General features: G+C 69.8%; 56 protein-coding genes, 2 pseudogenes and 1 riboswitch (2 of these 59 cut by a window edge). Of the genes and pseudogenes, 24 read left to right on the forward strand and 34 right to left on the reverse strand.

Going from position 1 to position 56,233, the window contains the following annotated elements:
• Positions 1–711 carry the 5' portion of a tryptophan synthase subunit beta gene (gene trpB / locus ACFX43_RS24225; RefSeq protein WP_378836581.1) on the reverse strand. The gene continues 579 nt to the left of window position 1, outside the view, so only the first 711 of its 1,290 coding nucleotides appear in the window; its start codon is at positions 709–711; its stop codon lies off the left edge, out of view.
• An 8-nt stretch (positions 712–719) separates the two neighbouring features.
• On the reverse strand, positions 720–1,502 hold the full coding sequence (gene trpC, locus ACFX43_RS24230) for an indole-3-glycerol phosphate synthase TrpC (RefSeq protein ID WP_378836583.1): 783 nt from the start codon (positions 1,500–1,502) through the stop codon (positions 720–722).
• A 149-nt stretch (positions 1,503–1,651) separates the two neighbouring features.
• On the opposite strand from trpC, the gene ACFX43_RS24235 reads away from it, so the two are divergent.
• Positions 1,652–1,987: a DUF4190 domain-containing protein gene (locus tag ACFX43_RS24235; RefSeq protein ID WP_355232061.1), complete on the forward strand. Its 336-nt coding sequence runs from the start codon at positions 1,652–1,654 to the stop codon at positions 1,985–1,987.
• Between the two features lie 80 nt (positions 1,988–2,067).
• On the opposite strand, the gene ACFX43_RS24240 is transcribed toward ACFX43_RS24235, so the two are convergent.
• The 3 genes from ACFX43_RS24240 to hisI form a co-directional block, all read right to left on the reverse strand.
• Positions 2,068–2,268: an HGxxPAAW family protein gene (locus tag ACFX43_RS24240; protein WP_378836587.1), complete on the reverse strand. Its 201-nt coding sequence runs from the start codon at positions 2,266–2,268 to the stop codon at positions 2,068–2,070.
• Between the two features lie 74 nt (positions 2,269–2,342).
• Positions 2,343–2,894 (reverse strand): Trp biosynthesis-associated membrane protein, encoded by a 552-nt coding sequence (locus ACFX43_RS24245; protein WP_378836590.1) that lies wholly within the window; start codon positions 2,892–2,894, stop codon positions 2,343–2,345.
• Entirely contained in the window at positions 2,891–3,247 is a 357-nt protein-coding gene (gene hisI / locus ACFX43_RS24250) for a phosphoribosyl-AMP cyclohydrolase (protein WP_355021876.1), read from the reverse strand. Before hisI ends, ACFX43_RS24245 begins: the two co-directional genes overlap by 4 nt.
• A 173-nt stretch (positions 3,248–3,420) precedes the next feature.
• Between hisI and ACFX43_RS24255 the strand changes: the two genes are divergently transcribed.
• Together ACFX43_RS24255 and ACFX43_RS24260 are read left to right on the forward strand one after the other, a co-directional pair.
• Positions 3,421–3,678 carry a CD225/dispanin family protein gene (locus ACFX43_RS24255; RefSeq protein ID WP_350661348.1) on the forward strand — a complete coding sequence of 86 codons (258 nt, stop codon included), beginning with the start codon at positions 3,421–3,423 and terminating at the stop codon, positions 3,676–3,678.
• A complete protein-coding gene (locus tag ACFX43_RS24260; RefSeq protein WP_378836595.1) occupies positions 3,675–4,091 on the forward strand; it encodes a DUF2752 domain-containing protein in 417 nt (138 codons plus the stop codon). The genes ACFX43_RS24255 and ACFX43_RS24260 overlap by 4 nt, the downstream gene beginning before the upstream one ends.
• Here the strand turns inward: ACFX43_RS24260 and ACFX43_RS24265 are convergent, their stop codons facing one another.
• Positions 4,092–5,909 carry an ABC transporter ATP-binding protein gene (locus ACFX43_RS24265; RefSeq protein WP_378836600.1) on the reverse strand — a complete coding sequence of 606 codons (1,818 nt, stop codon included), beginning with the start codon at positions 5,907–5,909 and terminating at the stop codon, positions 4,092–4,094. It lies immediately after the preceding gene.
• The gene (locus ACFX43_RS24270) at positions 5,906–7,717 is read right to left on the reverse strand and encodes an ABC transporter ATP-binding protein (protein WP_378836606.1); all 1,812 of its coding nucleotides are present in this window, start codon (positions 7,715–7,717) and stop codon (positions 5,906–5,908) included. Before ACFX43_RS24270 ends, ACFX43_RS24265 begins: the two co-directional genes overlap by 4 nt.
• Positions 7,718–7,805: 88 nt before the next feature.
• Between ACFX43_RS24270 and ACFX43_RS24275 the strand changes: the two genes are divergently transcribed.
• From ACFX43_RS24275 to ACFX43_RS24290, 4 genes are all read left to right on the forward strand, one after another.
• Positions 7,806–8,429: a TIGR03085 family metal-binding protein gene (locus ACFX43_RS24275; RefSeq protein ID WP_378836609.1), complete on the forward strand. Its 624-nt coding sequence runs from the start codon at positions 7,806–7,808 to the stop codon at positions 8,427–8,429.
• Positions 8,430–8,501: 72 nt separating this feature from the next.
• On the forward strand, positions 8,502–9,269 hold the full coding sequence (locus tag ACFX43_RS24280) for a hypothetical protein (protein WP_378836611.1): 768 nt from the start codon (positions 8,502–8,504) through the stop codon (positions 9,267–9,269).
• 102 nt (positions 9,270–9,371) lie between these two features.
• Positions 9,372–9,875 (forward strand): hypothetical protein, encoded by a 504-nt coding sequence (locus ACFX43_RS24285; protein ID WP_378836613.1) that lies wholly within the window; start codon positions 9,372–9,374, stop codon positions 9,873–9,875.
• Positions 9,876–10,130: 255 nt separating this feature from the next.
• Positions 10,131–11,489, forward strand: coding sequence for a YncE family protein (locus ACFX43_RS24290; RefSeq protein WP_378836619.1), 1,359 nt, complete (start codon positions 10,131–10,133; stop codon positions 11,487–11,489).
• A gap of 229 nt (positions 11,490–11,718) precedes the next feature.
• Here the strand turns inward: ACFX43_RS24290 and hisF are convergent, their stop codons facing one another.
• The 11 genes from hisF to hisD all read right to left on the reverse strand — a co-directional run bounded on the left by hisF (position 11,719) and on the right by hisD (position 19,688).
• Positions 11,719–12,480: an imidazole glycerol phosphate synthase subunit HisF gene (gene hisF, locus ACFX43_RS24295; protein WP_378836622.1), complete on the reverse strand. Its 762-nt coding sequence runs from the start codon at positions 12,478–12,480 to the stop codon at positions 11,719–11,721.
• A complete protein-coding gene (gene priA, locus ACFX43_RS24300; protein ID WP_378836625.1) occupies positions 12,477–13,226 on the reverse strand; it encodes a bifunctional 1-(5-phosphoribosyl)-5-((5-phosphoribosylamino)methylideneamino)imidazole-4-carboxamide isomerase/phosphoribosylanthranilate isomerase PriA in 750 nt (249 codons plus the stop codon). The genes hisF and priA overlap by 4 nt, the downstream gene beginning before the upstream one ends.
• 156 nt (positions 13,227–13,382) lie before the next feature.
• Positions 13,383–14,102: a VOC family protein gene (locus ACFX43_RS24305; protein ID WP_378836627.1), complete on the reverse strand. Its 720-nt coding sequence runs from the start codon at positions 14,100–14,102 to the stop codon at positions 13,383–13,385.
• A gap of 63 nt (positions 14,103–14,165) precedes the next feature.
• On the reverse strand, positions 14,166–14,636 hold the full coding sequence (locus ACFX43_RS24310) for an SRPBCC family protein (RefSeq protein ID WP_378836630.1): 471 nt from the start codon (positions 14,634–14,636) through the stop codon (positions 14,166–14,168).
• Between the two features lie 41 nt (positions 14,637–14,677).
• Complete coding sequence (locus ACFX43_RS24315; RefSeq protein ID WP_378836633.1) at positions 14,678–15,178, reverse strand: DinB family protein; 501 nt, start codon at positions 15,176–15,178, stop codon at positions 14,678–14,680.
• Between the two features lie 5 nt (positions 15,179–15,183).
• Entirely contained in the window at positions 15,184–15,618 is a 435-nt protein-coding gene (locus ACFX43_RS24320) for a DUF1801 domain-containing protein (RefSeq protein WP_378836635.1), read from the reverse strand.
• A gap of 9 nt (positions 15,619–15,627) precedes the next feature.
• On the reverse strand, positions 15,628–15,960 hold the full coding sequence (locus ACFX43_RS24325) for a hypothetical protein (protein WP_378836637.1): 333 nt from the start codon (positions 15,958–15,960) through the stop codon (positions 15,628–15,630).
• A complete protein-coding gene (gene hisH, locus ACFX43_RS24330) occupies positions 15,961–16,605 on the reverse strand; it encodes an imidazole glycerol phosphate synthase subunit HisH (protein WP_378836641.1) in 645 nt (214 codons plus the stop codon).
• A 79-nt stretch (positions 16,606–16,684) separates the two neighbouring features.
• Positions 16,685–17,293 carry an imidazoleglycerol-phosphate dehydratase HisB gene (gene hisB, locus ACFX43_RS24335; RefSeq protein ID WP_350661381.1) on the reverse strand — a complete coding sequence of 203 codons (609 nt, stop codon included), beginning with the start codon at positions 17,291–17,293 and terminating at the stop codon, positions 16,685–16,687.
• Positions 17,290–18,384 carry a histidinol-phosphate transaminase gene (locus tag ACFX43_RS24340; protein WP_378836644.1) on the reverse strand — a complete coding sequence of 365 codons (1,095 nt, stop codon included), beginning with the start codon at positions 18,382–18,384 and terminating at the stop codon, positions 17,290–17,292. Before ACFX43_RS24340 ends, hisB begins: the two co-directional genes overlap by 4 nt.
• On the reverse strand, positions 18,381–19,688 hold the full coding sequence (gene hisD, locus ACFX43_RS24345) for a histidinol dehydrogenase (RefSeq protein ID WP_378836647.1): 1,308 nt from the start codon (positions 19,686–19,688) through the stop codon (positions 18,381–18,383). The genes ACFX43_RS24340 and hisD overlap by 4 nt, the downstream gene beginning before the upstream one ends.
• Positions 19,689–19,826: 138 nt before the next feature.
• Between hisD and ACFX43_RS24350 the strand changes: the two genes are divergently transcribed.
• Together ACFX43_RS24350 and ACFX43_RS24355 are read left to right on the forward strand one after the other, a co-directional pair.
• The gene (locus ACFX43_RS24350) at positions 19,827–20,582 is read left to right on the forward strand and encodes a hypothetical protein (protein WP_378836650.1); all 756 of its coding nucleotides are present in this window, start codon (positions 19,827–19,829) and stop codon (positions 20,580–20,582) included.
• Positions 20,583–20,657: 75 nt separating this feature from the next.
• On the forward strand, positions 20,658–21,326 hold the full coding sequence (locus tag ACFX43_RS24355) for an LON peptidase substrate-binding domain-containing protein (protein WP_378836652.1): 669 nt from the start codon (positions 20,658–20,660) through the stop codon (positions 21,324–21,326).
• A 78-nt stretch (positions 21,327–21,404) separates the two neighbouring features.
• On the opposite strand, the pseudogene ACFX43_RS24360 reads toward ACFX43_RS24355, so the two are convergent.
• The 6 genes and pseudogenes from ACFX43_RS24360 to ACFX43_RS24385 form a co-directional block, all read right to left on the reverse strand.
• Positions 21,405–21,764: pseudogene (locus ACFX43_RS24360) on the reverse strand (flavin reductase family protein); the annotation flags it as partial.
• Entirely contained in the window at positions 21,761–23,110 is a 1,350-nt protein-coding gene (locus ACFX43_RS24365) for an MFS transporter (protein WP_378836655.1), read from the reverse strand. The gene ACFX43_RS24365 and the pseudogene ACFX43_RS24360, both read right to left, overlap by 4 nt.
• 11 nt (positions 23,111–23,121) lie before the next feature.
• The gene (locus tag ACFX43_RS24370; protein ID WP_378836657.1) at positions 23,122–24,270 is read right to left on the reverse strand and encodes an LLM class flavin-dependent oxidoreductase; all 1,149 of its coding nucleotides are present in this window, start codon (positions 24,268–24,270) and stop codon (positions 23,122–23,124) included.
• Positions 24,271–24,310: 40 nt separating this feature from the next.
• Entirely contained in the window at positions 24,311–25,519 is a 1,209-nt protein-coding gene (locus tag ACFX43_RS24375) for an SfnB family sulfur acquisition oxidoreductase (protein ID WP_378836661.1), read from the reverse strand.
• On the reverse strand, positions 25,516–26,622 hold the full coding sequence (sfnG, locus tag ACFX43_RS24380; RefSeq protein WP_378836664.1) for a dimethylsulfone monooxygenase SfnG: 1,107 nt from the start codon (positions 26,620–26,622) through the stop codon (positions 25,516–25,518). The genes ACFX43_RS24375 and sfnG overlap by 4 nt, the downstream gene beginning before the upstream one ends.
• A gap of 163 nt (positions 26,623–26,785) precedes the next feature.
• Positions 26,786–28,027, reverse strand: coding sequence for an acyl-CoA dehydrogenase family protein (locus ACFX43_RS24385; RefSeq protein WP_378836667.1), 1,242 nt, complete (start codon positions 28,025–28,027; stop codon positions 26,786–26,788).
• 145 nt (positions 28,028–28,172) lie between these two features.
• Here ACFX43_RS24385 and ACFX43_RS24390 point away from each other — a divergent pair, with 145 nt between their 5' ends.
• A complete protein-coding gene (locus tag ACFX43_RS24390; RefSeq protein ID WP_378836671.1) occupies positions 28,173–29,102 on the forward strand; it encodes a LysR family transcriptional regulator in 930 nt (309 codons plus the stop codon).
• On the opposite strand, the gene hemE is transcribed toward ACFX43_RS24390, so the two are convergent.
• Entirely contained in the window at positions 29,081–30,163 is a 1,083-nt protein-coding gene (gene hemE / locus ACFX43_RS24395; protein WP_378836673.1) for a uroporphyrinogen decarboxylase, read from the reverse strand. The genes ACFX43_RS24390 and hemE overlap by 22 nt on opposite strands.
• A 70-nt stretch (positions 30,164–30,233) precedes the next feature.
• Between hemE and ACFX43_RS24400 the strand changes: the two genes are divergently transcribed.
• Both ACFX43_RS24400 and ACFX43_RS24405 read left to right on the forward strand, forming a co-directional pair.
• Entirely contained in the window at positions 30,234–30,872 is a 639-nt protein-coding gene (locus tag ACFX43_RS24400) for a DUF3000 domain-containing protein (RefSeq protein WP_378836676.1), read from the forward strand.
• A 79-nt stretch (positions 30,873–30,951) separates the two neighbouring features.
• Entirely contained in the window at positions 30,952–32,220 is a 1,269-nt protein-coding gene (locus tag ACFX43_RS24405) for an HRDC domain-containing protein (RefSeq protein ID WP_378836680.1), read from the forward strand.
• An 82-nt stretch (positions 32,221–32,302) separates the two neighbouring features.
• Here the strand turns inward: ACFX43_RS24405 and ACFX43_RS24410 are convergent, their stop codons facing one another.
• The 3 genes from ACFX43_RS24410 to ACFX43_RS24420 form a co-directional block, all read right to left on the reverse strand.
• Positions 32,303–32,896 (reverse strand): extracellular solute-binding protein, encoded by a 594-nt coding sequence (locus tag ACFX43_RS24410; protein ID WP_378836682.1) that lies wholly within the window; start codon positions 32,894–32,896, stop codon positions 32,303–32,305.
• Positions 32,799–33,959 carry a Gfo/Idh/MocA family protein gene (locus ACFX43_RS24415; RefSeq protein ID WP_378836684.1) on the reverse strand — a complete coding sequence of 387 codons (1,161 nt, stop codon included), beginning with the start codon at positions 33,957–33,959 and terminating at the stop codon, positions 32,799–32,801. The genes ACFX43_RS24410 and ACFX43_RS24415 overlap by 98 nt, the downstream gene beginning before the upstream one ends.
• Positions 33,960–33,986: 27 nt before the next feature.
• A complete protein-coding gene (locus tag ACFX43_RS24420) occupies positions 33,987–35,429 on the reverse strand; it encodes a trehalose-6-phosphate synthase (RefSeq protein ID WP_378841108.1) in 1,443 nt (480 codons plus the stop codon).
• A gap of 157 nt (positions 35,430–35,586) precedes the next feature.
• Between ACFX43_RS24420 and ACFX43_RS24425 the strand changes: the two genes are divergently transcribed.
• The 8 genes from ACFX43_RS24425 to ACFX43_RS24460 all read left to right on the forward strand — a co-directional run bounded on the left by ACFX43_RS24425 (position 35,587) and on the right by ACFX43_RS24460 (position 43,756).
• Positions 35,587–35,883: a DUF3263 domain-containing protein gene (locus ACFX43_RS24425; RefSeq protein ID WP_091046051.1), complete on the forward strand. Its 297-nt coding sequence runs from the start codon at positions 35,587–35,589 to the stop codon at positions 35,881–35,883.
• On the forward strand, positions 35,884–36,402 hold the full coding sequence (locus ACFX43_RS24430; protein WP_378836687.1) for a LytR C-terminal domain-containing protein: 519 nt from the start codon (positions 35,884–35,886) through the stop codon (positions 36,400–36,402).
• Positions 36,403–36,494: 92 nt separating this feature from the next.
• Positions 36,495–37,346 carry a trehalose-phosphatase gene (otsB, locus tag ACFX43_RS24435; RefSeq protein ID WP_378836690.1) on the forward strand — a complete coding sequence of 284 codons (852 nt, stop codon included), beginning with the start codon at positions 36,495–36,497 and terminating at the stop codon, positions 37,344–37,346.
• Between the two features lie 85 nt (positions 37,347–37,431).
• On the forward strand, positions 37,432–39,756 hold the full coding sequence (lon, locus tag ACFX43_RS24440; RefSeq protein ID WP_378836694.1) for an endopeptidase La: 2,325 nt from the start codon (positions 37,432–37,434) through the stop codon (positions 39,754–39,756).
• Between the two features lie 68 nt (positions 39,757–39,824).
• On the forward strand, positions 39,825–40,376 hold the full coding sequence (locus tag ACFX43_RS24445) for an isochorismatase family protein (RefSeq protein ID WP_378836697.1): 552 nt from the start codon (positions 39,825–39,827) through the stop codon (positions 40,374–40,376).
• A complete protein-coding gene (locus tag ACFX43_RS24450) occupies positions 40,373–41,284 on the forward strand; it encodes a GlxA family transcriptional regulator (protein ID WP_378836700.1) in 912 nt (303 codons plus the stop codon). The genes ACFX43_RS24445 and ACFX43_RS24450 overlap by 4 nt, the downstream gene beginning before the upstream one ends.
• A gap of 87 nt (positions 41,285–41,371) precedes the next feature.
• Positions 41,372–41,511, forward strand: a riboswitch (SAM riboswitch).
• An 11-nt stretch (positions 41,512–41,522) separates the two neighbouring features.
• Positions 41,523–42,794: a threonine synthase gene (thrC, locus tag ACFX43_RS24455; RefSeq protein WP_355224428.1), complete on the forward strand. Its 1,272-nt coding sequence runs from the start codon at positions 41,523–41,525 to the stop codon at positions 42,792–42,794.
• Between the two features lie 41 nt (positions 42,795–42,835).
• Positions 42,836–43,756 (forward strand): SGNH/GDSL hydrolase family protein, encoded by a 921-nt coding sequence (locus ACFX43_RS24460; protein WP_378836704.1) that lies wholly within the window; start codon positions 42,836–42,838, stop codon positions 43,754–43,756.
• A 14-nt stretch (positions 43,757–43,770) separates the two neighbouring features.
• Here the strand turns inward: ACFX43_RS24460 and ACFX43_RS24465 are convergent, their stop codons facing one another.
• The 5 genes from ACFX43_RS24465 to ACFX43_RS24485 all read right to left on the reverse strand — a co-directional run bounded on the left by ACFX43_RS24465 (position 43,771) and on the right by ACFX43_RS24485 (position 49,001).
• The gene (locus tag ACFX43_RS24465) at positions 43,771–45,381 is read right to left on the reverse strand and encodes an AMP-binding protein (RefSeq protein ID WP_378836706.1); all 1,611 of its coding nucleotides are present in this window, start codon (positions 45,379–45,381) and stop codon (positions 43,771–43,773) included.
• Between the two features lie 74 nt (positions 45,382–45,455).
• Positions 45,456–47,024, reverse strand: coding sequence for an AMP-binding protein (locus tag ACFX43_RS24470; protein ID WP_378836709.1), 1,569 nt, complete (start codon positions 47,022–47,024; stop codon positions 45,456–45,458).
• A gap of 17 nt (positions 47,025–47,041) precedes the next feature.
• Entirely contained in the window at positions 47,042–48,292 is a 1,251-nt protein-coding gene (locus ACFX43_RS24475) for an RNA polymerase sigma factor (RefSeq protein WP_378836714.1), read from the reverse strand.
• 14 nt (positions 48,293–48,306) lie between these two features.
• Positions 48,307–48,639 (reverse strand): YciI family protein, encoded by a 333-nt coding sequence (locus tag ACFX43_RS24480; protein ID WP_378836716.1) that lies wholly within the window; start codon positions 48,637–48,639, stop codon positions 48,307–48,309.
• Positions 48,636–49,001, reverse strand: a complete 366-nt coding sequence (locus ACFX43_RS24485; RefSeq protein WP_378836718.1) for a YciI family protein — start codon at positions 48,999–49,001, stop codon at positions 48,636–48,638. The genes ACFX43_RS24480 and ACFX43_RS24485 overlap by 4 nt, the downstream gene beginning before the upstream one ends.
• 128 nt (positions 49,002–49,129) lie before the next feature.
• Here ACFX43_RS24485 and ACFX43_RS24490 point away from each other — a divergent pair, with 128 nt between their 5' ends.
• Positions 49,130–52,981 (forward strand): Pls/PosA family non-ribosomal peptide synthetase, encoded by a 3,852-nt coding sequence (locus ACFX43_RS24490; RefSeq protein ID WP_378836723.1) that lies wholly within the window; start codon positions 49,130–49,132, stop codon positions 52,979–52,981.
• A 10-nt stretch (positions 52,982–52,991) separates the two neighbouring features.
• On the forward strand, positions 52,992–54,686 hold the full coding sequence (locus tag ACFX43_RS24495) for a M1 family metallopeptidase (RefSeq protein ID WP_378836727.1): 1,695 nt from the start codon (positions 52,992–52,994) through the stop codon (positions 54,684–54,686).
• A gap of 313 nt (positions 54,687–54,999) precedes the next feature.
• Here ACFX43_RS24495 and ACFX43_RS24500 read toward each other — a convergent pair whose 3' ends face one another.
• Positions 55,000–55,290, reverse strand: coding sequence for an AMP-binding protein (locus ACFX43_RS24500; RefSeq protein ID WP_378836730.1), 291 nt, complete (start codon positions 55,288–55,290; stop codon positions 55,000–55,002).
• Between ACFX43_RS24500 and ACFX43_RS24505 the strand changes: the two are divergent.
• Positions 55,285–55,626 (forward strand): annotated as a pseudogene (locus ACFX43_RS24505) (AMP-binding protein); the annotation flags it as partial. The gene ACFX43_RS24500 and the pseudogene ACFX43_RS24505 sit on opposite strands and share 6 nt — an antisense overlap.
• Before the next feature lie 310 nt (positions 55,627–55,936).
• A protein-coding gene (locus ACFX43_RS24510; protein ID WP_378816107.1) for a DUF222 domain-containing protein crosses the window boundary here: on the forward strand, positions 55,937–56,233 show its start. 996 nt of this gene lie beyond the right edge of the window; the window shows 297 of its 1,293 coding nt (coding positions 1–297); its start codon is at positions 55,937–55,939; the stop codon falls past the right edge of the window.

Below are 56,233 nucleotides of genomic sequence, written 5' to 3' on the forward strand. Positions count from 1 at the left end.
GAGGCCGCCGAACTGCTCGAGCGACTGGGCCCGGGCCTCGTCGCCGATGCCGCGCACGATGTCCCGGACCAGGGTCGGGAACGGGTGGGGCCCGGCGGCGGTGCCGAACAGGTAGGCGGTGTGGTCGACGCTGGCGACCCAGTCGCGCAGCGCCTCGTTGATCGCGTCCTTGAGGGTGCCGCTGCCGGAGGGCACCGGGACGACCTCGGCGCCGAGCAGCCGCATCCGGGCAACGTTGAGCGCCTGGCGGTCGGTGTCGACCTTGCCCATGTAGACGGTGCAGTCGAGACCGAAGTAGGCGGCCGCGGTCGCGGAGGCCACGCCGTGCTGGCCGGCGCCGGTCTCGGCGATGACCCGGGTCTTGCCCATCCGCTTGGTCAGCAGCGCCTGGCCGAGCACGTTGCGGATCTTGTGGGCGCCGGTGTGGTTGAGGTCCTCGCGCTTGAGGAGGACGCGTACGCCGAGCTGCTCGGAGAGCCGGGTCGCGTGGTAGAGCGGGCTCGGCAGGTTGGCGTAGTCGCGCAGGATGTCGTCGAACTCTTTCACGAACGCGGGGTCAGCCTTGGCGTCCTGCCACGCCTCATCGAGCTCGATGAGCGCCTTCATCAGCGCCTCGGGCATGAAGCGGCCGCCGAATCCCTCGGCCTCGCCACCGAACCAGCCGAACTCGTCGGCGTCGTAGCTCGTCGTTTCGTGGATGTGAGTTGTCATGGCTGGTCCTAGCCTTGGATTCCGGTGAACTCGACGACCGTGCCTTGCGGGTCGCCATGCTTGACCAGCGCCTCGCCGACCAGGACCGCGCGGGCCCCTTCGGAGACGTGGCGCTTGACGTCGGTGGCGGTGAAGATGCCCGACTCGGCGACCTTCACCCGGTCCTCGGGGATGAGCGGCGCGAGCCGTCCGAAGACGTCCTGGTCGATCTCCAGGGTCTTCAGGTTGCGGGCGTTGACGCCGATCAGCTCGGCGCCGAGGTCGACCGCCCGGGCGACCTCGGCCTCGTCGTGGGTCTCGACCAGCACAGTCAGCCCGAGCTCACGCGCCTGGTCGTAGAGGCTGCGCAGCGTGTCGTCGTCCAGCGCGGCCACGATCAGCAGCGCGAGGTCGGCGCCGGCTGCCCGGGCCTCCAGCAGCTGGTAGGGCTCGACGATGAAGTCCTTGCGCAGGATCGGGGTGTCGACGGCGGCGCGGACCGCGCGCAGGTCGGCGAGGGACCCGCCGAAGCGGCGTTCCTCGGTGAGCACCGAGATCGCGGCGGCACCGCCGGCGGCGTACTTCCGGGCCAGCTCGGCCGGGTCCGGGATGTCGGCCAGGGCACCCTTGGAGGGGCTCTTCCGCTTCACCTCGGCGATCACGCTGCTGCCCGCCGCACGGAAGTGCGGCATCGGGTCGCGGGGCGCGTCGACGTCGGCCAGCCGGGCCCGCAGATCCGCCTCGGACACCGTCGCCTGGCGCTGCGCCAGGTCCAGACGTACGCCGTCGATGATCTTTTCGAGCACCGACATGTTTAAACCTCTCGTTTCCGGGTATGACCCACGTGCAAAGCCTCTCACCCGAACCGTGACACGCCCGATTTGGCGCCACAGTGCGGGCGGGAAACGTTAAGTTTCTTCCATCTCTACCCAACTCGCCTGACTTTGGAGGTCAGACACACATGAGCTACGGAACTCCTCCGCCGCCGCCCCCGTACGGTTCGCCGGCACCCGGGCAGCCCGGTCAGCCTGCGGGCAACAACAAGAAGGCGATCTGGGCACTTGTCCTCGGCATCCTCGGCTGCATCTGCTGCGGAATCTTCACCGGTATCCCGGCGATCATCCTCGGCAAGATGGCCCAGAACGAGATCGACGCCTCCGGCGGCGCGCAGGGCGGGCGTGGCATGGCCACCGCCGGCTTCATCCTCGGCATCGTCGCCATCGTTCTGTTCGTCATCGGGCTCATCCTGAACCTGTCCGGTGCTCTCGACTTCAGCGGCAGCACCACCACGTACTGAGCTCGGTCCATGTGAGCTCGGCTCTTTGAAATCAGCGAGGCCCCCGGCGGATCCGCCGGGGGCCTCGCTGTTCCACAGGCTCAGTGTGACTCGACGTTGAAGCCGAGCTTGGAGAGCACGATGAAGAGCAGGCCGCCCGCGACGGTGACGGCGACGCCGACCCAGAAGACGAACCAGCTGATCGGGTCGAGCATCATCGCGACGCTGCCGATGAGGAAGCCGAGGAGGCCGACCGCGACTGCGATCCAGGCTGCCGGGGTGTTGCCGTGGCTGGCGGACATGCAATGACTCCTCTACGAGTTCTCTGGCTGTTGCGAAGCCCGAAGCGATCCAGATGGGCTTGGCTGCAGTGTATTCACTGATCGCCCGTTGTCGGGTCCCGACCCTCGTCCAACGACTTCCAGACGTCGATCGTGGACTGCTCCTCCAATGGCTTCCGCTCCGGCGACGCTGCGGCTGGGGCGTCGTACTTGCGGCCCATCTCAGGCCACTTCGGGGCCAGGCGCACCGCTGCGACGGCGGCCAGGACGGTCAGGACCGCGCCGAGGAGCGCGAGGTAGGGCCAGGGGGTGGTGGTGTGCTCGGTCTCGCCCCAGACCACCTCGGAGTCGATCGCCCGGCCGAGCGCGTCGATCCCGGCATGGCCGAAGAAGGTGACGATCACCCCGATCCCGGCCAGGCCGGCGAGGGCAGCCACCAGGCGGCGTACGAGACCTCGGGTGACCAGGACCACCCCCCAGGCCGCGAGGGCGACCAGGGCCAGGCCGGTGGTGGCCGGCGAGTCGTTCAGGTCGGCCGGCATCTGAGCCGGGGCGGTCACCTTCACCCATTCGTTGGAGCCGGCCCACGCCGCCAGGGCCGCGCCGGCGAGTCCGGCGATGACGGTGGGGCCGAAGGTGGCCTTCATGAGATCAGGCCGGCGTCGAAGCAGGTGTGGTCGCCGGTGTGGCAGGCGGGGCCCTCCTGGTCGACCTTGAGCAGGATCGTGTCGCCGTCGCAGTCCAGGCGGACCTCCTTGACGTACTGTCGGTGGCCGGAGGTCTCCCCCTTGACCCAGTACTCCTGCCGGCTGCGGGACCAGTAGGTCGCCCGGCCCGTCGCGAGCGTGCGCGCCAGGGCCTCGTCGTCCATGTAGCCGAGCATCAGCACCTCGCCGGTGTCATGCTGCTGCGCCACCGCGGGCACCAGCCCGTCGGGGTTGCGCTTGAGGCGGTCGGCGATGGCGGGGTCCAGTCCCTCGCTCGTGGGTCCAGTAGTCACGCCTCCAGTATCCCGCTGGGCAACAGTACGGACACAACCGGCATGTCGCGGCCCTTATCGGGCGCCCTCGAGGCCCCGGGCTGCCAGACTCTGCCGGTCATCTGGGCCGGTCTCGGTACGGCCCTGTCAGCCGACTCTTCGAGTCGACTATTCAAACTGGAGAACACCGCACCATGGCTAACCCCACCCCGCAGCCGGCACCGGCGAAGCAGACCGACACCAGCGCCCTCGTGATCGGCATCCTGGTCACGCTCTTCTGCTGCCTGCCCTTCGGCATCGTCTCGATCGTCAAGGCCGTCCAGGGTGACGCCGAGGGCGCCAAGAAGTGGGGCATCATCGGCGCCATCACCGGCGTCGTCGTGATCGTCCTCTACATCATCGCCTCGGTCGTCCTCGGCGTCGGCATGGCCGCCCAGTCGGGGACCATGTGACCACACCCTCACGGGTGCGCGCGGGGCTCGTCCCACTGGCCGTCGTGGCCGGCGGGGCGGGCCTCGCGGCCGTCTTCGCCACCTCTCCCGGGCTCGTCGCCCACGTTCCGCCGTGCCCGATCCACGCTCTCACCGGCATCGACTGCCCCGGCTGCGGGATGACGCGCGGCACGATGTCGCTGCTGTCGGGTGACGTCTCCGGCGCGATCGGCCACAACGCGCTGATGTTCCTGCTCGGGGTGCCGCTGCTCGCGCTGCTCTGGTTCTTCTGGCTCCGCGGCCGCGTCGGCGGCCCTCCAGCGCCCGGGTGGGCCCGGTCGCGCACCGCGCTCTACACGTGGCTGGCGCTGACCGTCGCCTTCACGGTTGTCCGGAACCTCCCCTGGGCTCCGTTCACGGTGCTGGCGGCCTGATCAGCTGCCCTGCTGGGCGACCCAGGAGGCGTGCAGGCGTGCGTACGTCGAGCCTGCCTGTGCCACCAGGTCGCTGTGCGGGCCGCGCTGGACGAGGTTTCCGGCGTCGACGACGATCACCTCGTCGGCCGCCTCGGCGGTGGAGAGCCGGTGGGCGATGGTGACCGACGTACGGCCGCTCATCAGGCGCTCCAGCGCCCGGTTGATCCGCATCTCCAGCCGCGGGTCGACCGCCGAGGTGGCCTCGTCGAGGACGAGCAGGTCGGGATCGGCCAGCTGGGCCCGCAGGAGTGCCACGAGCTGGCGCTCGCCGGCCGAGAGCGACTCGCCGCGCTGACCGACACTGGTGCGGACGCCGGCGGGGAGACCGGCCAACCAGTCCCCCAGGCCGAGAATCCGGGCGGCCTCCTCGATCTCCTCGTCGGTCGCGTCGAGCCGCCCGTAACGGACGTTCTCGGCCAGGGTGGAGTCGAAGAGGAAGCCCTCCTGCGGGACGAGCACGACGCTGGTGCGCAGCGAGGCGTTGCCGATCTCGCGTACGTCGACGCCGTCGAGACGGACCCGGCCGTCGGTCACGTCCATCACCCGGGTGAGCAGCTTCGCGATCGTCGACTTCCCCGAGCCGGTCTCGCCGACCACGGCGACCCGGCGGCCGGGCGCGATCTCGAAGGAGATGTCGTGCAGGACCGGGCGGCCGCCGGGGTAGGCGAAGGTGACCGCGTCGAACTCGATCGAGAGCGGACCGCGGGGCAGAACCGTGCCGGCCGCGCCCGGGTCGACGAGGTCGGCGGGCGTGTCCAGGATCCCGATCGTGCGCCGCCAGGAGGCGATCGCGTTCTGCGCGTCGGTGAGGATCTGCGTACCCATCTGCACCGGGCCGACGAACAGCGTCACCAGGAATGCGAAGGCCAGAATCTCGCCGACGGTCAGCGCGCCGCCGGTGCCCTGGTAAGCGAGCGCCAGCAGGACACCGCCGACGATCACGCCGGCGTTGGCGAGGCCGCCGGAGAGGCCACCGAGGCTGAAGAAGACCGAGGTGTAGGCCTGCGCCTTGATCTGGGCGGCGCTGGTGGCGTCGATCTCGCGGTCGATGCGCTCCTGGGTGCGGTCCTCGACGGCGTACGCCTTCACCACCGCCGCACCGACGACCGGCTCGGAGACCGCGGAGAGCATCTTGGCGACCTGGCGGCGGGAGAGGGTGTAGGCCGCGGACAGCTTGCGCTGGAAGAACCGCAGGCTCAGGAAGAGCGGGCCGAAGCAGAGCCACACCAGGATCGCGAGCTGCCAGGAGTAGATCACCATCACGACGGTGGCGATCAGCATCTGCCCGATGCTGACGATGAAGAGCAGACCGCCGAAGACGATGAACTGGCTGACCTGGTCGACGTCGCTGGTCACCCGCGAGACCAGCGCCCCGCGGTGTTCGGTCGACTGGGTGAGCATCGGCAGGTCGTGGACGTGCCGGAATGCCTTCGTACGCAGCGTCGCCAGGCCTCGCTCGGCGGCGGTGAAGAGCCGGCTGGTCATCTTGAACGATGCCCAGCCAGTGACGGCGATGGCGACCACCGCGATGAGGCCGGCGCGCAGGACGTAGCCGAGGTCGGGTCCGTCCGGACCGCTCAGGCCGTTGTCGAGGGTCTGCTGGACGACGACAGGTACGACGACCTGCCCGATGCTCGCGATCACGGCCAGCGCGAAGGTGCCACGGATGCCCTCGACCAGCTCCGGGGAGTGCTTGATGCCCCGGCGGATGGTCTCGATGGCGCCGAGCTCCTCGCCGCTGCCGACCCGGGTCTCGGGCTCGAGGGTGGCGGTCACTGGATGGTCTCCGGGGTCTCGTAGGCGTTCACCAGACGGGCGTAGGACTCGTCGCGGGCGAGCAGCTCGGTGTGGGTGCCGCGGTCGCGGATGCGGCCGTCCTCGAGGTGCACGACCTCGTCGGCGAGCGCGATCGTGGCCTTGCGGTAGGCGACCACGACGAGGCTGGTGTCACCGGCTCCGCTCCGTAGCGCTCCGCTGTCTGCGCCGCTCCGCAGCGCTGCGAGAATGCGCTGCTCGACCTCGGGATCGACCGCCGAGGTGGCGTCGTCGAGGATCAGGAGTCGTGGGCGGCGTACGAGCGCACGGGCCAGGGCGAGGCGCTGGCGCTGCCCGCCTGAGAGGCTTGCCCCGCGCTCGCCGAGGGTGGTGTCGAGCCCGTTCGGAAGCGCGGTGACGAAGCCGTCGGCCTGGGCGGCCTTGAGCGCGGACCAGACCTCGTCGTCGGTGAGGTCGGCGCCGAGGGTGACGTTGCCGCGTACGGAGTCGTCGAAGACGAAGGCCGTCTGCGGCACCAGCGCCGCCACCCGGGCCCACTCCCCCGCGCCCAGGTCGCGCAGATCGGTGCCGTCCAGGGTGATCCGGCCCGCCTCGGGGTCGACCAGCCGCGCGAGGAGCATGGTCAGGGTGCTCTTGCCGGCGGCGGTCTCGCCGACGATCGCGACCGTACGCCCCGGCTCGACCTCGAAGTCGACACCGTCGAGGAGCGTCGGGCCGTCGGCGTAGGCGTAGGAGATGCCGTCGACCCGGACGCGGGCGCCGGTCGGCTCGCGGCTGGTCGTCGCGGTGCCGTAGGCCAGGCGGCCGGTCGCGTCCAGCACCCGCTGGACCCGCCGGTAGCCGACCACGCTGCGCGGGAACTCGCCCAGCAGCCAGCCGAAGGAACGGATCGGGAACGCGACGATGGTGAGCAGGAAGCTGATCTGGACGACGTCACCGGGTGCCGCGGCACCGCTGGAGACGCGGCCGACGCCGACGGCCAGGACGGCGAGGACCCCGACGTTGGGCAACGCGGCCAGGATCGGGTCGAAGGCGGCGCGGATCCGTCCGGCGTGGATGTTGACGTCGCGCAGCTCCTGGGCCTTGTCTTGGAAGCGTGTGGTCTCCTCGGCCTCGCGGCCCAGCGTCTTGACGACGAGGGCACCGTCGAAGGACTCGTGGGCGATCCCGGAGAGTTCGGCGCGCAGCTGCTGGGCGCGGGTCATCAGCGGGGAGGAGAAGCGCTGGAAGACCAGGTTGGCGATGACGACCGCCGGGAACACGAGGATCGCGACCGAGGCCAGGACGACGTCGGTCCAGAACATCTGCCCGATCGCGATCACCATCATCGCAAGGGTCCCGACAGCCATCGGCAGCGGCGCGATCGGCGCCCAGGACGCCTCGACGTCGGAGTTGGCGTTGGAGAGCAGCTGCCCGGTCGGGTGCCGGTGGTGCCAGGCGAGGGGAAGCGCGAGGTATTGGCGGGTGACCGCGCGACGCGAATGGGCCTGCATGCGGTACTGCATCACCCCGGCACCCAGCCGCCGCGCCACCACCCCGACAGCCCGCAGGATCGCGACACCGACGAAGAGCCCGACCACGGCCCACAGCCAGCCGGCGCCGATCTCGCCTTCACGCAGCGCAGGCACCAGCACATGGTCGGTGGACCAGCCCAGCACCCAGGCGTCGGCGACGGTCAGCGCGCCGAAGAGCGCGGAGCCCAGAGTCGAGAGGGTGAAGACCGCCCACTCGCGCCGGATCGCGACTCCGAGAACTTTGAACCCGTCGGTCGTCGTGGCCCGTTGGGGAATTTGTTCCTCGTCGCTCATCTCGAGGTAAAGCCTAGGTCAGCACCGTGGCTGCGACGAATTTTTTTGAAACCGCCCAGCTCTGGATTGGCTCGATAAGGTGCAGGCCGTGGCTTCCTTCGCGCGCTCCGAGCGCATCGCCCTGTGCGACACCGCCGTCTCCCTCGGGCCGACGGCCCCCACGCTCTGCGAAGGCTGGGAGGTCAAGGACCTGCTGGTGCATCTGCTCGTGCGCGAACGCCGCCCGTGGGCGGCGCCCGGCATCCTCCTGGCGCCGCTCGCGCCCGTGCTGAGGAAGGCGGAGGCTGCGTACGCCGCCCAGCCGCTCGAGGCTCTCGCCGCCCGCCTCCGCGACCCGAAGGGCACGCCGTTCGCACTCGGTCCCGTCGAAAGGGCCGTCAACACCGTCGAGTTCTTCGTCCACCACGAGGACCTCCGCCGCGCCCAGCCGGGCTGGGATCCGCGTACGCTCCCCGCCGCTGCCGAGCGAGACCTCTGGCGCACCCTGAAGCTGCTCGGCAAGGGCCTGGTCCGCTCGGCTCAGACCCCGCTCGTGGTGAGCAACGGCACCGACACTGCCACCCTCCGCGCCGGCGAGGAGCCCGTCATCATCACCGGCCCGGTCGGCGAGCTCATGCTCTTCTGCTTCGGGCGGCACGAGGTGAAGGGCTTGTCCTTCGATGGTCCGGCGGAGCGGATCACTCAGTTGGAGAATGCCAGTCTCGGCTTCTGAATCCGCCAAGGCGGGCCCCTTACATTGCTCGGTTGACCTGCACATACGGGCTTCTACGACGAGAGTAGTCTCATGCACACGAGCCATCAGCCGCGCCCGCACGGCCTCCGCGGTCGGGCCCGTTTCCTGATCGCCACCGCTACCGTCCTTGCCATCACCGGCTGCGGCAGCGCCACTCCCGACACCAGTTCCGCGATCGGTCCCGAGGAGTTCGCTGATCGAGCCATCAGCGCCGCCCTCAAGGCCAACACCCTGCACATGCGCATCGACAGCGGCGGCGACAGCATCAGGGCTGACATCGTGCTCAACGACGAGTCGGACATGCTTGCATCCGATCTGAGCATGTCCACTGTCCAGCCGCTCCTCGTGCGGTGGAAGAACGGGCGCGTCTACGTCAAGGACAAGTCCCTTGCCAAGGGCTGGGTCGCGGCCGATCCGACCGATCCTCGCGATCCCGTCGGAGCCCAGTTCGGCTACGTGCGGACTCTGAATCCAGTGACGCTGGTCAAGGACGCGCGTGAGACCGCCATCGCGCTGAAGCGCGTGGGGACCGAGGTCGTTGATGGAACCAACACCACTCATTATTCGATGACCCTTGATCCCGAGCTGGCGCCCAGCGGAAGCACGATCAATGCCGAGGGACTGCGTGCCCAAGGCCATCAGGGCAAGCTCGTCTATGAGTTCTGGATCGACGAGAACGACCTGATGATCAAGGTCACCTTCGACGTCGCGGGCCGCACCGACAGGGTGCATATGTCCGAGTGGGGCACGCCGAAGGACGTCGAGGCGCCGATCAAGGCGCGCACCACAGCCGAACTCGGAATGCTCGAGTCTTCCTGACGTACCGCTTCACCAGGTCCTTTCGAGATCACTGGCTCCGCGGCACCAGTCCTGGAGGCCGACTTGGTCCTCGGCGGGAACGAGGTTGACCTGGCCGCTGACATGACTGTTGATATCGAGGGCGACGAGATGAAGATCGTGCTGGTCAACGAGAAGTGGTACGTCCACAGCGCCGACCTTGGCGATCAGTGGATCGTCAGCGACCCCGACGACCCCAACGACCCGTTCGGCGCAGCGATCTCGGAGATGGGCTCGATGAACCCGGCATTCCATGCCGAGGACATCAAGCCCGCGGTCACTGACGTGAAGAAGATCGGCGAGGAGAAGCTCGCGGGCGCCGACACCACCCACTACGAGGTGACCGTTGACCCGGAGAAGGCTTCCGAGGACGCCGGCATCGACACTGAGATCCTGAAGAAGGTCGATCTCGAAGACGGCCTGGTCTATGACTACTGGCTCGACGCGGATGATCTGATGCAGAAGGTGAGCTTCGAGATCGCCGGTCAGAGCGTCGAAATGATCATGACCGGCTGGGGCGAGACGTACGAGATCGAGGCCCCGAAGGACGCGGTGACCTTCGCCGAGCTGATGCAGTCGCCGGCCTGATCCGCATCGGCGGGGCGGCCTAGAGGCGACCCACCCGGCAGTAGCGCGCCTGTCGGCGTCGCTATGACGCGTACACCTTCTTCGGATGCATCCATGTTACGACCCGTTCCCGTTGTGGCGGCCGTAACCTCCCGGCGGCCCGAGACGTTGTGTCTCAGATAACCGAATCCCCCAGGAGGTCCCACGATGCGTCGTGCGGCAGCAGTCACCGTCGCCATGCTCTTCGTATTCTCACTCAGCACAGCCGCTCCAGCGGTGAGCGCGAGCGCGACATCAGAGCTGCGGGACGTGATGGTCGTGGGCAACAACTGGGACGGGACGGCTTCGATCGTCGATGCCCGCAGCTTCGAGGTGCTGCGCAAGGACATCGACCTGGTGCCGGACAAGGACGAGGAGATCGCCGAGATCCACCAGGATCCCGAGCGGCTGGCGATGTACTACCTCGTCCGCTACGGCCCCGGCGAAGGCAACGACCAGCTCGTGGACGACATGTTCACGACCCGGGACGGCAAGCTGCTGGCGGTCTCGCGTCCCAGCCTCACCGACGTCGTCTGGATCGACATCGAGAAGGCGCTCGCGGGCTCGCCGGACTCCGTCGTGGTCGAGCAGCAGATGGACGGCCACCGCACCGACCACATGGGCCTCTCCCCCGACGGCACCAAGCTGCTGGTCTCGGACTCGACCTCGCGCTCGGTGCACGAGTACTGGATGGGCGGCGCGGGCGACCCGCGGACGGGTGAGCGGCTGCGTACGTTCGAGTCGGGCGAGACGCCCCACGAGAACAACTATTCCGAGGACGGCTCGCGCATCTTCCACGCCTCCATCGGCCGCGTCTACCTGCCCGGCGACCAGAAGGAGATCTCCCTCGACTCGCTGCCGCTGATCAACCTCGACCAGCTCGGCCTCGGCACCATCCCCGGCACCGACCTGCTTCCGCCGATCAAGATCGGCCCGATCCACGACGCGATCAAGGGCGACCGCTGGTTCGAGATCGTCGACGAGCCCACCTTCGAGGTCTCCCAACGCTGGGAGATGGGCAAGGAGCTGGAGGAGGCCGGTTACCCCTCGATCTCCTCAGCCGTACGTCCCATGGCGGTCGCCCCCGGCGAGCGGTTCATCTACTTCCAGATGTCGTTCCTGCACGGGATCGTTGAGTTCGACACCCGGGCGGCCGACATCGACGGAAAGGTCGGCTACTCCACCGGCTCCGTCGAGGAGCCACGCACCGGCGCCGTCACGCGAGTCATCCAGCTTCCCAAGCGCACCCAGCTGCCGCGCGAGCTCTACGTCAACGACTCCGCACACCACGGTCTCTCGATCGACTCCAAGGGCGAGACGCTGTGTGCGGCGGGCACGATGGACGACTACGTCGCGATGGTCGACCGCTCCAGCGGCGAGCACACGATCCTCGACGAAGAGACCACCGGCCACTACTACGGCAAGCCCTACTGGACCACCGAAGGCATCGGCAACACCTGCTGGGCGTCGCTGTCTGACGCCGACGCGGTCGCCGTGATCGACTTCCGCACCGGCGAGGAGCTCGCCTACCTCGACGTCGGTAACCACCCCCAGCGCGTACGCCACGGGCAGATCCCGGATGCGCTGCTGAGCTAGTTGTCGGCGCCGCGGCGCAGATTCCCGCCATGGCGGGAATCTGCGCGGCGTGTCCGCGCGGGGTCGCGGCATTTTCCCGCCATGGCGGGAAAAAGCGCCAGGCCAGCCTGTCTCAGCGGCGGGGTGTGCGGTGGCGGCGCGGGCGACCCAGGTGTGCGATAGCGCCCTGGGCTATCCAGGGAACGGAGGCAGAATCCCGCCATGGCGGGATTCTGCCGCAGGCGACCCGTCAGCGAACAGGCGCGCCGGCGCCGGAGAGCGCCTGCTTGACCTCGCCGATCCGCACCTTGCCGAAGTGGAAGATCGTCGCTGCGAGCACCGCGTCGGCGCCGGCCTCGACCGCGGGCGGGAAGTGCTCGGCCTTGCCTGCGCCGCCGGAGGCGATGACCGGAACGGTCACCTCGCTGCGTACGGCCTTGATCAGGTCGATGTCGAAGCCGTCCTCGGTGCCGTCGGCGTCCATCGCGTTGAGCAGGATCTCGCCGGCGCCGAGCTCGACGGCCTTCGCGGCCCACTCGATGGCATCGATCCCCGCGGACTTGCGCCCGCCATGAGTCGTGACCTCGAAGCCGGAGTCGGTCCCGGGCGCCCGGCGGGCGTCGACGGAGAGCACGAGAACCTGGTTGCCGAACCGATCGGCGATCTCGGCGATCAGCTCGGGGCGGACGATGGCGGCGGTGTTGACCGCGATCTTGTCGGCGCCCGCACGAAGCATCCGGTCCACGTCGTCGACGCTGCGGATCCCGCCGCCGACGGTGAGCGGGATGAAGACCTGCTCAGCGGTGCGGGTGACGATCTCGAGCGTCGTCGCCCGTCCCTCGTGGGAGGCGGAGATGTCGAGGAAGGTGAGCTCGTCGGCGCCTTCCTTGTCGTACGTCGCGGCCAGCTCCACCGGGTCGCCGGCGTCGCGCAGCTCCTTGAAGTTGATCCCCTTGACGACGCGACCGGCGTCGACATCGAGGCAGGGGATGACGCGTACGGAAAGGCTCATGACTGGTCCCCACGTGGCCGGCCGAGAGTGAGGTCGAGCGCCTCGGCGAGGTCCAGGGAGCCGGTGTAGAGCGCCGTACCGGCGATCGCACCCTCCACGCCGATCTCCACCAGGCCCATCAGTGCCTCGATGTCGTCGATGGTGGTCACTCCCCCGCTCGCCACGACCGGGCGGTCGGTGGCCTCGCAGACCGCGCGAAGCAGGTCGAGGTTGGGGCCCTGGAGCATGCCGTCCTTGTTGACGTCGGTGACGACGTAGCGCGCGCAGCCCTCGGAGTCGAGGCGGGTGAGCGTCTCGTAGAGGTCGCCGCCGTCCTTGGTCCAACCGCGTGCGGCGAGGGTTCGCCCGCGTACGTCCAGCCCCACCGCGACTCGGTCGCCGTAGGTCGCGATCGCCTGCCGGGTCCACTCCGGGTTCTCCAGCGCGGCGGTGCCGATGTTGACGCGGCGGCAGCCGGTCGCCATCGCGGCCTCGAGCGACTCGTCGTCGCGGATCCCACCGCTCATCTCGACCTTGATGTCGAGCTTGCCGACGATCCCGGCGAGGATCTCGCGGTTGTTGCCGTGGCCGAACGCGGCATCGAGGTCGACCAGATGGATCCACTCGGCCCCGGTCTCCTGCCACCTCAGCGCGGCCTCGAAGGGATCGCCGAAGCGCTTCTCCGACCCGTCCACGCCCTGGACGAGCTGCACCGCCTGCCCGCCCTTCACATCGACGGCCGGCAGGAGCTCGAGGTAGTCACCCATGGGGCGATCCTATGTTCTGTGCGCCGCCACCCCTGCCCCGCCGTCCCGTTGCGAGACGGTTCCTTCATCAAGGTATGCAGGCGAAGGAACACATCCCTCGCAGAGCTCCGCACGGGAAGCGGCCCTCCGGCTGCATACCTTGCCCAAGGAACACCCTCAGCGCGGCGCCAACACCTCGAACTCGTACGCGTCCGGGTCGGTCATCCTCGCCCACCGCCCGTCACCGTACGTCTCGGCGACGACCGTCGCCCCGAGCCCGATGAGGCGGCTGATCTCGTCGGCAGGGCCGGTGTCCTCGGGCGCGATCAGGTCGAAACGGAACCGGTCCCGCGGCCCACGCGGCACCGGTGGCGGCCCGCCCCAGGCGACCTTGGCGCTGCCCGACGGGGTCGCGACCGCGGTCTCGCCGTCCTCGTCCCAGACCAGCGGCCAGCCGAGCGCCGCACTCCAGAAGATCCCGTTCTCCCGCGACCCGTCCGCGGCGACCTCTCCCAGGAAGCCCGTCCCCTCCAGCCACCGGTTGCCGGCCGGGATCACGCACAGCTCGTTGCCCTCAGGGTCGCCGAGCACGATGTGGTCCTCGTCCGGCCGCTGCCCCACGTCGAGGTGGGTGGCCCCGAGGCCGATCAGCCGGTCGACGGTCAGATGCTGGTCATCGGGCAGGCTGCTGGTCAGATGGAGATGGTGCGGGTTCGCCAGTGTCTTCGGCGCGTCCGTGGGCACGAACCGGATCCGGAGGTCGTCCTCCGCTCGTGGCAGCAGACGGATCTCCTCGCCACTCGTCTCGGTCTCCCGGCCCAGCACCGCTGCCCAGAATCCCGCGACCCGCTCCGGGTCGTTGGCATCGATACAGATCCCGAACCGCCGAGGTGTCATGTCCGGCAACCTAGGTCGCGCCGGGATCGGTACGCAATCGGTTTCGGCGCCGCGCCGACGGACTCAGTCCGTGCCTGCCGGCCGCGCGGCCACGGTCGCCAGCTTGGCCAGTCCCTTCTCCATGTCGGGCGCGATCGCCTTCTCCATCGAGTAGAACTTGGTCATCAGCCCCATCACACCGCTCACCGACCCTGTGTGGGTCCACTTCAGCTGCGTACCGTCGGCGACAGTGGCCAGGTCGAAGCTCACCGTGCTCCGGCTCTTGAACGGCTTCAGGAACTCCAGCGCGACCTCGATGTGCTCGGGGCTCGACTCGGTGATCTCCATCGCGCCGGCCCCCGCGCGCTTGTTGCCCGACCAGGCATAGCGCGCGCCGACACCGGATTCGGCTCCCGAGTAGGTGCGCGACATGTCCGGGTCGAGCTCCTCCCAGGGCGACCAGGACGGCCACTCATGGAAGTCATCGAGCAGCGCGTGCACGCGCCCGATGTCGCAGGGAAGGACCGCGGACCTGGAGACCTCGTAGTCGGTCATGTCCCGACACTACATCCGGCGGCCACGAGCCTGAACCGTACTCAGTCGCTCCCGGGGTTCACGCCGACCGAGCCGTCGATGGTCTCACGGAGGATGTCGGCGTGGCCGGCGTGACGGGTGGCGTCGCAGAGGCGGGCGGCCATGACGTTGAAGAGCATGACGTCCTCGTCCCACCACGGCACGTAGCCGGGAGCGTCGATGGGGAGCGCCTCGATGGTGGCGTCCACGTGGGACCAGACGCGGGCGGCGAGGTCGAGGACGTCGGCCCTGGTCTCATGCTCTGTCGCCCGGTGGGTGGCATCCCACCATCCGGCGGTGTCCCACGGCGGGAGGTCGACCGGCGGCGTACGGCCGAAGACCTCGCCGAAGTAGCGGGCGTCGGAGAGGGCGTTGTGCTTGACCAGCCCGAGCAGGTTGGTGCCCGTCGGCGTCATCGGGCGGCGGACGTCATGTTCGGAGAGTCCCTCGAGCTTCCACACCAGCGCCTCCCGGACGCCACGGAGTTTGTCGTGCAGGTGAGCCTTCGCGAAAGTGTCGTTCACGACGCTCATCCCTCCGCGGCGCGCTTGCCGTAGGTGCCGCCGGTCAGGGTGGCGTACGAGCGTCGAACGATCTCCTCCAGAACGCTCAGCTCGACCGCGGCGACGTCCTTGAGATAGAGGCAGCCGACGCCGTGGGTGTGCGGACCGAGGCGGGCGAGGAGGTCTTCGTAGGCCGAGATGCCGTCGTTGAGGTAGACGACCGAGGCGGCCTTGCGGGGCGAGAAACCCGCGGCCGGGGCATCGCCCTCGGTGCCGCTGGCGTACTTGTAGTGGTACTCGCCGAAACCCACGATCGCGGACCCGAACATCCGAGGCTCCAGCCCGGTGGCGCGCCGCATCAACTCCAGCAGCGTGGCGGCATCCCGACGGCGACCCGGAGGCTCGACAGCCTCGATGAAACCCACCGGATCGGCGTCGGTCCAGGTCGTCTTGGCTGCCATCTGGCCACTTTAGCGGCGGAACAGCAGCGTGTAGACCACAGGCGCGACCAGCACCGACGCTATGCCTGCGAAGACCACCGTGCCGACGTCCTCGGTGACGAGGTAGACGAGCGCGTTGAGGAGAAGCAGAACGACGATCAGGATCCGTACGTTGCGCCGACGGCGCTCAGCGAGCGCACTGTTCGGCCGGGACCGGCGAGCCGGAACCCATCCGGTCAGACGCTCACGACGGGCCCGTCGCTCGGCGGACCTGGCCGCCCGGGCGGCACGCTCCTCGGCGGCCTTGGCGGCCTGCCGCTCGCGCTCGGCACGGGCCTTCGCCCGGGCTCCGGTCTGGGCCACCTACGCCGCCTTCAAGGAGGACACCCAGTTGCGCAGAACCGCGGCGCCGGCGTCGCCGGACTTCTCCGGGTGGAACTGGGTGGCGCTCAGCGGGCCGTTCTCGACGGCGGCCACGAACCGGTCGCCACCGTGCTCGGCCCAGGTGACCAGCGGCGCGACGGTGCGGTCGTTGGTGACCAGGGTCCAGTCGCGTACGCCGTAGGAGTGCACGAAGTAGAACCGCTCCTTCTCGACGCCCGCGAACAGGGACGTCCCGGACGGCACGTCGAGCGTGTTCCAGCCCATGTGGGGCACGATCGGCGCCTGGAGGCGCTCGACGACGCCGGGCCACTCGCCGCACCCCTCGGTCTCGACACCGTGCTCGATACCGGTCTCGAAGAGGATCTGCATGCCGACGCAGATCCCCATGACCGGACGGCCGCCGGCGAGACGCCGGGCGATGATCCGCTCGCCGCGGATCGCACGCAGACCCTTCATGCAGGCCTCGAAAGCACCCACACCGGGCACCAGCAGACCGTCGGCCGCCATCGCGGCGTCGAGGTCACCGGTCAGCTCGACCGAGGCACCGGCGCGCTCAACGGCGCGGACGGCGGAGCGTACGTTTCCGGAGCCGTAATCGAGCACCACCACCGACGGAGCACTCACAGCACCACGTCCGTAGCGCAAGCGCCAGCATACGAACGCGGCGCTGTATTGACACGATTGTTCACTCGCTGACGCTCGCTCACAGTGCGCCCTTCGTCGACGGGATCCCGGTCTCGCGCGGGTCGTAGGCGATCGCGTCGCGGAACGCCCGCGCGAACGCCTTGAACTGCGTCTCCACGATGTGGTGCGGCTCGCGCCCGGCGAGCACGTTGACGTGCATCGTCAGGTGGGCGTGGTGGGCGATGGAGTCGAAGATGTGCTGGGTCAGGGAGCCGAGGTAGGGCACCCCCGAGCCGCCGAGCAGCACGTACTGCTGGCCCTCCGGCTCGCCGGTGTGGACCGAGTAGGGGCGGCCGGAGACGTCCACGACGCAGCGTACGAGCGCCTCGTCGAGCGGGACGGTCGCATCGCCGTAGCGACGGATGCCCTTCTTGTCCCCCAGCGCCTGGCGCAGCGCCTGGCCGAGCACGATCGCGGTGTCCTCGACGGTGTGGTGGGCGTCGATGTGCACGTCGCCCTCGGAGTGCACGGTCAGGTCGACGAGAGAGTGCCGTCCGAAGGCGGTCAGCATGTGGTCGTAGAACCCGACACCCGTCGAGACGTCCACCCGTCCGGTGCCGTCGAGGTTCACCTCGACGACCACCTTCGACTCCGAGGTCTCCCGCTCGATCCGGGCGATCCTGCTCATGCTCGTGCTCCGTTCACATCGGTCAAAGCTTGCTTGAAAGCGGTCATCTCGTCGGGCGTCCCGACCGAGACCCGCAGCCATCCGTCGGGCCCGGTCTCGCGGATCAGCACTCCGCGGTCGAGCAGCCCCTGCCAGACCGCGTGCCGGTCGGCGTAGCGCCCGAAGAGGACGAAGTTGGCGTCCGAGTCGGCGACCTCGAGCCGCTGCTCGCGCAGCCACTCGACCAGCGTGTCCCGCTCCTCGCGAAGATCGGCCACGTAGCCCAGCAGCTCCGGCGCGTGCCGCAGGGCGGCGCTCGCCGCCGCCTGGGTCACCGCGGAGAGGTGGTAGGGCAGGCGTACGACGCGGATCGCGTCACAGATCGCCGGGTCGGCCGCCAGGTAGCCGAGCCGCAGCCCGGCTCCGGCGAACGCCTTCGACATCGTGCGGGTGACCACCAGGTTGCGGTGCTCGGAGAGCAGCTCCAGCGCCGAGGGCACCCCGGTCCGCCGGAACTCGCCGTAGGCCTCGTCGACCACCACGATGCCGCCGTCGCCGACCGCTTCGCACAGCACGGTGACCGCCTCCGGCGGCAGCGCGGTGCCGGTGGGGTTGTTGGGGCTCGGCAGCAGTACGACGTGGGGCCGGGTCTCCTCGACCAGCGCCCGTGCCTTCTCCAGATCGATCGCGAAGTCGCTCTCGCGGTGTCCGACGACCCACTCGGTGTTGGTGTCGCGGGCGTACTCCGGATACATCGAGTAGGTCGGCGCGAAGCTGATCGCGGTGCGCCCCGGACCACCGAAGGCCTGCAGCAGCTGCAGCATCACCTCGTTGGACCCGTTGGCGGCCCACACCTGCTCCGGCGCGATCTGCGCCTCCACGTCCGAGGAGAGGTACGCAGCCAGCCCCTCCCGCAGCGCGACGAACTCGCGGTCCGGGTAGCGGTTGAGCGTGCGCGCCGCCTCGCCGACGCTGGCCGCGATGTCGGCGACCGTCTCGGCGGAGGGCTGGTAGGGGTTCTCGTTGACGTTGAGCTGGACCGGGACGTCCAGCTGCGGAGCGCCGTAGGGCTCGATCCCGGCGAGCTCGGCGCGGATCGGTGGCCAGCTCATGAGAACCTCACCGACACGGCCGCGCCGTGGCCCGGCAGGTCCTCGGCCTCGGCGAGTGTGACCACGTGGTCCTTGACCGCGGCCAGCCCCTCGCGGGAGTAGTCGACGACGTGGATCGACTTGGTGAAGGCCCGCACCGAGAGACCCGAGGAGTGGCAGGCGCAGCCGCCGGTGGGCAGCACGTGGTTGGACCCGGCGCAGTAGTCGCCCAGCGACACCGGAGCGTAGGAACCGACGAAGATCGCGCCGGCGTTGCGGATCCGGCCGGCGACCCGGGCGGCGTCGGCGGTGTGGATCTCGAGGTGCTCGGCGGCGTACGCGTTCACGACGTCGACGCCCTGGTCGATGTCGTCGACGAGCACGATGCCCGACTGCGCACCGGTCAGTGACGTACGGATCCGCTCGACGTGCTTGGTCGCGGCGACCTGCTTGTCGAGCTCGGCCTCCACGTCGGCGGCAAGCGTCTCGGAGTCGGTGACCAGCACCGATGCGGCCAGCGGGTCGTGCTCGGCCTGGGAGATCAGGTCGGCGGCGACGTAGGCGGCCTCGGCGGTCTCGTCGGCGAGGATCGCGATCTCGGTCGGGCCAGCCTCGGAGTCGATCCCGACCTGCCCCTTGAGCAGACGCTTCGCGGTGACGACGTAGATGTTGCCGGGACCGGTGACCATGTCGACTCGCTCGCACGGGTCGACCCCGTAGGCGAACATCGCGATCGCCTGGGCACCGCCCACGGCGTAGACCTCATCGACGCCGAGCAGCGCGCACGCGGCCAGGATGGTGGGCTGCGGAAGCCCTCCGAACTCCTTCTGCGGCGGCGAGGCCAGGGCGATCGAGGGCACCCCGGCGACCTGCGCCGGAACGACGTTCATCAGCACCGAGGAGACCAGCGGAGCCAGACCACCAGGCACATAGAGCCCCACGCGCCCCACCGGCACCTTGCGGTGCGTCACCCGGGCGCCGGGCGCCAGGTCGGTGACCGCGTCCTGCTCGAGCTCGGCGGCACAGGTCGTACGCAGCCGCGCGATCGACTCCTCGAGCCCGGCGCGGATCGCCGGGTCGAGCTCGTCGAGGGCCTTGGTCAGCGCCGCGGCCGGGACCCGGATGTCGTCGACGCGCACGCCGTCGAACCTCTCGGAGAACTCGGCGATCGCCTCCTGGCCGCGCTCGCGGACGGCGTCGATGATCGGCTGCACCGCATGAGTGGCCGCCTCGATGTCGAACTCGGCACGCGGCACGGCGGCGCGGTAGTCGATGGTCGAAGCGGAGCCTCTGTCGGCACCCCTCAGGTCGATGCGGCGGATCATGCCTCAAGTCTACGAGTGGGCGGGGTCCGGAGCCGATCTGCCGACGCCACGTGGACGTTGCGCGACACGCGGCCGGGAGCGCATGCGGCCGCCCCGATCCGGGTACCCGGAGGTCTGACCCACCAAGGGAGGAACGTCATGGCACGGACCGGACTTTTCCACCGAGAGCACAAACATGCCGACGAGAGCCGCGCCGGGTTCGACGAGGACCACGCCGCGACCCGCGACTACCACCCAGGTGGTCCGGCGGTCGTCGGTCACGACGACCGCGTCGAGCGCCCACACAACGCCGACGGCGAGGTCGGCCAGCCGCGCCCGGGAGACGCCGTCGAGCACCACCGCCATGTCGAGGAGGGCCGACACGCCGCCCTCCACGACACCTACGGAGGCATGAACTGGGGCGCCTGCTTCTTCGGCTGGCTGGTCGCCGTCGGGCTGACCGTCGTCCTCGGAGCGATCATCGGCGCCGTCGCCTCGGCGGTCGACACCAACGAGAACTGGACCCAGACGGACCTGCAGGAGATATCCGGCTCGGTCGGCATCGCGGCAGCGATCACGCTCGCCGTGGTGATGTTCGTCGGCTACTACGCCGGTGGATACGTCGCCGCACGGATGTCCCGCTTCGACGCCCGCCGACAGGGCCTGGGCGTGTGGATCGTGGCGATCGTGGCGATGATCATCGCTGCCGTCGCCGGCGCGCTGTTCGGCTCCAGCTACGACATCATGCGGCAGGTCGACCTGCCCAGCGTGGGGCTGAGCACCGACCAGCTCAGCTGGGGCGCCGTGATCGCCGGCGTCGCGCTCCTGGCCGTGATGCTCGTCGGGGCGCTCCTCGGCTCCGCCACAGGCCAGCGCTACCACACCAAGATCGACCGGGCGGTCTACCACGACTGACGGCTCGGGTCGGCAGCTGAAACAACACGGGGGTTCGCGGGCGCACACGCCCGCGGCCCCCATAGGTTGGTGCCCGTGAACGAGCGCCAGCGACTACCCATGTTCCCGCTCAACGCGGTCCTGTTTCCCGGCGTGACGCTGCCGCTGCGCGTCTTCGAGGACCGCTACCGCGCGATGGTGCACCACCTGCTCCGCCAGGAAGAGGAGGAGCGCCACTTCGGCTCGGTCGCGATCCGCGAGGGCTACGAGGTCGGCGAGACCGGCGCCCAGTCGCTCTACCGTGTCGGGGTGAAGCTGCTGATCACCGAGGTGGAGCGGCACGAGGACGGCTCCTTCGACCTCGAGGTGCTCGCGGTCGACCGGATCCGGATGGACAGCCTGGTCAGCTCGGGCGACTTCCCCGTCGCCGACGTCGAGGACCTCCCCGAGGATCACGTCGCGGTCCCGAACACCATCGTCGACACCGCGCGAGCGACCTTCACCGCCTACCGGGCCGCGCTGCTGGAGTTTCGCGAGGACCCGTTCACCGGCTCGCTCCCGAAGGACCCCGAGTTCCTCTCCTGGACCATCTCGGCCACCACTCCCCTGCCCATGCCCGACCGGCAGGCACTCCTGGAGGCACCCGACGCCGGCGTACGCCTCGGCATTGCGACCGACCTGCTTCGGTCCGAGCTCAAGGCGATGAACGTGATCCCCTCGCTGCCCGCGACCGAGGTCGCCCGCACGAAGTGGTCCCCCAACTGATGGCGANGCGTGGAGCTGCAGGAGTATGACGATGTGGTCGCCGGCCTCGACCTCGCGGTAGACGGTGCAGTCGAACTGCGCCAGGCCCTCGTCGAGGGTGAGGGCTCCGTCGAGGGACGAGCTGACCACGAGGCCGTCGAAGCGGGAGTCGACGGGACCGGCGAGCTGGCGGCAGACCTCGCCGTGGTGCTCGGCCAGGACGGTGACACCCAGATGCGAGGAGCGCCGTAGGTCGGGCCACGTCTTCGAGGTCCGGGCCACCGAGAAGGAGACCAGCGGCGGGTCCAGGGACACCGAGGTGAACGACGACGCCGCCAGGCCGACAGGGCGGCCGTCGACCACCGCGGCAACCGCCACCACCCCGCTGGGGAAGACCCCAAAGGCCTGCCGCAGCGCGGCCGGGTCGAGATCCTGATTCGTACGCAGTGGATCGGTCATCGCGCCACCACCGAGTTCGCGGGCACTGCCCGCGCCTCGTCCACCGCCGTGTCCCGCAGCCTCTCGCCACGGGTCTCCGGCAGCAGCCACATGCAGGTCAGACTGATCACGGCGACCACGACGTTGTAGCCGGCCACCCACCACAGCGAGCGGTCATCGGAGAGCGCCACCAGGGCGGCCGCGATCAGCGGCGTCAGCCCGGAGGCCACCACTCCTGAGATCTGGTAGAGCGCGTTGAGCGCGGAGAACCGGTAGCGGGTGTCGAACAGCTCGCTCCAGAACGCCGCCAGCGGCCCGTAGACGGTGCCGTAGACCAGACCCAGCCCACCGACGAAGGCCGCCACCGACGGCACCACCGCGCCGGACTGCACCGCGGCCGCGACCGGGAAGGCGATCACCAGTCCCAGCACGGCCCCCACGGTGTAGACCGGCCGCCGTCCGAACCGGTCGCTCAGCGCTCCGGAGACGACGGTCATGACCACGCCCAGCAGCGCGCCGGCCATGATCGCGTTGAGCACCACCGACCGGCTCAGCCCCGCGTCAGCCACCGCGTAGGAGAGCAGGAAGACCGAGTAGAGGTTGTAGGTGAACCCCTCCACGAACCGCGTCCCCATCCCGAGCAGCAGCGTGCGCGGCTGACGCCGGAAGAGCTCCCCGACCGGCAGCTTGGAGACCTTCTTCTCGGCCTGCACCTCTTGAAACGAAGGCGTCTCCATGATCGAGAGCCGGATCCAGGCGCCGATGGCGAGCAGCACGATGGAGATCAGGAAGCAGACCCGCCATCCCCACGCCAGGAAGGCCGCGTCGGGCAGCTGTGACGCCACCGCGAACGCCCCGGAGGCGAGCACCAGCCCGCCCGGGACACCGATGTGCGCGAAGCTGCCGTAGAGGCCGCGGCGCCCGGCCGGTGCGTACTCGGTGGCCAGCAGCACCGCGCCGCCGTACTCACCTCCCACACCGATCCCCTGCAGGATCCGGAGCACCACGAGCGCGATCGGAGCGAGCACCCCGATGGAGTCGTACGTCGGGAGCAGCCCGACCAGCGAGGTGCCCACTCCCATGATCACGAGCGTCCAGATCAGCATGGTCTTGCGACCGATCCGGTCGCCGAAGTGTCCGAAGATCAGGCCTCCGACGGGGCGGGCCAGGAACCCCACGGCGAAGGTGCCGAAGGAGGCGAAGGTCGCCGCGGTGCCGCTGAGCCCGTTGAAGTAGAGCTTGTCGAAGACGAGGCCGGCGGCGGTGCCGTAGAGGAAGAAGTCGTACCACTCGATGGTGGCGCCGACCGAGGCCGCGAGCGCGACCCGCTTCGGATTGGCGGTGGCTTTGGCGGTGACAGCAGACATCCGGATCCTCCCTACTGGGCCGCGGCGCCGAAGGGCACCGCTGCCCCTCGGCCGGCGACGGGGGCGGGGTGGGACCACAGGCCGCGACGCGCGAGCTCGGGCAGGACGCCCTCGCCGAACCAGTAGGACTCCTCCAGGTGCGGGTAGCCGGAGAGCACGAACTCCGAGATCCCGACGGAGTGGTAGGCCTCGATCAGGTCGGCGATCTCGGTGTAGGAGCCGACCAGCGCGGTCCCGGCACCACCGCGGACCAGCCCGACGCCCGCCCACAGGTTGGGGTAGACCTCGAGCCCGTCGCGCGAGCCCTGGTTGAGCTCCAGCATCCGCCGCTGACCCTCCGAGACGCTGCGGGAGAGCCCCGCCTGGACCCGCGCGATGTCCTCGTCCGAGATGTTCTCCAGCAGCCGGTCGGCCTCCGCCCACGCGGCAGACGAGGTCTCGCGGGCGATCGAGTGCAGCCGGATCCCGAAGCGGAGCTCGCGGCCGCGGTCGGCGGCCAGCTTCTGCACGCGTCCGATCTTCTCCGCGACCGCGGCCGGTGGCTCGCCCCAGGTCAGGTAGACGTCGGCGTGCTCGGCAGCGACCTCCAGCGCGGCCGGCGAGGAGCCGCCGAAGTAGACGTCCGGGACCGGCGTGGGCCGCTGCTCCAGTCGCGCGTTCTCCACCGAGAGGTGCTTTCCGGAGAAGGTCACCGTCTCCCCCGCCCAGAGCCGGCGGACGATGTGCAGGAACTCCCCGCACCGCTCGTACCGCTCGTCCTTGGCCAGGAAGTCGCCGTACATCCGCTGCTCGTGGTCCTCACCTCCGGTGACGACGTTGAGGAGCAGCCGCTGCCCGGACAGGTTCTGGAAGGTGCCCGCCATCTGCGCGGCCAGATAGGGCGAGACCGAGTCGGGCCGGAAGGCGACCAGGAACTTCAGCCGCTCCGAGAGGGAGCTGAGCATCGCGGTCGTCACCCAGGCGTCCTCGCACCACGCGCCGGTCGGCGTCAGCGCAGCCTCGAAGCCGAGCTGCTCGGCGCTGCGGGCGATCTGGCCGAGGTAGGGCACCGTCGCCGGACGGCCCGACGCCAGCGCGCTGACACCGTGACCGCCGCCGATCACGTGACGGCCGTCGCCACCGTTGGTCGGGAGGAACCAGTGGAACTTGAGGGTGCTCATCGCTGCCTTTCGCGTGGGATGTGTGGGGGATGTGGGGAGGTCAGATCTGCCCGTGCCGCGGCGGCGGGGTGGCGTCGACCGCCCACCGCCCGAGGTGCTGCACCTTCCAGGCGGCCGGGTCGTGGAGGGTGTGGGTGCGCGCGTTGCGCCAGTGGCGGTCGAGGTTGGTGGACGTCAGAGCCGCCCGGGTGCCAGAGACCTCGAGCAGCCGGCTGGTGACGTCGACCGACACCTTCGCGGTCGACGCGCGGGCAGCCGCCACCGCCAGGCTCGCCTCTGCGGCCGATGACGCGGTGAGGTCCGCGTCGGCCTCGTCGACGCGTCGCGCCGCCTCGGCGAGGAGCGCCTCGGCGCTGCGTACGGCCAGCTCCATCTCGCCGAAGGCCTGGACGACCAGCGGGTCCTGTGCGGCCGTCTCGGCACCGGCGAGCGCGACGGCGTCGGCGTAGGGGCGGGACTTCGTGCGTACGAACTCGGAGGCCTCGTCCAGCGCGCGCCGGGCGATCCCGGCGTCGATGGCCGCGTGCAGCAGCTGGGCGAAGGCGCCGTAGGTAGTCGGCACGTCGAACGTGACCGAGAACGGCGTCACCCACTCCTCGGCCACGGCGACATCGGTGAGGCGCACCGTGCCGGACCCGGTCGTACGCTGCCCGACGGCGTCCCAGTCGTCGACGATCTCGACACCGGGAGTCTCAGCGCGGACCCAGGCGACCTGCAGCGGCCCGTCGACGTCGCGCCGCGCGAGCACGGCGAGATAGTCGGCGAAGAGCGAGCCGGTGCAGTAGAACTTCTCGCCGTTCAGCAGCCACTCCCCCTTCTCCCGGGCCGGCGTGAGGGTCGTGCGGATGTCGCGCACGTGCTTGGTGCCGAACTCCGACTGCGCGTTGGCGACCAGCGCCCCGGCCCGCACCTCGCTGTAGATCCGCTGCTGCTGCTCGCGGGTGCCGTTCAGCCGGAGCTGGTTGAGGAAGACGAAGTGGCTGTGCGGGACCTGGCCGACGTTGGGATCACCCCACGAGACCAGCCGGAACACCTCGGCCACGGTCGTGGCCGGGAGCGCCGGACCGCCGAACTCGAGGGGGACGGTGAGCGCGCCGAGCCCGGCGGCGGCGTACGCCTTGACCTGGTCGTAGGGCAGCGCCCTGACCCGGTCGCGTCCGCCGTCGCCGAGCGCGAGCTCGTCGGCCAGCCGCCGCGCCACCAGCGGCGCGGTCTCGGCGTCGAGTCGGGCGATCTCCGTCGTGCTCAAGCCACGGACTCCAGCTGCTGCGCCTCGAGCTCGCGCACGATCGGAAGGACGCGCTGACCGAAGTACTCCACGTCCTCGAGGTAGTGCAGGAAGCCGCCGAGGATCAGGTCGGCGCCGGCCCTCTTGAGCTCGACGATCCGCTCGGCGACCTGCTCGGGCGTGCCGATCAGTCCGGTCCGGAAGCCGTCGTTGTACTGCACCAGGTCCTCGAAGCTGGAGTCCTGCCACATCCCGGTCTTGTCGCCGGTCGACTGCCCGGCCTGCTTGACCGCGGAGCCGAAGCCTTCGACGGCCTCACGGTCGGCCTTGTCGATGATCTCCCTGAGGGTGTCGCGCGCCTCCTTCTCGGTGTCGCGGGCGACGATGAAGCCGTTGATCCCGAAGCGGACCCGACGTCCCAGCGGCCCGGCGACCGCGTTGACGTCGGCGATCTGCGCGGCGAGGCCTTCGGGGGTGTTGCCGTTGGCGAAGTACCAGTCCGAGACGCGGCCGGCCATCGCCTTGGCGTCGGAGGAGTTGCCGCCCTGGAAGATCTCCGGGTGCGGACGTCCCTCGCTGGCCAGCGGCTTCGGCTTCAGGTCGAAGTCGTGCAGCCGGTAGAAGTCGCCGTTGAGCTCGGCGGCGTCGCTCGTCCAGATCTCGCGGAGGTAGCGGATGAACTCCTCCGAGCGACGGTAGCGCTCGCCGTGCTCGAGCCACGGCTCGCCGAGCTGGGTGAACTCGTCCTTGAACCAGCCGCTGACCACGTTGACGGCCGCACGGCCGCCGGAGAGGTGGTCGGCGGTGGCCAGGAACTTGGCGAGTACGCCGGGCTGCCACAGCCCCGGGTGGACGGCGGCGATCACCTTGAGCCGCTCGGTGGCCAGCAGCAGCGCGAGGGAGAACGAGGTGGACTCGTGCTGGTAGGCCGCGCCGTAGGAGGCCATGTAGCGCACCTGGGACAGGGCGTACTCGAAGCCGTTGTTCTCGGCCAGCTGCGCAAGCTTCTTGTTGTAGTCGTAGCTCCAGTCGGTGCGCTGCTCGATCTTGCTCACCACCAGGCCGCCACTGACGTTGGGCACCCAGTAGGCGAACTTCAGGGGCTCGGTTGCCGGTGAAGTCATGCTGGTCTCCTTGGATCGCGAATGTCTACTAAACTTATCTGATTAAACAGGCGACGGGACCGGATCTCCCGATGTGGACCACCGGAAGACCCGATCCCGTGATAGGTGCCGCCTATCAGGCGGCGACGGGGCGAGAGGCCCTACTGATCACCGAAGGCGGCGCTCACGTGTACCAGGTCGGCGCGGGGATCTCGCCGAGCAGCGCGTAGCGGCCCACCTCGGCCCGCTTGTGCGCGACCGGGTCGTGCAGCGAGTGGGTGCGGATGTTTCGCCAGAAGATGTCCAGGCCGACCTTGTTGGAGGTCGCCCGGGCGCCGGTGAGGTCATAGACCTTGGTGCCGATCTCCAGGCCGGCGTCGATCGCGACCTGCTTGGCCGCGGCGATCACGACCGCCGCCTCGCCGCGCTCCTGATCGGTGACCTCGTCGGCGTGCGAGTTGATGGCCTCGATCAGGCCGGCCGCGCGCTCGGCCAGCGCCTGGGCCGCCCACAGCTTCGAGGTCAGGTCGCCGTACGTCTCCTGGATGTAGAACTCCTCGCTTCCCTTCTCCTTGACGTCTCCGGCGTAGGGCCAGGCACGCGTGGTGTCGCGGGTGTAGGTCGCCGCGGTCGTCAGAGCGCCCTCCGCGATCCCCAGGTAGAAGTTGGTGAAGATGAGCTGGATGATCGGCACGTTGAGCGTGTTGTAGACCCGCGGGACGAATTCGTACGTCCCGTCCTCCTGCTTCACATAGCCGGCCGCGGACTCCCACGGGACGCGCACGCCGTTGATCTCGACAGCGCCGGACTCGGTGAGCCGCTGGCCGAGGTTGTCCCAGTCGCCGGCGAAGACGATGGCCTCCTGCTGGGTCGGGACGATCGCGAAGACATGCTTCTCGGTGCCTTCGATGACCCCCTCGAGAACGGTCAGGTCGGAGATCCGCCCGCCGGTCGAGAACGACTTGCGGCCGGCGAAGACGAGCTCGTCGCCCTCGACCCTGATCACCAGGTCGTCGTCGCGCGGGTTGACCGCGCCACCGAAGAAGAAGTTGTTCTCGGTGTAGAGCTGCTCGACGGCGGCGATCTGCTCCGGGGTGCCGACCAGCCGCGCCGCCCAGGCCCACAGGTAGTGGTAGCCGAGCAGCTGTCCGATCGAGCCGTCGCCCGCCGCGACCGCCCGAACCACGCGCAGCGCGGTCGTCCAGTCCTGACCGGCACCGCCGTGCTCGGCGGGGCCGAGCAGGGTGACCAGGCCGCTCTCCTTGAGCAGATCGACCTCGTACGTCGGGACCTGGTTGGCCCGGTCGCGGGCGACCGCGTCCGCGGAGAGCCTGGTGGCCACCTCGCGGGCACGGTCGACCCAGCCCTCCGGGGTCGTGGGTGCCGCGCCGAACTCCGCGGCGTTGCGTACAGCTTCGGTTGTCATCGCGCCCTCTCAGTCTTGCGTCGTGGATGTTTCTGTCTTTAATCGACCAAGTTACTTGAGAATGGATGGTGTGAAACAGGCTGGACGCCAGCGATCACCGATCACCCGCTCGGGATGACCGATCACCGACCGAGGAGAGCACAGCGTGAGGATCGAGCAGCTGGAGTACATCGCAGCCGTGACCCAGTACGGCTCGCTGCGCCGCGCGAGCGAGCAGCTCCACATCTCCCAGCCCGCCCTGAGCGAGGCGATCACCAAGCTCGAGCGCGAGCTCGGCGTGACCCTGCTCGATCGGCGCCGCGCCGGCGCCCGGATCAGCCGCGAAGGCCAGGAGCTGCTGCACTCGATGTCCGACGTCCTGGAGGCCGTCGACCGCCTCCGCCTGGCCGCCGGCGACCAGAGCGCCGGGGTCAGCTCGGTCCGGGTCGGCACGGTCCACGCCGGCACCTCGACCGTACTGCTACCGACGTTGCGGAGATTCGCCGACGAGCATCCGCGGACGAGCGTCGAGGTGCGCACCATGGTGCAGGAGGACATCTACCTCGCCCTCGCCGAGGGCACCATCGACATCGGTTTGGTCAACCTGCTCGACGGCGACGACCTACCGCCGACCGTCGAAGGCACCGTGCTTCTCCACGGACGGCCGATCGTGGTGCTGCCCGCGGGCCACCCGCTCGCGTCCCGCGCCGAGATCACCGTCGAGGAGCTCCGCCAGGAGCCGTTCGTCGGCATGCGCTCGGGCTACCTGATGTATCGCTTCGCCCACCGCGTCTTCGGTCGCGACCTCCCCCACCACTGGCACGCCACCGACGGCGCCGAGATGGGCAAGATGATGGTCGGCGAGGGCCTCGGACTGACCCTGCTGCCCGACTACAGCGTCGTCGGCGACCCGCGCGAGACGGGCGGGCACATCACCGTACGTCCCCTCGCCGGGGATCGCTCCCGGGTGACGATGGTCGCGGCGCGACGGCACAACGCACGTACGACCTCGGGGGCGCGCAGCCTCCTCGACCTGCTCGCCGAGACGGCTGCCCGCTCTCAGCGCTCTCGGTCTCAGCCCTCGGCCGGCTCGTAGCTCTGCACGAACTCGGTGAGCCGGGCGAGCTGGTCGGGGTCGGTGGTTGGGATGACGCCGTGGCCGAGGTTGAAGATGTGGCCCTTGGCTCGCCGCCCGGTCTCGATGATCTTCCCGGCCTGCTCGAGCATCACCTCGGTGGGCGCGAAGACGAGGGCGGGGTCGAGGTTGCCCTGGACGCCGAAGTGGTCGCCGAGCTGGGTGATCGCCCAGTCCAGCGGCGTACGCCAGTCGACACCGACGACCTCGGCACCGGCGCTGCCCATCAGCGGAAGGAGCATGGCGGAGTTGACGCCGAAGTGGATCCGCGGGACGCCGAGCTCGCCGATCCGGGTCATCACCTGGGTGGAGTAGGGCAGCACGTGGCGCTCGTAGTCGGCGGGCGTGCAGGCGCCGGCCCAGGAGTCGAAGAGCTGCACCGCGGAGGCACCCGCACGGACCTGGACCTCCAGGAACGCGCCGGAGATCCCGGCGATCTTGCGCATCAGGGCGTCCCACACGTCGGGGGCACCGAACATGAGCGCCTTGGTCCTGGCGTACTCCTTCGAGGGGCCACCCTCGACCAGGTAGGAGGCGACGGTGAACGGGGCGCCGGCGAAGCCGATCAGCGGGGTGCCGCCGTTGATGCCGGCCAGCTCACCGGTGAGGTTCTGGACGGCCTCGGTGATGTAGGGGACGTGCTCCGGGGTCAGGTCCGGGATCGCCTCCACGTCGGCCAGGGTGCGCACCGGGTTCGCGATCACCGGGCCGACGCCGGGCTTGATGTCGAGGTCGACCCCGACCGCCTTCAGCGGCAGCACGATGTCGGAGAAGAAGATGGCCGCGTCGACCCCGTAGCGGCGTACGGGCTGCAGGGTGATCTCGGTGATCAGGTCGGCGTCCTGGCAGGACTCGAGCATGCCGATGCCCTCGCGGACCTTCAGATACTCGGGCAGCGACCGGCCGGCCTGGCGCATGAACCACACCGGCGTACGGCTCGGCTTCTGTCCCCTGAGCGCCTGCAGGAACGGGGACGACGCGAGCGCGTCGGAGGGGTTCTCAGGAGTGTTCACGGCAGCCACTCGGCAATGGTCCCACCCGGCGCGGCGTGTACGCACATCGCGAATCGCGCAGAAGACATACCCTGTTCACATGGTCGTCCGTGGAGAGTCGCGTCCCGCCGCGGGACCGGAGACCGGTCCTGCCGTGTTCCGGTCCGCCGCGGAAGGGATGCGCGCCGCGACCTTCAGACCCGAGGTGCTGGCCGAGGAGATGCCGGCGCCCCAGCGGATCGCTCCGTACGCCGCGGCGCTGTCCGCCGAGGTGACCGTCGGTGACGTCGACGTGGCGACCGGACGGCTGATCCTGCTGCACGATCCCGACGGCAACGACGCCTGGGGCACGGTGCACGGACTGCCCGGCACGTTCCGCCTGGTGGCGTACGCACGGGCCGATATCGACGTCGAGCACATCAGCGACCCGCTTCTGGGTGAGGTCGGCTGGTCCTGGCTCCTCGACGCACTGTCCGGTCACGGCGCATCGCACGTGGCGGCGGCCGGCACCGTGACCCGCGTCGCGACCGAGTCGTACGGCGGGATGGCCGAGGAGGAGGGCACCGCCCAGATCGAGATCCGCGCCTCCTGGACGCCGGTCGGCACGGCCTCGGGCGACCTTGACCTGCGACCACACACCGAGGCGTGGGGCGAACTGCTCTGCACGGCTGCGGGACTTCCTCCGGTGCCGGAGGGCGTCACCGTCATCCCGAGCCGGCGAGGGCAGCGAGGCGCGTGATCGAGCCTCAGCGAGTGAACCGTCGGGCCATCACGCCGCCGCGTCCGTATCATGGCGCTTGCGCGACGGAGGTGGCGGCGTGATCGAAGACAACACCGAGGCCGATACGGGGCCGGACACACCAGAAGATGCTGATCCGGCGCCGCTGCTGACCCTGCGCGACGGGCTGCCTCCGGTGACCGACACCGACGAGGGTCTGGTCAAGGCCGCCGCGGCCATCGCCGCCGGTTCGGGTCCGGTCGGGATCGATGCGGAGCGCGCCTCCGGCTACCGCTACTCCAACCGCGCCTACCTGATCCAGCTGCGCCGCGAAGGCTCCGGGATCTGGCTGATCGACCCGATCGAGCTGTCCACGATGCAGCCGCTGGTCGACGCGCTCGAGGGCACCGAGTGGATCCTGCACGCCGCCACCCAGGACCTTCCCTGTCTCAGCGACCTCGGCTTGTACCCCTCCGCACTGTTCGACACCGAGCTCGCGGGGCGGTTGCTGGGCTATCCGCGCGTCGGGCTCGGCACCCTGGTCGAGACTGTTCTGGGCTTCACCATGCTCAAGGAGCACTCCGCGGCAGACTGGTCGACCCGACCGCTGCCGGACGCCTGGCTGGAGTACGCCGCGCTCGACGTCGAGGTGCTCGTCGAGCTGCGCGACGCGCTGGCTGCCGAGCTCGTCGCACAGGGCAAGGAGACCTGGGCTCGCCAGGAGTTCGACTGGCTGCGCGGGTTCGAGGCGCCGGTGCGTACGGACGCCTGGCGACGCACCTCCGGCATGCACCGCGTACGCGGCCGCCGCGGCCTCGCCGCGGTGCGTGAGCTGTGGACCGAGCGCGACCGGATCGCGCAGCAGCGTGACGTCACCCCGAGCCGGATCATTCCCGACGCCGCGATCGTCGCCGCCGCGCAGGATCTCCCGCAGGACAAGGCCGCGCTGCTCGGGCTGAAGGGGTTCCACGGCCGTGGCGCCGAGCGCTACGCGACCTCCTGGGTGAAGGCGCTCAACCGCGCGGTCACGATGGAGGAGGACGAGCTCCCGGTGCGCTCGCCGCGCTCCGAGGGTCCTCCCCCGCCCCGCGCGTGGGCCGACAAGGACCCCGTCGCCGCCCGTCGTCTCACGCTGGCGCGCGAGTCCGTCAACGCCCTCGCCGAGGCCCGCAACCTCCCGGCCGAGAACCTGCTGACTCCCGACTTCCTGCGCCGCGCCATGTGGACGCCTCCGAAGACCCGCGACCCCGGCGCCCTGCTCGACGGCATCATCGAGATCCTCTCCGGCTTCGGCGCCCGCGGCTGGCAGATCGCCCTCACCGCACCGCTCCTCACCGACGCCGTCCTCCACGCCGAGGCGAGGGAGTGACCGCGCGAAGCGCGGACATCGAGCCCTGACCTTTCGGTCGACGTACGTGCCGCCTCAGGCGACGGGGGTGACGCCTCGGCAGCTAGGAGCTGGGCGAGATGGAGGGCGACGGGGAGGCCGGCGGGGTGGGCTGGGGGAAGACGGTCTTGGAGAGCTCGTCGATCTGGACCGCGTAGTCCTCGACCTGCTCGGGCTCGGTGACCGCGAAGGAGCCTCGTACGGCGACGGCGGCGACCTTCTGGAGCTGGGCGAGCTGGGTGGCCTCGGGAAGCACCTGCATGTCGCGCACGGTGTCGGTGAAGATCCGGGCGTTCTTCGGGTTGCGCTCGGGCTGGGTGAAGACCGGGGCGTAGCCGACCTCGGAGTTGACCGGCACGAAGTGGCCGGTGCGGACCATCTTCACGACCGACTCGGTCGAGATGAGGTAGGTGAGGAAGTCGGCGGTGGCGTCGGGGTCGGCGGCCTCCGAGCCCATGCACAGTCCGGCGTAGTCGCCGGTGGTGCCGTTGCCACCCGGCATCGGCATCACGTCCCACTCCATCGCCTCGGTCGCGCGAAGGTCCGAGACCAGCGAACGGTCACCGACCAGGGCCACCAGGCGGCCCTGCTTGAAGGCCTGGAACGGAGTGCGGCCGTGGAGGTCCTTCGCGGTGGCCAGCACGTTGGGTTGGGTCAACGCCTCGACCAGGTCCTCGTAGGCACCGGCCGAATCCTCCAGCGCGGTGGTCGTCGGGGCCAGCGGGTCGTCGAAGAGGGTCGCGCCGGCGCCGGNGCATCAGGCTGAGCGTCTGGCTGTGGGGCACCAGCGGGGACTCCAGGAGGCCTTCGCGCAGGCAGCGCTGCACCTCGACGATCTCGTTCCCGTACGCAGCGCCGATGACGGGCTCGTCGCCGACGATCTCGACGGGCTCGTCGCCGTTGGCGGGCTTGAAGACCGCCGAGGACGGGTGGTGGAAGTCGGTCAGCTCGATGCGGCCCTGGTCGGTGGCGATGGCCGCCGAGCGCGAGGAGTAGGAGGTGACCGAGGAGACCATGGTGGAGAGCTCGTTGCCGGCGTACTTCCCGGTCATCACCAGGTCGAGGTCGAAGGTGGCGCCGTCGGCACCCTCGCCGAGGTTGGCCTGAGCGGTCAGCGCACGGGCCTCGCCGAAGAGCAGGTGGGCGAAGGTGAGCGGGTAGATGCCCATGTCGAGCAGCGCGCTGGCGCCGAGCGCGGGGTCGAGGAGGCGCTGGTGCTGCTCGGGATCGGCGACGAAGCCGAGCTCGGCGTGTACGTGACGGGGGACCCCGAATCGGCCCGACCTCACGTCGGTGACGAGGCGCCGGATGATCGGGTTGGTCGCCATCCACATGGCTTCCATGAGGAAGAGCTTCTTGGAGGTGGCCAGGTCGACCATCTTCTGGGAGTCGGCGGCGTTGAGCGTCAGCGCCTTCTCGCACAGCACGTGCTTGCCGGCGTCGAGCATGAGGGTGGCGTGCTCGAGGTGGTGGGAGTGGGGGCTGGCGACGTAGACGACGTCGACGTCCTCGTCGGCGGCCAGCTCCTCATAGGAGCCGTGCGCGCGGACCGGGCCGTTGGCGGCGTACTCCTTCGCGAACGTCTCCGCGGACTCCTTGCTCCGGGAGCCGACGGCCGCGAGCCGGCCGTCGGGGACGAGCATCAGATCGGTGGCGAGGGAGTGGGCGATCCGGCCGGTGCCGAGAATTCCCCACCTGATCGGGTCAGAGTTGGTGGTCACGCCTCGACTCTAGCCACCTGGCCGGCCCTAGTGGGCGTTGGGCGGAAGCACGTTCTTGGTGTGGCTGCCCTGGACCGCCGCGAGCTCCTCGAGGAACGTGTCGGCCCAGTGGCGTACGTCCTTGGAGGCGACCTGCTTGCGCATCGCCCGCATCCGGCGGGTGAGCTCCTTCGGCTCGGCCTTGTACGCCTCCAGCAGCGCGGCCTTCATCCCGTTGATGTCGTAGGGGTTCACGAGCCAGGCCTGGCGCAGCTCCTCGGCCGCGCCGGCGAACTCGGAGAGCACGAGGGCGCCGTCGTTGTCGTAGCGGCAGGCGACGTACTCCTTCGCGACCAGGTTCATGCCGTCGCGGTAGGGAGTGACGACCATGATGTCGGCGGCGCGGTAGAGCGCGGCCATCTCGGCACGGGGGAGCGAGGTGTGGAGGTAGGAGATCGCAGGACGGCCGATGCGGCCGAGGTCGCCGTTGAGCCGGCCGACGAGGCGGTCGATGTCGTCGCGCAGCTTGCGGTACTGCTCGACGCGCTCGCGCGAGGGCACCGCCACCTGGACGAAGATCGCGTCCTCGACGTCGAGCTCGGTGTCGCGGAGCATCTCGCCGTAGGCGCGCAGCCTGGCGTAGATGCCCTTGGTGTAGTCGAGCCGGTCGACGCCGAGCAGGATCTTCTTCGGGTCGCCGAGCTGCTGGCGGATCTCCTTGGCGCGCTGATTGATGGCCTCGTCGTGGGCCATCTCGTCGAAGCCGACGAAGTCGATCGAGATCGGGAAGGCGGCCGCGTGCACGGTGCGCCCGTCGGGGAGATAGACCAGGTCACGATGGGTCTTGTGGCCGACACGCTGGCGCACCAGGCGGACGAAGTTCTGGGCCGCCTGCGGCAGCTGGAAGCCGACCAGGTCGGCGCCGAGGAGACCCTCGAGGAGCTGGCGGCGCCAGGGGACCTGCTGGAAGAGCTCGGCCGGTGGGAACGGGATGTGCAGGTAGAAGCCGATGCGCAGGTCGGGGCGGAGCTCGCGCAGCATCTGCGGGACGAGCTGGAGCTGGTAGTCCTGCACCCAGACGGTCGCGCCCTTCGCGGCGACCTCGGCGCACTTCTCGGCGAACCTCTGGTTGACCCGCTGGTAGCCGTCCCACCACTCGCGGTGGAACTCCGGCTTGGCCACGACGTCGTGGTAGAGCGGCCACAGGGTGCCGTTGGAGAAGCCCTCGTAGTGCTCCTCGATGTCCTGGGCGGTCATCGTCATCGGCAGCAGGTGGAGCCCGTCGTCCTCGAACGGCTCGAGGTCCTCGTCGGTTCCGCCGGGCCAGCCGATCCAGACACCGTCGTTGGCCCGCAGGACCGGCTCGAGGGCGCTGACCAGGCCTCCTGGGGAGCGTCGCCACGCCTTCGTTCCGTCCGGCATCTCCACACGATCCACGGGGAGCCGATTGGCCACGATTACCAGGTCAGCCTGCACATCTCCGACTGTAATGGACCGGGGCCGGGTTCGGCGCCGAGTCGTTCCACCCGTGACTTCCGGCCCCCCGATCCGAATACCTGTCGAGTAACACGCCGGGAGGGTGAACCACAGCGGTGTAGTTCGGCGCGTTAGGGTGTGGTCAGATGCAGACGACACCGGGGGACGAGGAATGAGCGCTGTCAACGTGCAGGTCACAGGCCCAGGCGAGGACCCCGCGAGCCTCAGCGAGCGCGACAAGCAGATCCTCGACTTCGAGCGTCAGTGGTGGAAGTACGCCGGAGCCAAGGAAGCCGCTGTGCGTGAGGCGTTCAACATGTCCGCCACCCGTTACTACCAGGTGCTCAACGCTCTCATCGACAAGCCGGAGGCCCTCGAGGCCGATCCCCTGCTGGTACGCCGCCTGCGACGGCTCCGCGCGGCCCGGCAGCGTCAGCGCTCGGCGAGACGGCTCGGTTTCGAGGTCTGAATGACCGGCTGCGTACGTCCTTCGAAGGGTGAGCGTGGCGTCGCGCTCCCCACACCCGTCATCGCGCTGAGCGTGGCGGCCGTCGTCGCCGCGGTGATCATCTTCTGGATCACCGGTGGCGACGGAGACGAGGGCAAGGAGATCGCCCAGGCCGGTGGCAGCCCCTCGCCTTCGGCGTCGGCCTCGCCGAAGGCGGCCAAGGCCGAGGAGAAGAAGCCGCCCAAGGCCGAGCCTTCGCCGGTCGACCGCGCCAAGGTCAGCGTCGAGGTCTACAACCAGTCGAATATCGTCGGCTTGGCTGGCGACGTCGCGGCAAAGGCGAACACGGTCGGCTGGAACGTCGTCGGCGAGGACAACTGGATGGGCTCCATCCCGGAGAACACCGTCTACTACCCGAGCGAGATGAAGCGTGAGGGTCAGCAGCTCGCGGATGACCTCGGCATCAAACGCACCCACGAGTCGGTCGAGGGCTTGATGAAGGGCGACCGGTTGACGGTGGTTCTGACCGGGGCTCTCTGAGCCTTTCCGGCCGCTCTCGAGGGTGTGTGATCTACCGCACGGCGGCGCCCTCGCGGTCGGCTCCGAGGTGGTTGCCGTGTCACAGTTGAGGCATGGCCGAACTCCAGCCTGATGGCACCGCAGGAGAGCAGAAGTACGCCGCGATCGCGGCTGCTGCCGCCGAGACCCTCGTCGGTCTCGACTTCGACGGCACGCTCTCCCCGATCGTCGAGGACCCGGCTTCGGCTCGGATCCATCCGGACGCGGCCACGGTCCTGATCGCGCTCGCCTCCCGGGTGAAGGCACTGGCCATCGTCACCGGCCGTCCGGCCGGACAGGTCGTCGAGCTCGGTGGGCTGGCCGCGATCGCCGACGCGCTCGCGGAGGAGGGCAAGGAGCTGTACGTCTTCGGGCAGTACGGCAACGAGCGCTGGAGCGGTGCCGACAGGGTCGTCGTCGGCCCGCCGCCGCCCGAGGGGCTGGCCGCCTTCGAGGCGGCGCTGCCGGAGGTGCTCGCCGCTCACGGGGCGCAGGACGCCTACATCGAGGAGAAGGGGCTCGCCGTCGGGGTACACACCCGCCGGTTCCCCGATCCCGACGGCCTCGCCGCGCGTCTGCTCCCGCCGCTGACCGAGCTGGCCGGCGAGCACGGGCTCGTGATCGAGCCCGGCAAGCAGGTCATCGAGGTGCGTGCTCCTGGCATGCACAAGGGGCATGCGATCGACACGCTGATCTCGGAGGTCTCGCCCGGCGCGATCCTGTTCGGCGGGGACGACCTGGGCGACATCGAGGCGTTCGAGGCCGTCAGGGCATGGGGAAAGACCACCGGGTCGGCGACGCTGCTCGTCTACTCCCACGCCGGCCCCGACCGGGGTCCGCTCGCTGATCTCGCCGATCTCGAGGTGCAGGGGCCGGACGGTGTGCTGGAGCTTCTGCGTGAGCTGACCGACGACAGCGTCCGCTGACAGCGAACACGATAACCGGAGGGAACATCCGGTTGCCCCCAGAAGTTGAGCGAGTATCACTCAACTCTTCTAGGAGGGTCCGCAAATGGACAAGCTTCCTGTGCTGTTCGTCTCGGATGCCGTGGTCCTGCCGGGGATGGTCGTGCCCATCGAGCTCGACGAGGCCGCGCAGGCTGCGATCGACGCCGCCCGGGCCGGCTCGGAGAGCCGGCTGCTGGTCGCGCCGCGGCTGGGGGACCGGTATGCGACGTACGGCGCTGTCGCCACGATCGAGCGCGTCGGCCGGTTCCGGGGCGGTGAGCCCGCGGCTGTGCTGAGGGCCGTCGGCCGCGCGAAGATCGGCTCCGGCGTGACCGGCCCCGGTGCTGCGCTGTGGGTCGAGGTCGAGACCGCCACCGAGACGACGACTGAGCACGCGAAGGAGCTGGCCGAGGAGTACAAGCGGCTGGTCGTCGCGGTGCTCCAGCGTCGCGAGGCGTGGCCGGTCATCGACCAGGTCAACCGGCTCACCGAGCCGTCGGAGATCGCTGACACCGCCGGCTACGCGCCCTATCTCGACGACGATGCCAAGCGCGAGCTGCTGGAGACGCCGGACGTCACCGAGCGTCTCGAGAAGGTGATCGCCTGGGCGAAGGACTACATCGCGGAGTCGGAGGTCAGCGACAAGATCGCCGAGGACGTACGCGAGGGCATGGAGAAGACGCAGCGGGAGTTCCTGCTGCGCCAGCAGCTCGCCGCGATCCGCAAGGAGCTCGGCGAGGGCGAGCCCGAGGGGTCCGACGACTACCGGGCCCGCGTCGAGGCCGCCGACCTCCCCGAGGCTGTACGCGAGGCCGCGCTGCGCGAGGTCGACAAGCTCGAGCGTGGTTCCGAGCAGAACCCCGAGACAGCCTGGATCCGCACCTGGCTGGACACGGTGCTGGAGCTGCCGTGGTCGGTCCGGACCGAGGACTCGACCGACGTGGTCGCGGCTCGTGAGGTGCTCGACGCCGACCACCACGGCCTCGAGGAGGTCAAGGACCGGATCGTGGAGTACCTGGCGGTGCGGACCCGACGTGCCGAGCGGGGCCTGCAGGTCATCGGCGGCCGTGGATCCGGTGCCGTGGTGCTGCTCGCCGGCCCGCCAGGAGTCGGCAAGACGTCGCTGGGTGAGTCGGTCGCGCGTTCGCTCGGACGGAAGTTCGTCCGGGTCGCGCTGGGCGGTGTCCGCGACGAGGCCGAGATCCGGGGTCACCGGCGGACCTATGTCGGCGCGCTGCCGGGCCGGATCGTGCGGGCCATCAAGGAGGCCGGATCGATGAATCCGGTCGTGCTCCTGGACGAGGTCGACAAGGTCGGCTCCGACTATCGGGGTGACCCTGCCGCCGCGCTGCTGGAGGTGCTCGACCCGGCGCAGAACCACACCTTCCGCGACCACTACCTCGAGCTCGACCTGGACCTCTCCGACGTCCTGTTCATCGCCACGGCCAACGTGGTCGAGCAGATCCCGTCGGCTCTGCTGGACCGGATGGAGCTGGTCACGATCGACGGCTACACCGAGGACGACAAGGTAGCCATCGCCCGCGACTTCCTGCTGCCCCGGCAGCTCGAGCGCGCCGCGGTGACCTCGGAGGAGGCCACGGTGACTGACGACGCCCTGCGTGAGCTGGCTGCGAACTACACCCGTGAGGCGGGCGTACGCCAGCTCGAGCGGCTCATCGCCAAGGCGCTGCGCAAGGTGGCGACGAAGCTGGCGACCGGTGCGGAGCACGTCGAGATCGGCCTGGACAACCTCAAGGACCTGGTCGGACGGCCGCGGTTCACGCCGGAGTCGGCGGAGCGTACCTCTGTCCCGGGGGTCGCCACCGGACTGGCCGTCACCGGGCTCGGTGGGGACGTGCTCTTCATCGAGGCGTCCTCGGCGGACGGGCAGGCTGGACTGAACATCACCGGCCAGCTCGGCGAGGTGATGAAGGAGTCCGCGCAGATCGCGCTCTCCTTCGTCCGCTCGCACGCCGCCGAGCTGGGCGTCGACTCGGCCGTGCTCGACCGCTCGCTCCACGTCCACGTGCCCGCGGGTGCGGTCCCCAAGGACGGCCCGAGCGCCGGCATCACGATGGTCACCGCGCTCACCTCTCTCGCGACCGGTCGCCCGGTGCGCAGCGAGGTCGGGATGACCGGTGAGGTCTCGCTCTCCGGGCGGGTGCTGCCCATCGGCGGCCTCAAGCAGAAGCTGCTCGCCGCCCAGCGAGCCGGTCTGACCGAGGTCTTCGTGCCCCAGCGCAACGAGCCCGACCTGGACGAGGTCCCCGACGAAGTCAAGCAGGCCCTGAAGATCAACCTGGTGAGCGATGTCAGGGATGTCGTACGCGGCGCGCTCGCGCCTGCCGAGGGAGAGGCCACCACACAGAACACTGTTGCCGCTGCCTGACCGGATCGTTCCGGATGCTGCCCGCTTGATGCCTCGTGCGTCGAGCGGGCAGCTCGCACACTGGGGGCATGAGCAACCGAGCCCTTCTCGTCATCGACATCCAGGAGTCCTTCCGGCAGCGGGAGGCCTGGCAGCAGACTCTTCACCCCGACATCGCCGACCGCGCCGACAGGCTGGTGAGCCTCGCGCGGGCCGCGGGCGACCTGGTGGTCTGGGTGCTCCACACCGAGCCCGGCAGCGGCGGCGTCTTCGACCCGGAGTCGGGTCACGTGCGCTACCTCGACGGGCTCAGCGGCCCCGAGCCGGGCGATGTCGAGCTGCGCAAGACCGCCCACAACGCCTTCACCACGACCAACCTGCAGCAGGTGCTGACCGAGCGCGGGATCACCGAGCTCGTGGTGTGCGGGATCCGCGCCGAGCAGTGCGTCGAGACCACCGCGCGGGTCGGCTCCAACCTCGGCTACCGGGTCACCTATGTCGCCGACGCGGTCACCACCGAGCCGCTGGGCGGGCTGTCGGCCGAGGAGGTCGTGGAGCGTACGAAGCTCGTGCTCAGCGGCCGATTCGCCGAGATCGCGACGATCGCCGATCTGGAGGCTGTGGCAGCATCTGTGGCATGAGCGCCGTTGTGTTCGTGCTGCTGCCCGGCGTACATCTGCTCGACCTCGCCGGGCCGGCACAGGCGTTCCACACCGCGGGCAGCCTGGGGCATCCCTACGACCTCGCGTACGTCGCGGGCGCCGAGCCCGGGGAGGTGCTCTCCGCACAGGGGCTGCCTCTGACGGCCACCGCGGAATGGCCCGATCTCGAGCCCGGTGACCTGATCGTCGTGCCGGGCTGGCGAGCGGCGGACGACCTCGTCGCCGGCCCCCGGCTCACCCGCGAGACGGCAGAGCGGTTGCGTGCCCATCATGCCGCCGGGGGCGAGGTGGCCAGCGTCTGCGCCGGCGCCGACGCCCTCGGGCAGGCGGGCCTCCTCGACGGACGTCGCTGCACCACCCATCACGATCTCCAGGACGCGCTGTCCAGTCGCTACCCGAAAGCCCGGGTGGTGCGTGACGTGCTCTTCACCAGCGATGACCGGATCGTGACGTCGGCAGGCATCGCCAGCGGCATCGACCTGAGCCTGCACCTGCTCGCGGTGCGCCACGGACCGGCGCTGGCGGCTCGAGTGGCCCGCGACATGGTCGTCTACGCGCGGCGCAACGGGGACCAGCCGCAGGAGAGCGTCCTGCTGCGCCACCGGAACCATCTCGACGACACCGTCCACCATGTGCAGGACGTCATCGACGCCCGGTTCGCCGAGCCGCTTCCGCTCTCCGTTCTGGCGGACGGCGCCGGGGTGAGCGAGCGCACCCTGACCCGCGCCTTCGTAGCTGCGACCGGCCTCACCCCGCTCCGCTATCAACAGGCGCTCCGCCGCGAGCGTGCCGACCACCTCCTCGCCGCCGGCACCACCATGGAGTCGGCCGCCCGTGCGGTGGGCTTCGACGATGCCCGGATGCTGCGCCGCCTCCGCGCTCGCTGAACCCCGATTGTCCAGATGGTGGACGACTGGTCCGCGGAATGGAACCCGGGTGTGTTTGGCGGCTGATACCTGCCGTACGATCGCTACTGCTCATCGAGAGGGACTGAGGGAACGGCCCAGTGAAGTCCCGGCAACCGACCACGATCCTCCTCCCGGCCATCGGGTAGGGCGTGGAGCAGGTGCTAATTCCGGCCCGGCGCGAGAGACGTGATCGGGGAAGATGAGGAGGAGGTTTCTCATGAGCGCTGCGACCACGGAGACGAAGGGCCTGCGCGAGGGTGCTTTCGGCAACGCCTCGGCGCTGTCGTGCCGGGAGTGTGGGCACCAGATCGAGCTCGGACCGCATTACGCCTGTCCGGAGTGTTTCGGGCCACTCGAGGTGGCCTATGACTTCCCGGCCGTGACCCGCGAGGAGATCGAGGCCGGACCCCGCAACATCTGGCGCTACAAGGCGCTGCTGCCGGTGCCCGACGACATCGAGCAGAGCCCCAACACCGAGCCCGGCTTCACCCGGCTGCTGGACGCGAAGAACCTCGCGCGTGAGCTCGGCATCGAGAAGATCTGGGTGAAGGACGACTCGACCAACCCGACCAACTCCTTCAAGGACCGCGTGGTCGCCTGTGCTCTGAGCGCCGCCCGCGAGCTCGACGCCAAGGTCTTCGCCTGCCCGAGCACCGGCAACCTGGCCAACGCGGTGGCGGCGGCTGGCGCGCGCGCCGGAATCCCGACCGCGGTCTTCATCCCGAGCAACCTCGAGCAGCCCAAGCAGGTCAACTCCGCCGTCTTCACCGACAACCTGATCGCCGTCGACGGCAACTACGACGACGTCAACAAGCTCGCTCAGGAGATCGCTGCGGAGGAGGAGGGCTGGGCGTTCGTGAACGTCAACGTACGTCCCTTCTACGCCGAGGGCTCCAAGACGCTCGGCTTCGAGATCGCCGAGCAGCTCGGCTGGCGCCTGCCCGACCAGATCGTCATCCCGGTGGCCTCCGGATCCCAGCTGACCAAGGTCGACAAGGCATTCAAGGAGCTGATCAAGCTCGGTCTGGTCGAGGAGAAGCCCTACCGGATCTTCGGCGCCCAGGCCACTGGCTGCAACCCGGTCGCGACCGCGTTCAAGGCCGGCGTCGACGCCATCCGCCCGGTCAAGCCCGACACGATCGCCAAGTCGCTGGCCATCGGCAACCCGGCCGACGGCATCTACGTCCTCGACGCCACCCGCTCCTCCGGTGGTGCTGTCGAGGAGGTCACCGACGACGAGATCCGCGCCGCGATCGTGCTCCTGGCCCGCACCGAGGGTATCTTCACCGAGACCGCCGGCGGCACCACGCTCGCGGTCACCAAGAAGCTCGTCGACAACGGTCTGCTCGACCCGAGCCTGGAGACGGTGATCATCAACACCGGCCACGGCCTCAAGACGCTCGACGCGGTCAGCGGCATCGTCGGCCCCCGCGCCACCATCGCCCCCAACTACGACGCCTTCGAGGAAGCCGGGCTCTCCCAGGCGTAGGTTAATTTCGCGTTCACATCCGTGGGGTACACCTAAGGAATGTGAACACCACGAAGACGAGTGAAGAGGCCAAGTGGCTCGGCATGGTCGCCGCCACCGCCGGGGTCGCCGGCGCAGTCGGTGTGGTGGGGGCGGCGGCCGGTGCCGGGTTCGTGACGTTGCTGAAGAGACAGGCGGCGCACGCGCGTGACGTGATCGGCAAACCCCTCGGTGAAGAGGCGATCGACGCCGACAAGGTCTACAAGAAGACCTACGGAGGTACGCCGGTCGAGCTCCTCATCCTCGGCGACTCGATCGCCGCCGGGCTGGGCGCGGAGACCCGGAGCGGCACCCTCGGCGCACGGCTGGCCAAGGGCACGGCCAAGGCTCTGCTGAGGCCGGTGCGGCTGCGTACGGCTGCCGTGGTCGGGGCCGAGACGTCGATGCTCCCCGCGCAGCTCGAGTCGCTGCCGAAGGGCTACCGGCCCGATGTGGCGGTGGTCATCGTGGGCGGCAACGACGTCACCCACCGGGTCCCGCAGAAGGACTCCACCCGGGTGCTGGGGGAGGTCATCGACGCGCTGCGTGAGCGCGGTGCCGAGGTCGTGGTCGGGACCTGCCCGGACGTGGGTGCGGTCCGCCCCTTGCCGCAGCCGCTGCGCTCGCTCGGGCGCAGGATCGCCAAGCAGCTGGCCGACGGGCAGCGCGAGATTGCGCTGGCCCGGGGCGCCCACGTCGTCTCGCTCTCCGACGTCGTCGGCCCGTTCTTCATCACCAACCCCGACGAGATGTTCGCCATCGACCACTTCCACCCCAGCGCGATGGGCTACAAGCGCACGGCGAAGGCGATGCTGCCTTCCGTCCTCGCCGCCCTCGGGCAGGTCCAGCAGGTCCCGTTCGGACACCACCTGCCCGAGCTCCCGCCCGAGGCGACCGAGCCGCCGGATCTTGACACGAATACCGGTCGAGTCGGCTCGTCATAACGCGCCGACTCGGGCTACTTCTCCTCTGCCCTGGCCTCCGCCTCGTCCGGGTTCTTGCCGCCGGTGCTGAGCATGTCGGCGGTGAGGCCGGTCGCGGCGCGGTAGTCGACGGTGCCCGCAGGCGTACGGGGCACCGACTCGACCAGCAGGACGAGCTTGGGCTCGTGGGACTCTCCGAGCCGGTCGCGGGCGTGCTTGCGCAGGTCGGCAGCGGTGGTCTCGGTCGACGGGGCCAGCTGCACCAGCGCCGCGACCTGCTGGCCCCAGCGCGGGTGGGGCATGCCGAAGACGGCGGCGTCGACGACGTCCTCGTGGGCGAGGAGCACGCCCTCGATGGTCTCGGGGTGGATCTCGAGGTCACCGGTGCGTACGAGCGTGGCGGCCCTGCCGAGCAGGGTGATCGAGCCGTCCTGCTCCCGGCGGGCGAGGTCGCCGGGGAAGGTCCAGCGCCGGTTGTCGATCAGCTTGATCGCGGTGGCCGAGCGGGCGTTGTCCTTGTAGTAGCCGAGAGCCGAGGGGCCGGAGCGGGCCAGCAGGCCCTCGACCCCGGGGGCCGCCGGGGTGAGGTCGGGGTTGAAGACCTCCACCTCGGGGCCCACCATGAACCGCGCCTCGCCGGGCACGAGCGGGGATCCGTCGTCGGCGCGGGAGCCGGTGACGCCGGTCTCGAGGGTGCCGTAGGAGTCGACGATGACCCGGCGCGCGAAGGCGTTGCGCAGGATTCCGAGGACGCCTTCGGATAGCGGCGCCGCGGTGTTGGAGACGCCGGCGAGAGAGCGCAGCGGCCAGCGCTTCTTGCCGGTCAGCCGGGCGTTGGCCACCGGCCGCGCCTGGGCGTCGCCCAGCAGCGTGATCGCGGTCGCGCCGGCCTGCTCGGCGAGGTCGAGGAAGGCCTCGGCGGAGAAGGTGGGAGAGGTGTCGAGCACCGCGGTGCCACCGGCGACCAGTGCCCGCAGGAGCAGCAGCTGGCTCTGCCCGTGCAGCAGCGGACCGCCGGCCAGCAGGACGACACCCGAGTCGCGGGCGGCCGCCTCTGCGGCGAGACCCTCGACCGACGGGATCGGCGCGTTGCGGCGGACCGTGTTCAGCGCGGCCCAGATCAGGTCCTCCTGGCGCCAGACCGCACCCTTCGGGGTGCCCGTGGTGCCGGTGGTGAAGATGATGTGCCAGTCGCCGGGCGTACGTCCGACAGTAGGCCGCTCCTTGGACGCAGCGGCGACCTTGGCGTCGTAGTCAGGCCCCAGGACGACGCGGTGGTCGAGCCTCAGGTCGAGCTCGTCGAGGTCATCGGTGAACTCGGGGGAGACGATGGCCGCGACGCAGTCGGTGGCGGCGTACGTCCTTGCGAGCTCGTCACGCCGGTAGGCGTGGTTGATGTTGACCGGGATGGTGCGGGCCTTGAGGCATCCGTAGAGGGCGTCGACCCACTCGATCCGGTTGGTCGCGTGGACGGCGACCTGGGCACCCGGCTCGAGGCCGACGCTCAGCAGGTGGTTGGCCAGGCGCGTGGCACGCTCGTCGATCTCGGCGTACGAGTAGGCGCGGTCGGAGGTGACGACGGCCGTGCGATCGGGGATCGCATCGGCCATCGCTTCCAGGATGTCGGGCAGTGTGAGGGGGATCACGGCGGACACAGAGACGTACGCTTTCCAGGGGTAGGGCCGTACGGCACCGAACCGTACGTCGGATCAGCCGGTCGTCACGTACGCGCCTCGAGCAGCTCGGCGGCGACCGTAGCGCTCGCACGATAGTCCACCTTGCTCACGGGCGTGCGGGGGACTCGCTCCACGAGCAGGATGTCCTTGGGCACCTTGTAGGCGGAGATGAGGCTGCGGCAGTGCTCGCGGAGCGCATCGGTCGAGGTCGCGGCGCCGTCGCGGAGCTGAACGAGAGCGGTGACCTGCTGGCCCCAGCGCTCGTGCGGGGTGCCGACGACCGCGGTGTCGAAGACGTCCGCGTGACGCAGCAGGACCGACTCGACCTCCTCGGGGAAGACCTTCTCGCCGCCGGTGTTGATGCAGCCCGACCCGCGGCCGAGGACGGTGATCGAGCCGTCCTCCTCGCGCCGCGCGAAGTCGCCCGGGATGGACCAGCGCTGCCCGTCGACCTCCTTGAACGTCGCCGCGGTCTTGACCGGGTCGTTGTAGTAGCCCAGCGGGATCGAGCCGGTGCGCGCGAGCATGCCGGTCTCGCCCGGCGCGCACGGCTTCATGTCGGTGTCGAGGACCTGTACGTCCATCCCGACCTGGAACTTCGGCGCGGCCTGCGTGCCCTCGTTGCCGTCGTCGACCTGCATGCCGGCGGCCCCGGACTCCGAGGCGCCGTAGGAGTCGAGGATGTAGCGGCCCGGGAGCGCCTCCCGGAGCTGGGTGCGGACCCCCGCGGAGAGCGGGGCGGCGCCGTTGGAGACGGCGAACAGGCTGCTCAGGTCCCAGCGCTCCGGCTCGCGAAGGATCGCCTCGGCGACCGGGCGGCCCATCGCGTCGCCCAGGAAGGTGAGCGAGTTGACCCCGGCGGCCTGGACCAGGTCGAGGATCGTCTCGGGCGACCAGGTCGGCTCGGTGTAGAGCGAGACCGTGCAGCCGGCGACATGGCCGTTGCCCATGATCCACTGGCTGCCGCCGTGCATCATCGGACCGCAGGCCAGCAGCACCATCGGCGACTCCTGTGCCGCGGCCTCCTGGGCGAGCTGCTCGACGGTGTCGAAGGGGGCTCCGAACCGGCTCGCGTTCATCGCGGCGCGGATGATGTCCTCCTGGCGCCACACGACGCCCTTCGGCATCCCGGTGGTGCCGCCGGTGTAGATGACGTAGCGGTCGTCGGGGCTGCGCTCGATGTCGGGGCGCTCCTTGGAGGCGGCGGCGACCGCGGCGTCGTACTCCTCACCCAGGACCAGCGTCGGGATGCCCAGGCCGAGCGCGGCGACCGCCTCGACGTGCTCCGGCCCGATGATCGCGGCGACGGCGTCGGAGTTGCGGTAGAGGTGGTCGAGCTCGTCGTGGAGGTACTTGTGGTTGATGTTGATCGGGACCGCTCGCGCCTTCATGCACCCGTAGAAGGCGTCGACCCACTCGATCCGGTTGCGGGAGTGGACGGCGACGTGGTCGCCGGGTTTGATGCCCTGCCCGAGGAGGTGGTTGGCCAGCCTGGTCGCGCGCTCGTCGACCTCGGCGAAGCTGTAGGCGTGTTCCATCGTGAACACGGCGGTGCGGTCGGGGATGGCGTCGGCCATCGCCTCGAGGATGTCAGGGAGAGTGATCGGGGTCACATCACCGAGTGTGGCAACTAGAACGTGTTCTCGTCTAGCGATTGAGGCGGAAAACCTCCCAGGGCCCTTTGCCGCCGGGTGAGGTCGGCCCGCTCCGGCCCGTGCGTGCAGAGCGCGATGGCCTCCGCATACGCCTCGATCGCGTCGTCGTGACGCCCCGACCGCTCCAGCAGCTGGGCGCGTACGGCAGGCAGCCGGTGCCCCGCGAGAGCGACCGAGTCCAGCGCCTCGAGCCCGGCCTCGGCGCCGTTCGCCTCGGCCACCGCGACGGCCCGGTTGAGACGTACGACCGGGGTGTCCTGGAGAGCCAGCAGCTCGTCGTAGCGCTCGACGATGCGCTTCCAGGCGGTCGTCTCTGAGCTGGGCGCGAGGGCGTGCTCCGCGGCGATCAGCGCCTGCAAGAGATACGGCGCCGGGACCGCGTCGGCGAGCGGGGTGAGGATCGCGAGGGCCTCGGCGATCTCGTCGGCCCGCCAGCGGGTGCGGTCCTGGTCCGGGAGCAGCACGAGAGCGCCGTCCGGCCCGATCCGGGCTGCTCGGCGCGAGTGCTGCAGGAGCATCAGCGCGAGGAGGGCGTCGATCTCCGGGTCCGGCTCGGGAAGGACCGACCGAAGGACGCGGACCAGCCGGATCGCCTCGCCGGCCAGATCGCTGCGTACGACATCCGGACCGGTGCCGGGGGCGTAGCCCGCCGTGAACGCGAGATAGGCGACCTCGGCGACGATCCCGACCCGGTCGGCGAGATCCGCGGGAACCTCGAAGGAGGCGCCCGCCAGCCGCTTCCGGGCCCGGGTCAGTCGTGCCGCCATCGTCGCCTTCGACTGCAGGAAGAGCCGCCTGATGTCCTCGGTGGAGACGCCGAGGACCAGACGGAGGGTGAGCGCCGCGGCGGCTTCGCGGGACAGGGTCGGGTGGGCGCAGAGCAGCACCAGGCGCAGCCGCTCGTCGGTGGTCGCCTCGACACCGGCCCCGAACGGCACGGTGGCCATCACCCGCTGCGCCTCCTGGGTCACTGCCGCATCCACGGCGAGCAGCGGCATCTTGCGAGCCAGCACCTCCTCAGAACGCATCCGGTCCACGATCCGCCGCCGCGCCGTGGTGAGCAGCCACGCCGGTCCGTTGTCGGGCTCGCCGTCGACGGGCCAGTGCCGGGCGGCCGCCTCGAAGGCGTCGGCCAGGCCGTCCTCGGCCAGGTCGAGACGCCGGAACTGCGCGACGAGCAGGGCCAGCAACCGGCCCCACTCCTCGCGCAGCAGCGTCTCCAGCATCGACGCGGGTCGCCCTAGTCCGCCGCGCGGATCTCGATCGCCGACTCGACCGTGGCGAGCAGCTTGCAGCACTCGACCAGGTCGTCGCGGTCCTCGGACTCCACGACGTAGAGCCCGGCGAGATGCTCGGCTGCCTCGGTGTAGGGGCCGTCGGTGACTCCCGAGGCACGCACGGTCACGGCCGTCGACGGAAGGTCGAGCGCGGCGCCGTGCCGCAGGTCGGTGTGGCCGCGTTCGGCCAGCAGCGCGGAGAACTTCTCGTGCACAGCGAACAACGCGTCCTTCTCCTCCTGCGTCTTCGCCTGCCACTCGGCCTCGACGTTGGGGATGAGCAGGTAGTACCTCATGCGGACATCCCCTCGTGCTCGACGATCTCGCGGACCTCGAGCGCCGTCTCGAGCTCGGCGAGCACCTTGCAGCACTCGAGCATGTCGTCGGCGTCGTCGGTCTCGATCGTGTAGAAGCCGGTCACGTGCTCGACGGTCTCGGCGAACGGGCCGTCGGTGATCACCACCCCGTCACCGGTCTTGCGCAGCGTCTTGGCTTTGCTGGAGTGGTGGAGCTCGGCGCCCCCGGTGACCTTGTGGCCGCGTTCGGCCAGCAGCTTGGCGAACCTGCCGTGCACCTCGTATCCGGCTGCCTTCTCCTCCGGCGTCGACTCGGCCCAGAAGGCCTCGTTCGTCGGCAGCAGCACCATGTATCTGGTCATCGTGATCCCTTTCGTCCGCTCGAATTGAGTCTGTCACCGGGGATGACGGGTGGGACAAGGCCAAATCGACACCGAGAAGGAACGAAGATGTACGTCATCCGTTCAACTATCACCGGAAGGCTCCGCGTGTGACCGACCCCCTGCTGCGAGGCGACCTCGCGCCCGAGCCCCGGACGCTCGTCGACATCTTCCGGGCCACCGCGGCCCAGGTGCCCGACGAGCCGGCCGTCGACGCGGGCAACGGGCTGCTGACGTACGCCGAGCTCGAGGAGGCCGCCGACGGGCTGGCCGCCGAGCTCAACGCCGCCGGGATCGGGCCGGGGGACAAGGTCGGGCTGCGGATCGCGAGCGGCACCACCGACCTGTACGTCGCGATCCTCGGGATCCTCTGCGCGGGCGCTGCCTACGTGCCGGTCGACGCCGACGACCCCGAGGAGCGGGCCCGGCTGGTCTTCGGTGAGGCCCAGGTCGCCGCGGTCGTGACCAACGACCTGCGGGTCACCACTACGGGCGAGACCGGCGAGGCCGGTGAGGTGCGTGAGCCGGAGGAGCCGTCGACCGAAGACGACGCCTGGGTGATCTTCACCTCCGGGTCGACCGGCACGCCGAAGGGCGTCGCGGTCACCCACCGCAACGCCGCGGCGTTCGTCGACGCCGAGTCGCGCCTCTTCCTCCAAGACGCCCCGATCGGGGTCGGCGACCGGGTGATGGCGGGTCTCTCGGTGGCCTTCGACGCGAGCTGCGAGGAGATCTGGCTGGCGTGGCGCTACGGCGCCTGCCTGGTCCCGGCCCCGCGGGCGCTGGTGCGTTCCGGGGTCGACGTCGGCCCATGGCTGGTCGCCAACCAGATCACCATCGTCTCGACGGTGCCCACGCTGGTCGCGCTGTGGCCGCCGTCCTCGCTGGACCGGGTCCGGCTGCTGATCACCGGCGGCGAGGCGATCCCGCCCGAGCTCGCCGCCCGTCTGGTCACGTCCGGCCGCGAGGTGTGGAACACCTACGGTCCGACCGAGGCGACGGTGGTGGCCTGCGGTGCCCGGCTGACCGCAGAAGGGCCGGTGAGAATCGGCCTCCCGCTCGACGGCTGGGACCTCGCCGTCGTCGACCCTGCCACGGGGGTTCCGGTCCCCGAGGGCGAGACCGGCGAGCTGATCATCGGTGGCGTCGGCCTGGCGCGCTACCTGGACGCGGCCAAGGACGCCGAGAAGTACGCCCCGATGCCCACCCTCGGCTGGGAGCGCGCCTACCGGTCCGGCGACCTGGTCGTCAACGACCCCGCCGGGCTGCTCTTCGGCGGGCGCGCCGACGACCAGATCAAGCTCGGCGGACGGCGTATCGAGCTGGGCGAGATCGACAGTGCCCTGCTGCAGCTGGACGGAGTCGTCGGGGCCGCGGCGGCGGTGCGAAGGAGCGCCGCGGGCAACAGCCTGCTGGTCGGCTACGTCACCGTCGACGACACCTTCGACCAGGCCACCTCCGTCGCCCGGCTCCGGGCCGACATGCCGGCGGCCCTGGTGCCGCGGCTGGCCGTGGTCGACAGCCTCCCGACACGTACGAGCGGGAAGGTCGACCGCGACGCACTGCCGTGGCCGCTCGCCTCGGCCGCGGGTTCGGGGGAGGGGCTCAGCGACACCGAGGCCTGGCTGGCCGGGTTGTGGAACGACGTCCTCGGCGCCGAGGTCATCGGGCCGGCGGCTGACTTCTTCGACCTCGGCGGCGGCAGCCTGACCGCGGCCCAGATGGTCAGCCTGATCCGCGAGCGCTTCCCCGAGGTCGCGCTCGGCGACATCTACGACCAGCCGAAGCTCGGGGCGCTCGCGACCTACATCGACGAGATGGGCAGCTCTGCCGCGCTCTCCGAGCACGAGGTGCCGGCCGTACGCCTCAAGACCCAGGTCGCGCAGGTGGTCGCCACGATCCTGCTGCGCTGCCTCGCGGCACCGCGCTGGCTGACCTGGATCGGGCTCGGGACGACGCTCGCCCAGCCGTGGGCACCCTGGCTGCCCTCGCTCAGCTGGTGGATCCTCGTGCCGGCCGTCCTCGCCTTCCTGACCCCGCCGGGCCGGATGCTGCTCGCCGCGGGCGCAGCGCGACTCATCCTGCGCGGCGTACGTCCAGGGGAGCACCCCCGCGGCGGCAAGGTCCATCTCCGGCTCTGGCTGGCGACGCACGCCGTCGACGAGCTCGGCGCCCACGGTCTCGCCGGCGCACCCTGGATGCTCTGGTACGCCCGGCTGCTCGGCGTGCGGATGGGCAAGAACGTCGACCTGCACAGCCTCCCGCCGGTCACGGGCATGCTCACCCTCGGCAAGGGCTGCTCGATCGAGCAGGAGGTCGACCTCTCCGGTCACTGGATCGAGGGTGACGTGCTCCATCTCGGCGAGGTCGAGGTGGGCGACCGTGCCCGTGTCGGGGCACGGTCGACACTTCTGCCCGGCGCCCGGGTCGGCGACGACGCCGAGGTCGGACCCGGTTCGGCGGTCTTCGGCGTGGTGCCGGCGGGTGAGTTCTGGTCGGGTTCGCCGGCCGTGCGCGCCGCCAGAGAGGCCCGCGGGCCGTGGCAGCCACCCGAGGCGCGAGCCCAGGTCTGGATGCTTCTCTACGGCATCGCGGCCGCCGTCCTCGCACTGCTTCCCGCGGTCGCCATCGGCGTCGGGATGCTCGTCGCCGTCGCCCTCGCCGGCGTGCCCACCTCCTACACCGACATCGGGGCGCTGCTGGCCTGGAGCCCGGTCGCGGTGGCGGCCGGCTTCGCCACCCTGGCCGCGCTCATCTGGGCGGTGGTGCGGCTCGCCGGTCTGGCGATCGCCCCCGGCGTACATCCCGTACGCAGCCTGGCCGGCGTCGCGGTCTGGTCGACGATGCAGGTGCTCGACGAGGCCCGCACCTGGCTCTTCCCGCTCTACTCCTCGACGCTGACGCCGCTGTGGCTGCGGGCGCTGGGCGCGAAGATCGGCAAGCACGTCGAGGCCTCGACGGTCCTGATGATCCCCGGGCTGACGCAGGTCAACGACCAGAGCTTCCTGGCCGACGACACCCTGATCGGCGGCTACGAGCTCGGCGGCGGCTGGCTGCGGGTCGAGCGGGTGAAGATCGGCAAGCGGGCCTTCGTCGGCAACTCCGGCATGGCGGCGCCCGGCCGCAAGGTGCCGAAGGCGTCCCTGGTCGCCGTGCTCAGCGCGGCCCCGCGCCGCAAACGTGCGCAGAAGGGGGAGAGCTGGCTCGGCTCGCCGCCGGCGCCGCTGCGCCGGGCGGCCGGCGAGGCCGACTCGGGACGTACCTATGACCCGCCGGCCGGGCTCAAGATCGCAAGGGCGCTCGTCGAGCTGGCCCGGTTGGTGCCGCAGGCGCTCGCGGTGCTGCTCTACGCAGGGGTCGGCTACGTGCTCGTGCGGGTCTGGGAGGCGACCGACCTCCTCGTCGCGATCTTGGTCACCGGGCCGGTGCTCGCGGTCGCCGGAGCGGTCGCCGCCGGCGTCACGGTGGCGGCGAAGTGGCTGCTCGTGGGCCGCATCCGGGCCGGGTCGCACCCGCTGTGGAGCTGGTTCGTATGGGCCAACGAGCTGGCCGACACCTTCGTCGAGGTGCTCGCCGCGCCCTGGTTCACCGGCGCCGTGTCCGGGACCCCGGTGCTCAACCTCTGGTTCCGAGCGCTCGGCGCGAAGATCGGCCGCGGCGTGTGGATCGAGACTCACTGGCTCCCCGAGACCGACCTCGTCGAGCTCGGCGACGGCGCCACGGTCAACGCCGGCACCGTCGTGCAGACCCACCTGTTCCACGACCGTGTCCTGGCCCTCGACGCGGTCACTCTCAAGAGGGGCGCCACGCTCGGGCCCAACTCGGTGATCCTGCCCGCCGCGGCCATCGGCCGGCACGCGGTCGTCGGCCCGGTCTCGCTGGTCATGCGCGGGGAGAGCCTCCCGGACAAGACCCTGTGGATCGGCAACCCGATCGGTCCGTGGGACCAGGCGGCCCCCTAACATGACCGCCGTGCCGAAGCTCCCCGCAGCCGACCCCTACCTTCCAGGTCACGGGGACCCGTCGTGGAGCGCGACCCACTACGACCTCGAGCTCACCTACGACCTGGTCGGCAACCGGCTCGCGGGCACGGCGACGATCCGCGCGGTCGCCGTCGACGACATCAGCCGCGTCGTGCTCGACCTCGCCTACTTGCGGGTGCAGAAGGTCTCGATCGACGGCCGCCCGCCGGCCAAGTGGGCCCACCACGACCACCGCCTGGTGCTGAATCTCCGCTCGCGGATCGCGGCCGGCGAGGAGTTCGTGGTCACGGTCAGATACGCCGGAAAGCCCCGCCCGGTCGTGCTCTCGCACCACGGCGACGCCGGCTGGGAGGAGCTCGACGACGGCGTCATCGTCGCAGGTCAGCCCCATGGTGCGCCGACCTGGTTCCCGTGCAACGACCGCCCCTCCGACAAGGCCCGCTACGCGATCAGCGTGACCACCGCGCCGGGGTATGCGGTCGTCTCCAACGGCGAGCTGACCTCCCGCGTACGCCGCGGCAGCGGGGAGACCTGGCGCTACTGGCAGGCCGAGCCGATGGCGACCTATCTGGCCACGGTGCAGATCGGGCGCTACCGGGTCGTCGACATCGCGCCGACCGAAGGGCCGGGCGGCCGGGTGCCGATCCGGGCCGCGTACCCGGTCGACGCCACCGCCGGGTTCGAGGCCTCCTTCGGGCGCCAGCGGGAGATGATGGCCTACTTCACCTCGGTCTTCGGGCCCTATCCGTTCGCCTCCTACTCGGTCGTGGTCACCGACGACGAGCTCGAGATCCCGCTCGAGTCGCAGTCGCTGTCGACCTTCGGGCGCAACCACCTGACCGGCGAGTGGTCGGAGGTACGCCTCGTGGCCCACGAGCTCGCCCACCAGTGGTTCGGCAACGCCGTGACCCTGCGCGAGTGGCGCGACATCTGGCTGCACGAGGGTTTCGCCTGCTACAGCGAGTGGCTGTGGTCCGACGCCTCCGGGGGCCGCTCGTGCGGCGAGCACGCCCGTCACCACCACCGCCGGCTCTCCGGGCTGGCGCAGGACCTGGTCCTCGCCGACCCCGGTCCCGCGGACATGTTCGACGACCGCGTCTACAAACGCGGAGCACTGACCCTGCACGCACTGCGGCGCACCGTCGGCGACGAGGCCTTCTTCAAGATCCTGCGCACCTGGGTCGCCCGGCACAGCGGGGGATCGGTCACCACCGCCGACTTCGAGGCCCTCGCGGCCGAGGTCTGCGGCCGTGACCTCACCGCGCTCTTCGACGCCTGGCTGCGCCGGCCGGCGCTGCCCGACCTGCCCCCCCGAAAACAGCCGCGCCGCTGGNTCTTCGCCAGCCCGAGCAGCCTGGCGCCCTTCTCCGGTGAGACCCGCCGCGCCAGAGCAACCTGGGAAGCCACGCCCTCGCCGAGTTTGCGGGCAGAAACCCCGGCATCTGATTGGCGTGCCCGGACCGCTTCGCCGAGACGTACCGCCGCTTCGGCTTGGACGGCCTCAGCGGTGCACTTGACCGCTTCGAGACCAGCGATCCAGTCCACCAGCTCAGCCTCGGACGCACCCGAAGGCGGCCCAGCGAGAAGATGGTCGATGGTCTCGTACATGCGCCTTATTATATGCGACCGGGCGCCCCGTGGCGACCTATTTAAGCAGGTCAAACCCAAATTATGCGGTCAGTGAACAAGCAACGTGAACTCCGCGCCACTCTCTCGCCGCCGCCCCGATATAGGCGAAATCTTTCTCGATCGAGTGCCGAGTCAAGGATGGCCGAAGGCCACCGCGAAGCGGCGGGCGAAGCCCGTCCTTGACGCGGCGCGCGATCGAGAAACACTCAAAGACCGGGTCGGCGGCGAACCCTGAAACGAAAACACGGTCGCGTAAGCGAGGTTTCCCCAAGACGACTGCGTTGGTCTCGACACGCCTCCGCCGCCCTCGCTTCGCTCGGGTGCTCCCTCGCTCGGCACGCCCGGACGAGCAAGCTCGCCGGGCGGCCTCACTCGGTCGCATNGCTGTTGACCATTGCCGGAATAAAATGCGCGGTCGTCACCTTTTCTGAGGCAAACGCTTCAATCATCCGCACAGGATCTTTCTCCCAGCCGGCAGGAAGCAGATACACGGAGGCGCCTGACATCGTCCACCAAAACAATTGCCAGATAGAGGCGTCGAATGAAAAGGATGATTTCAGCACGATAACATCCTCTTCCGTTAACGGAAACTGCCCTTGCATCCCTGATAAAAAGGCGGCGGCCTGACGGTGTTCAACAGCTACTCCCTTCNGGATCATCTCGCTTATATGATTTACACGTCAGGAACGACCGGGCAGCCGAAGGGTGTCATGGTCGAACACCATGCGCTGGTGAACCTGTGCTTCTGGCATCACGACGCATTCGCCATGACGGCGGATGATAAAAGCGCCAAATACGCGGGCTTCGGTTTTGACGCCTCCATCTGGGAAATGTTCCCGGCATGGACCATCGGCGCGGAGCTTCACGTCATTGACGAAGCGATCCGGCTGGATATCACCCGCTTAAATCACTATTTCGAGGAGAACGGCGTGACCATCACCTTCCTGCCGACGCAGCTGGCCGAACAATTTATGGAGCTGGAAAATACCTCTCTCCGNCAACACGGTCACTTCTCGGGGAAACCTCGCTTACGCGACCGTGTTTTCGTTCCAAGGTTCGCCGCCGACCCGGGCTTTGAGTGTTTCTCGATCGCGCACCGCGTCAAGGACGGGCTTCGCCCGCCGCTTCGCGGTGGCCTTCGGCCATCCTTGACCCGGCACCCGATCGAGAAAGATTTCGCCTATAACGGGGCGGCGGCGAGAGAGTGGCGCGGAGTTCACGTTGCTTGTTCGCTGGCTGCGTAACTGTCATCTGACCTGCTTAAATAGGTCGCGGCGGGGTGCGCGATCGCATATAATAAGGCGCATGTACGAGACCATCGACCACCTCCTCGCTGGGCCGCCTTCGGGTGCGTCCGAGGCTGAGTTGGTGGACTGGATCGCTGGTCTCGAAGCGGTCAAGTGCACTGCTGAGGCGGTGCAGGCAAAAGCGGCGGTACGTCTGGAGGAAGCGGTCCGGGCACGCCAGGCCGAGGCTGGGGTGCCTGCCCGCAGGCTTGGCGAGGGCGTGGCTTCGCAGGTTGCGTTGGCGCGGCGGGTCTCGCCGGAGAAGGGCGCCAGGCTGCTCGGGCTGGCGAAGATCCTGATCGCCGAGATGCCGCAC

This window comes from Nocardioides sp. YIM B13467 (genome assembly GCF_042788075.1).
Taxonomy (GTDB): domain Bacteria; phylum Actinomycetota; class Actinomycetes; order Propionibacteriales; family Nocardioidaceae; genus Nocardioides.

Excerpts from the sequence above, each read along its gene's own strand:
- ACFX43_RS24430 (WP_378836687.1), top strand. The coding sequence starts at position 35,884 with ATGACCGGCTGCGTACGTCCTTCGAAGGGTGAGCGTGGCGTCGCGCTC.
- ACFX43_RS24450 (WP_378836700.1), top strand. The coding sequence starts at position 40,373 with ATGAGCGCCGTTGTGTTCGTGCTGCTGCCCGGCGTACATCTGCTCGAC.
- otsB (WP_378836690.1), top strand. The coding sequence starts at position 36,495 with ATGGCCGAACTCCAGCCTGATGGCACCGCAGGAGAGCAGAAGTACGCC.
- ACFX43_RS24425 (WP_091046051.1), top strand. The coding sequence starts at position 35,587 with ATGAGCGCTGTCAACGTGCAGGTCACAGGCCCAGGCGAGGACCCCGCG.
- ACFX43_RS24385 (WP_378836667.1), bottom strand. The coding sequence starts at position 28,027 with ATGACAACCGAAGCTGTACGCAACGCCGCGGAGTTCGGCGCGGCACCC.
- ACFX43_RS24310 (WP_378836630.1), bottom strand. The coding sequence starts at position 14,636 with ATGACCGACTACGAGGTCTCCAGGTCCGCGGTCCTTCCCTGCGACATC.
- ACFX43_RS24445 (WP_378836697.1), top strand. The coding sequence starts at position 39,825 with ATGAGCAACCGAGCCCTTCTCGTCATCGACATCCAGGAGTCCTTCCGG.
- thrC (WP_355224428.1), top strand. The coding sequence starts at position 41,523 with ATGAGCGCTGCGACCACGGAGACGAAGGGCCTGCGCGAGGGTGCTTTC.
- ACFX43_RS24340 (WP_378836644.1), bottom strand. The coding sequence starts at position 18,384 with ATGAGCTGGCCACCGATCCGCGCCGAGCTCGCCGGGATCGAGCCCTAC.
- ACFX43_RS24270 (WP_378836606.1), bottom strand. The coding sequence starts at position 7,717 with ATGAGCGACGAGGAACAAATTCCCCAACGGGCCACGACGACCGACGGG.
- lon (WP_378836694.1), top strand. The coding sequence starts at position 37,432 with ATGGACAAGCTTCCTGTGCTGTTCGTCTCGGATGCCGTGGTCCTGCCG.
- ACFX43_RS24480 (WP_378836716.1), bottom strand. The coding sequence starts at position 48,639 with ATGAGGTACTACCTGCTCATCCCCAACGTCGAGGCCGAGTGGCAGGCG.
- hisB (WP_350661381.1), bottom strand. The coding sequence starts at position 17,293 with ATGAGCAGGATCGCCCGGATCGAGCGGGAGACCTCGGAGTCGAAGGTG.
- sfnG (WP_378836664.1), bottom strand. The coding sequence starts at position 26,622 with ATGACTTCACCGGCAACCGAGCCCCTGAAGTTCGCCTACTGGGTGCCC.
- ACFX43_RS24320 (WP_378836635.1), bottom strand. The coding sequence starts at position 15,618 with ATGGCAGCCAAGACGACCTGGACCGACGCCGATCCGGTGGGTTTCATC.
- hisF (WP_378836622.1), bottom strand. The coding sequence starts at position 12,480 with ATGAGCCTTTCCGTACGCGTCATCCCCTGCCTCGATGTCGACGCCGGT.
- ACFX43_RS24240 (WP_378836587.1), bottom strand. The coding sequence starts at position 2,268 with ATGTCCGCCAGCCACGGCAACACCCCGGCAGCCTGGATCGCAGTCGCG.
- ACFX43_RS24280 (WP_378836611.1), top strand. The coding sequence starts at position 8,502 with ATGCACACGAGCCATCAGCCGCGCCCGCACGGCCTCCGCGGTCGGGCC.
- ACFX43_RS24485 (WP_378836718.1), bottom strand. The coding sequence starts at position 49,001 with ATGACCAGATACATGGTGCTGCTGCCGACGAACGAGGCCTTCTGGGCC.
- ACFX43_RS24350 (WP_378836650.1), top strand. The coding sequence starts at position 19,827 with ATGGCACGGACCGGACTTTTCCACCGAGAGCACAAACATGCCGACGAG.
- hisD (WP_378836647.1), bottom strand. The coding sequence starts at position 19,688 with ATGATCCGCCGCATCGACCTGAGGGGTGCCGACAGAGGCTCCGCTTCG.
- trpC (WP_378836583.1), bottom strand. The coding sequence starts at position 1,502 with ATGTCGGTGCTCGAAAAGATCATCGACGGCGTACGTCTGGACCTGGCG.
- ACFX43_RS24365 (WP_378836655.1), bottom strand. The coding sequence starts at position 23,110 with ATGTCTGCTGTCACCGCCAAAGCCACCGCCAATCCGAAGCGGGTCGCG.
- ACFX43_RS24370 (WP_378836657.1), bottom strand. The coding sequence starts at position 24,270 with ATGAGCACCCTCAAGTTCCACTGGTTCCTCCCGACCAACGGTGGCGAC.
- ACFX43_RS24255 (WP_350661348.1), top strand. The coding sequence starts at position 3,421 with ATGGCTAACCCCACCCCGCAGCCGGCACCGGCGAAGCAGACCGACACC.
- ACFX43_RS24475 (WP_378836714.1), bottom strand. The coding sequence starts at position 48,292 with ATGCTGGAGACGCTGCTGCGCGAGGAGTGGGGCCGGTTGCTGGCCCTG.
- ACFX43_RS24285 (WP_378836613.1), top strand. The coding sequence starts at position 9,372 with ATGACTGTTGATATCGAGGGCGACGAGATGAAGATCGTGCTGGTCAAC.
- priA (WP_378836625.1), bottom strand. The coding sequence starts at position 13,226 with ATGGGTGACTACCTCGAGCTCCTGCCGGCCGTCGATGTGAAGGGCGGG.
- ACFX43_RS24245 (WP_378836590.1), bottom strand. The coding sequence starts at position 2,894 with ATGAAGGCCACCTTCGGCCCCACCGTCATCGCCGGACTCGCCGGCGCG.
- ACFX43_RS24305 (WP_378836627.1), bottom strand. The coding sequence starts at position 14,102 with ATGACACCTCGGCGGTTCGGGATCTGTATCGATGCCAACGACCCGGAG.
- ACFX43_RS24400 (WP_378836676.1), top strand. The coding sequence starts at position 30,234 with ATGGTCGTCCGTGGAGAGTCGCGTCCCGCCGCGGGACCGGAGACCGGT.
- ACFX43_RS24235 (WP_355232061.1), top strand. The coding sequence starts at position 1,652 with ATGAGCTACGGAACTCCTCCGCCGCCGCCCCCGTACGGTTCGCCGGCA.